Origin of the sequence: Anaerobiospirillum sp. NML120449 (assembly GCF_023051105.1) — a bacterium.
Classification (GTDB): Bacteria; Pseudomonadota; Gammaproteobacteria; order Enterobacterales; family Succinivibrionaceae; genus Anaerobiospirillum.
Window position 1 is genome coordinate 1 of the sequence record NZ_JALKIL010000029.1, and the last position, 57,671, is coordinate 57,671.

Here is a 57,671-nt window from a genome sequence, read left to right on the forward strand (position 1 = left end):
GCCAAATTTTATCCATGTATGTATATATTTCTATTTATAGTCAATTTTCAGATAGATACTTGACAGTTGAAAAGTATTATCAATATTTTTTTAATTGCATCATAGATACAACGTATCGATAAAAAAATATATGTCTAGAAGGCGATCCTTAAATGCCGGGCTATGGTCACGAATGCGGCTGCGGGCATCGGACTGGTTGGCGGAAACGTTTGCCTGGTTGCGGATTGAGCTCTCCAGTCGGTTCTGGATTGCACCTAGTCCAGCTCTCTGAGCGTCTACAGCACCGATGATCTTATCCATTGCCTCAATAGTAGCCTGGGCACCGGATGCGGTTGAAAGCAGCAGCTTCTTATTAGCATCAAAAAACTTGTTAACGTCTGCTTTCAGGCCAGCTAACTCAATAGCCTTGGTGAATTTCATGTTGGAAACATCAAATGAAATGGTATCACCCTTGTTAGCACCTACCTGCAGAGTAAGCTGACCAACGCTGCCCTTATCGCCCAGATAAATGGAGTTCTTTCCCTGATCGGCACCGTCTAAAATGGTCTTTCCACCGAACTTGGTCTGAGATGCGATACGATCAATTTCAGCAACCAGAGCAGTTGCCTCAGTATCCAGGGCCTTGCGGTCATCGCTGGTATTGGTTCCGTTGGAAGCCTGTACAGCCAGGGTACGGATCTTCTGAAGCATGCCAGTCATTTCATCCATGGCACCTTCAATGGTCTGAGCCAGAGCGATACCATCGGAGCTGTTACGGTTACCCTGATTTAAACCATTAATCTGAGTAGTTAAACGGCTGGAGATCTGGAGGCCGGCTGCGTCGTCCTTGGCGGAATTAATTCTCAGGCCAGAGGAGAGTCTTTGATATGTAGTTGTGAGCTGTCCCTGCACATTATTGAGATAGCGGCGGCCATTTAAGCTGGACACATTGGTATTCACATATACGGCCATGAGAGCCTCCTTATTTGTCTAACAACCATAGATAATTCTTACAAATGAAGCATGCGCCAGAACTTCGCTTCAAAGAAGATCACTACTCTCAACGCAAAGCAAATAGATACTGTTATTTTTACGATCAAAAATGTAATTTTCGCATTAACTGACCTTTACACAAAAATTATAGATACAATAAACACACTGTAATTTCTAAGCATTCATTGTAATAAATCCTACTTATAAGGCATTTATCATCTCCTTTTTGCTCAGAACATTACGATTTGCGATTGCAAACTTATTTCATAGATTTAAATATTAATGACACAGAAAATAATCCACCTATGACAGCTCCAGGCATAATCACGAATGCTTCCTACTCCTCCTCCTCCTTCTCCTCCTCCTCCTCCAACTGTTCCTCAGCGTCTTGACAGTCTTATCTAAGATCTCTATGCCCTCACAACGACCATGAGCTAATAGCCCGCCCTAACAGATTAAGCCAACATAAGCTCACATTGCCAAGGCTCAACGAAGCGTTCCAGACCTTGGCCTGTAGACATGCGCTGCTTACTTCAGCAAAGCGGCCGCATGAAATCATGAAGAAAGACAGGACCATAAGCCCGCATTGCCATTATGCCCAATCGACCTTGCTGCACCTTAGTCCCCTAAAGAGACAAAGCCTCAGACAAACCACTATCCCCATGTTGCTCATTCCAGCTGAGTGGCCGCAGCAAGTGATGGACAATGGCTGCCCAGATATGAAGCACGCGCAGAAATGACGGTAAATCTCAATGCATGAGCAAGGCCCCATAAGCGGCAGCTCCTCAGATAAGCCCGTATCTCCATTTTGCTTACTCCACCTCATTGGCCGCACCAGATAATGGGGTATGGCCCGCCAGACAAGAAGACGGATAAAAATGCACGTCAACCACTTAACATCTGCAGCCGGGGCAAAAGACAGCTGGTCATCTGAAAGACACTGTCCCCATATTGATCGTTCCTGCTATACGTATGAATAAGCTGACAATGGGTTTCTCACCACATCTCAACCACGCATAGAGGCTCATGGCCATTAGCCACCTGTTGAGCAGCCTTACAGACAAGCATGCCCTGCCTGATGCACGTAGACGGACGGGCATTAGCCTGAGTGGCTGCATAAGACTTCTGCCAGTGGATGAATGGATGGATGGATGGATGGATGGATGGATGGATTAATGGACGGATGGATGAATGGATGAAGGAATGAATTATGAGGATTGGCACATCAGAGCTTATGAGGCGAGGCGTGCCTAACTGACGGGATGAGCTGCCGGGCCCTTGTTGTGGCTTTTGAACACCGCGCCAGGCTGCGAAATCCAGAGCTGAAGGACCTTGAGCTGCCCGTTACAGGTTTCTGCTGACCTGGACTGACAAATGGAGCTGCAAAGCAACACATTGAAATGCATTTATGTGACCAGGGATAGGGAGAACATGTGCAGGTATGACCGTAAGGCAAAGGTTTGCTGATTTGTACTGCAATGATGGCTTTTATTAAAGGGGAAGTTCCATTGAGCTATGGATTCGGTTCAACGCAATCGTTTGCAGGGGAGGAGCACTGATCTTGCAGCACTCATAGTCTTTGTTCTGGAAGTTGCTCAATTTGAAAATGCGATTAATACGGGGTTTTTCGTTTGGATTGAGCTATTTTGGTGGGATTTACGCACAATCATGGACGGCAATATTTGCCGGATATAACGGATTTTCAGGGTCCGGAAATGGGAATCGGTGTATCTATTTCGAGCCTGTATATGCACGCCTGCCGCGCGATAGAGCACTTGGCGGCAAAAATTGTCGCAAATCGTATGCAGGAGAGAAAAGTTAGGAAACCGCCAGAATATGGGATTTTATCTGGGTTAGAAATGCAGGTGAAAATTAGGGAGGAAAGAAAAATTTGGAAAAAGATTAAATTTTTCTGAATCCAGGCCGTCTCTATACTTAGAATGCTGAGGGTCCATATTCCTAAGTCCAAAAACCCCCAGCCACTGAGCAGATCGCTCAGGAGAGATCTTTCAATCGAAGTTAATCTCCGATTGTAAACAGTGCAGGTATTGCAGTACCTGCCGCATTGTTTTCAGGCAATGCACAACTGTTATTCTGTTTGCGCATCAGAGCTTGCTCTGATGCCACCCCTCTTAGTGCCCCAGCGCATTAAGAACTTCTCCTGCCTGTTACATGTCAGGGTTCTCTGCATCGACTGAGAGCTCCAATTCCTCACGCCTGTTCCTGGCGTAAAAGCATTTCAATCAATTCAGATTCTTGTTCTGAGGCCCAGACCAGAGGTCTGTCTGAAGGGCAATATGGCGCATCTGAAGACCGATATGCAGTCTGCAGCATGCCTAAGAAAGCTGTTAAGGATGATCTTCCTGAACGTACCTGTCTTAGGAACAGTATATCCATATGAAAAATGTGTGCCATTTTTCAAAAAGACTTTACTTTGCAACTTTTGTCCTGGCTCCCTTCCCATCATGCTGCTGTAGAACCCCTGTTTTATCACATTCCGAACAACAGTCCTTAACTCGCAACCACCCTTTCATATCATCATTCCCGGACAAACTTCACTGCACAACCGCCCTAAAAGACCTGGCTTTACCTGGCGGCTCTGCGGCAAATTAATACCTGTCCAAAGGTTAATATTGCCATTTTGTCCCGTGAAAGAATTGCCATTGTATGGGCTTTATCACCTGCCACTTCTTACTGACTGAAGCATGGCGTTAAGCGCACGGCTGCGTGGTTGAGCGCGTCAGCTCAATGGAATGGCTGAAGGGCGACCTGAGATCAGTTGCCCGGTATTAAGGAGGATCAGCATGCCCGTGAGCAAGGCTGCTGTAAGATGAGTGGCTGGAGCGGAAAGGAGTTGATTTGAGTTGAGTTAGGCGAGTCGGACTGCTCCAGGCATCTGTATCTGCGACAGAGATGAAAGGCCTTGAAAGGCAGGAGCCAGGCGCCAATGAGAGAGCGCAAGGTGATGCTGCATTGCATTGCCTGCATACATGGCCAGTCCAGGAACTGGCCTCAGCTCATGCCAAGGCAGGGGACGTAGCGCTGGGGGCATGCCCTGGCATGGGACGTAGCGTGAGGGTATGCCCTGGCAAGGCAGCTTGCGGCTGTCTGAGCGGGCAGGCTGCCATGGCTGTATGGGGGATGCTACTGCTCGCCTATCTTCTTCCAGGTGACCTCGTTGCGGCAATAAAGAGGCTCAGCCAGGGCCGGGTCGGTAAGATTCATATCACCAAGGCATGAGCACATGATAATAGCGTCAGCCTCAGGATAGAGGTGAGTCTCATCTGTGCTCAGGTCAGGCAGGGACAGATCAGGTCTGGCTGAAGCAGCCTCCTTTAAAATAGCCATGCCGGTACCGCCGGTTACTGTTACCGCTCCTGCTTCCACTTTGGACAGCTCTCCGGCAATCAGCTCAAGAGCAGCCTCAGGTCTGATTACCTGCTCGGCAAGCACGGTACTTAGATTATTGCCGTCGTACCTGTACAGAGCAAGATAGACCTCGCCCATGCGGGCATCTATGCAGGACAGGCCATAGCAAGGATGCTCCATGGAGCCCTGTGCAACCATCTGCTTTACAGTAAGCAGCTTGAGGTCGCTGACACCAAATACATTTACATCAAGACCAAGAGCCAGCGCCTGAGCTGCAGAAACAGCGATACGCACACCGGTAAAGGAACCAGGGCCACTGCCAAAGGCTACACAGTCTATATCGGAGCGCTCTACACCGTTTTCCCTGAGGAGGTCATCAATCATGCCCAGAACCAGACTGGCATGCTTTTGTGGAGCCACCTGACCTTTGTAGAAGATCTTATCTCCGTGGCTCAGGGCTACCGAGCAGTTCTCGGTAGCAGTATCGATAGCTAAGACTGTAGTCTGGCTCATGATTAATCCCTTTGAAGGCAGATAAACAATGCAGCTGCGGGCTGCTCCCGGGCTGCGTAGCTGACGCGCCGCTGAGAATAATAGCACAGCGCTGCCGGCTTTGATCTTTGCACAAAAGTCAGGTGCGTGATAACCTTTTATACCGGTCAATGAGCCAGAGATTTCTACAGATCCAGTCTGACAGCTGCCATTCCACTATTTCATATGGCTGCCCGGTCTGACAGACGGCAGTCCACTCTGACAGTAACCAGTACTGGTTCTGTACAGTTAACTGATAACAGAGCTCATTACCTATATCTGCTTAACAGCAGCTTTCTGCTCAGCAGACACTCTGAAACCGTATTACGCTGCACCATATCCTGCTGGCAGAACACCTCACGCCTCTTAAATTTTTGTCACCTTATCAGGAACCCACTGTCCTGATGCTCACTGATGACTCTGCCTGCATAACAGCAAAACACCATCAGAGCCATCAAAAGCGACTGCAAGGTCATATTTCTGGCCTGTGCTCCGGCCTGCGATCTGCCTGTGCAAGGACAGCCTCTGTGCTGTACAACAGCTGGGGCCAATGACCCCATGAGCTAATGGACCAATCTGCGATGTTGCATTCTGGACCATGTGCAGCACTGGTGACATTTGATGATGTTGCATTCTGGACCATGTGCAGCACTGGTGACATTTGATATTGCACCATACAGATTACTATCCGAGCCTCTGGCATCAGGGCATTTCTACCTGTTTACTTTGCACGCCCGCGCAGTGCCCCCCTTTGCTGCGTTTTCAGGGTTATACCTGCCAGACGGAGCTTTTGTGCATCCTGACTGCAGTTCAGGACCATCCATTGTAGTTCCCCATCACACCATAGTTTAAGCCCGGTAATCAGGGACAGAGAAGATCTGCCCTTTGTCTGCCGTCTTTGCTCATGCCCAAAAGGCACCCGGCCAGTGTATGTTGCCTGAACACGGCTCAGCCACGACTGACAGCAGCTGGTGCTCATTGCCCAGGACAATCCCGGAGCAAAGATCAGGCGTATGCAGTACTGGAGTTACACAGACAGAGCGGCATCGACCATGTCTCCGGTGCATGTCTCCGTGGTATGTGTATTAGACATGTGTCTGGGGTATGTGTCTCAGGCATGTGACCGGGCATGCCGTAAAGACTGAGCTCCTTGCAGATGCAAATGCATGAGTCCATGCATGCATGTAAGAAGGCTGGCAGACAGACGGAGGAGGAGAGACAGCATTCGGGGAACATACATTGAGTCCATGGGGGCCGGGCTGATGTGACGGATGCATTCGATTTGATTATCAGGGTGGCTTGCTCTTCAGGCCACCGCTAAGGACAGCTTAAGCCGGTATTGCTAACCATAAAGGTCTTCAATTGTCTTCAGGCACAGAGTACGGCCTTTATAAAAAGCAATACTGGCAAGGCAATAACAGTAAAACGAAAAACAAAGCCCTGCTGTTATACACCCGGAAGATGCTCTTTCCCGTTTCATGACCAGCCCCGCCTGAAAACATGCCAGCCAGCAACTGAAAGTCAGGCTCGAGGCTCTTATCAGGCCCTGTGACCTGGGCATGTGGACAAGTCATGTGGCATGGGCATATGGAGCGCCCCTGTGTCCTGAGTATGGCGAGACTCTGTAATGCCCGTCACGGCATCAGGCAAGGCTGCAGCCATGCCCATGACCTTTCTTGCCATCTCTGAGGGATGAGTATCTGCTGAAAAGCCGGGATGTTGTGCGCCGGGCAGGCCTACTGCAAGTGATTAAGGTTTAAAGATGAGCAACTTACCGTCAAACCGTTCTGAAGAATCAGCCGTCAGCAAGGAAAATGGCGACGGCTCCTCTGTCCATGACAGCGCCCGCTCCTCAGTTCTGATGATGGGCGAATATCAGGTAAAAGATCTTCATCAGCTAAGAGAACACTTCAATCTGCAGTCTATTCTGCGCGCCTGGTACAGTGGAGAACTTATTGAGTTCTGCCTTGTCCACCGTTTGGCCGTAGAGTACCGTGCCCTGTTGCGCCTGAAAGATGCCGGGGTGCTTACCAGTCTCGAGCTCAGCAGCCGTCTGTGTCGTATCTTCGGTGTCCATCGCTATCCCATGGAGATACAAAGTGAGCTGTCCCATGAGCAGCTGTGCGAGGATGTCAGAATCATTGCCGCCCGCGACAGCAGTGCCCACATGTACTTCAAAGAACATGAAATGCATGAGTCTGCCCGCTATGCCACCAGCGTACGTACTGACTTTGTTAAAAGCGCATGGCACAGTGCTCAGGTTTCACCTGTTATTGCCGCAGCGCTGTGCGATGAGCAGTACTCGGAAATGGGCTCCAGAATAGCCAGCACCGCTCCTTCATGGATGCCATCTCTGGAGCCCGTATTCCCGCCTCAGTATGCAGTACCGTCACGCAAGGACCGTCTGCCACACCACAGGAACAAAAACAGCTACACAGTGCAGCGCCGTCGCATGCAGCCTGTAACGGACATACTTGGCAACCGTGACAGCAACCCTGTTGACCCGCGCTTTCTGCCAGCTCAGGAGCTTGCAGCCGAAAACCAGCACAGGCACACTGACAGCCTGATAAAGCCTGTAACTCCCTGTGCAGCCACAGAACCAGGCCAGGCAATATCCAGTACGCCCACTGCACACGCATCTTCCTGCTCATCCTATGGCGACCTGACGGCTGGCACAGAACATCCCGGGCTCTCAAATCCGGCCGCCTCAGCTCATTACGCCTCATGCCCGGCTACATTAAACAAGGATGGCAACGGCTCATCATTATCTTTTGCTTCAGAGCCTGCAGCATCAGAGTCTGCAGCACCAGAGTCAGGGGCAGATCCATCTGCGGGTGCTTCAATGACAGAGTGCTTAGCCCCATGGGACTTAAATAAGGGCAAGGTCAGCACTGCCAAACTGCCTGACCCTGCCGACAGTGCTCCGCAAGAGCAAAAGACAGCTGATGAAAATGAGCAGCCTGCTTTCAGACTGCGAGCTGGCACAGCCTATCGCTCTATACGACAGCGCCTTATCGACAGCCGCCGTGTCTATAATGACAGCATTCTGGTACGCCGTGCCCAGGCTGACTTCAGCCCACGTTATGCCTCCATGTTTGCAGAGCCCAAACTGCCTCCAGTGCACATGCCTGAAATTGAAAGCAGCATGGACCTGTCAGATGGGCAGCCAGAAGAACCAGCACCATCCAGCTCAGCTGGAACCGCAACAGCAGCTGCAAATGCAGCGGCTGGAGTAAATACATCAGCTGCCGAAAATGCAGCAGCCGCAGCTGCACCACCAGCTGATGCTGCACATACTGGCTGGGACAACTCAGACACTTACTCAGACTCCCCTGCAGGGGATCATGGTGCACGTAACCCCGAGGCTGTAGCCGCCACTGCCGCAGCTCATGCAAACTCATCTGCTAAAGCCCATACAGAGAGCTCTGCAGGAACCGCTACATCATGCACTGCCTCTGCCCCCGTCTGCCCTGCACCTGTTGCCATAGCTGCTGGAGATGAGTCTGCCTCTGTGGCAGCAGCCTGCGCCGATACTGCCGCTGCAACTGCAAATGGAACTCATGCCGACAACGCATCTGCTGAACAGCATGCCGATAAAGCCACGTCAGCCCTTGCCGCTGCAGCTCCCTCCGTCAGCGCCACTCAGGACGGTAAGACTGATAACAAGCCTGAAAAGCGCAAGCGGGGACGCAAGCGCATTCACCCTCTTACCCCTGCCAAAAGCTACAAGCCTGATGCGGCTGTTATGGAGTCATGGAAACGCCTGACGGCATCTGCTGAATATAAGGAAAAGCAGCAGGACATTGAAAAGCGCCGCGCCCTTGAGCCTGAGCGCTTTGGCCCTGAACGCAATGCGCCTTCCCTGTCTGCCAGTCTGTCTCTTAGGTCAAAGTCCCCTTTGCAAAAGGAATGGGAGCGTCATGAGGCCGCCCCACGCCTTGATAAAGACGAACTGTACAGTGAGATTGACCGCCTTACCTGTGCTGACCTTGAGCCATATTATGACGCCAGTTGCAGCGCCCACGACAATAATAGCCCTGATGCCAGTCATGACAGTAACTGCAGTGGTCAGGGTACTGCAGATAACAGCATTGACCTTGAAAGCCTGATTGCAACCATTGTGAACCTTAACGGACCAGCACAGCCCCAGGTCCCCGCTGACTCTGATGTTCTCAAGACCAACAACAGCCAGAGCACAGATCCCCTGCCCGCCGCAGCAGGCTCCACAAACCAAAGCACAGCCTCTCCCATGGCAAGTGAAGACAATGCTTATGCTGATGCCGTTACTGCTGAGACCGATGCTGCTGATGCTGATGCTGCCGTTACTGCTGAAACCTATGCTGCTGATGCTGATGCTGCCGTTACTGCTGAGACCGATGCTGATGATGATGTTACTGCGGATACTGATACTTCTTATGAGACTGACAAAAATACAGGCCTCCTTGCTGTTGACACTGAGCCAGCCCACGAGCCACCGTCCCAGTCCAGTCAGCAGCACGGGACTGATGACTGGCCAGCTGAGCAAAAGCCTGCTGAACACATGAGCTGTGCCGCAGACGGTGCCAATGGCACTGCCATGGCAAGTGATGACAGATCAGAGCTGGCGCCGTGCTCCGTCCATAATTCCACTGCCTCACAGCTTGCCTCTGAGCCAGTAAGTGACAGTCACCCATACGGTGACGAGCATAACTGTAACCCTGAGGACAACTGCCACTATGCTTCTTATCAGGGGCATGCTGCAGATACCAGTCTGTCAGGCAGCGAGCCCCACGATTTAGCTGACCGCAGCGGTCACAGGGATAATTCAGGCACGCCCCCATGCTCTCTGTTCTCTGTCAGCCCTGACTCCCATGATCAGCTCGAGACGGGCTCCGGCTCCTCCTGTATGTGCGATAACAGCATTGACAATGCAGCCCAGGTCATTAACAGTGACAATGGCAGAGACATTTCCGATGCCAGACTCAAGCGAACAGGTATTTACTCCTCTATGACCATGCCGGGTGTGAGCGGCCTTAATGAGCATGATGAATGCGCTGTCGGTGCTGACACAGGCGTACGTAAAGACGGCGGCGCGGTCCCTGTCCATAAGCGCTCTGTCGGAGCTGACACAGGCGTGCGTAAAGACGGCGGCGCGGGCCATGTCCATGAGAGCTCTGTCGGAGCTGACACAGGCGTGCGTAAAGACGGTGGCACTGGCCCTGTCCATGAGCGCTCTGCCGAAGCCGACATAAGCGCTCGTAAAGACGGCGGCGCGGGCCCTGTCCATGAGCGCTCCTGCAGGCCAGGTACCCTTGCCATGTGGGACCATCCTTATGGAAGGATTCAAACTGTGGTGGCTCAGGGTGCCGCAGGTCATGACTGGGCTTACGCCAATGAGCACAGCATGGAGCACGCAGCCACATCCGAAAAACTGGAGAGAGGCAGTCCCTGTGCCTTTGTGACAGTCGATCAGCGCAGCTTCAGCTACCGCATTCATGGCTTTGAAACAGGTGTTATGGGCCTGCCGATACCGCCTTTTAATGAACAGACGGTCAGAGAAATTCCCGCAGACTCTGCTGCTGCCAGCTGCCGGTCTGCTGTCTCAAAGAAAAAGCCTGATGACCCCCGCTTTAACCCTGACGGCACTCCTGTGGTCAAAAGAGGTCGCGGCCGCCCGCGCAAGCATCCACCCAGAACAGCCGATAGCCCAGGTGCAGCAAAGGCTCATGGTCAGGCCATGTCAGCCAGCCACGGCTCTGCTGACAGTGAGGCTGCCCTCAGGGCAGCCCGGGAACACTTTGCCTTAAAGGACAGTACCCCTGACCCTCATGAGCAGCAGCTGGCCAACCTGTATAAAAGTACTTTTACCAGCCTGCACGCTGCCGGACAGCAGGAGCTTGAGCTGCGTGACAGACTCTATCGTATGAAAACCATGCGCTCGCATGTACTGCGCCCCTTTGAACCAGACCTGAACGAATGAGCCCCGATCTGACCGCCTGTCTGCAAATATCCTGTACCCACGTCTGAATCCATACCGGCTGTGGCATGCCTGTGCATGGTGCAGCTGCCGCTGACATACCAGCTGCAGCTACGAGCACTTCAAGAGATACGGCCTGTGTATTAGCCTCGGCCCCATGCTACACAGCATGGCTACTGCCGCATTGCCGTGCCCGGCCTCATGCTACGCAGCTGACAACAGCCTGATTGTCGCTCCCTGTTCCATGCCCAACAGCAGGTCACTGCCATGTTGCCTGCTACCTGTCTCTTGCCCCATGACCTGGGGCATGGATCAGGCTGTGTATGGAGCGTTGCGCGCTTTTCCACTAAAATGCACAGATAATCACGCTTACAAGCATGTGTGCAGCAGCTGCCCGGCATGGAGCACAGCTCCATAATTCAGCCAGCAACTACTGCACACTGGCTTGAGTCCATAGGCTGCGCCAGGCAGTCCCTGTCGAGTACCTGGAAAGGTCATGTGCCATGCTCAGGCATGTGCTTTGCCAGCCATGTGCCATGCCCCAGCATGTGCTTTGTCAGGCCATGGACAGAGCTCCGCTATGACCGTGGCCTGTTCATGGCCAGAGCCCGGCTGTGAGCCTGAGCATGGCCATGCAATGGTCAGTGTCGGCCCTGACCTGCTGCTGCCAGGTATTACATGGGCCTGCTCTGCAGGAACATGGACGGCAGGAGCGGCAGCTGCCGGTCCGGAAGCAATGGTTAGTGCCGGTACGCCATGGTCTGTGGCTGTACGTTCAGGTTTGTGGCGGTACGGCCTGGTCCGTGCCGGTACGTTCAGGTTTGTGGCGGTACGGCCTGGTGCGGAGCCTGGTAATACTTGTGTTTTCAGATAAGGAAGTGCGTTATGGCAAGAACAGGTGCTAAAAACAGATCGTCGGGACGCTCGAGTGCTCCTGACAGTCTGCTTTCACAGACTGTGGAGCTCTCCAGTGAGCTGTACCACCGCCTTGTCTGTGAGATTATTCTCAATGAGCAGCATCGCGAGATCTGCCTGCCTCTGCTGCAAAGTCTGCTCAGTGAACACCGTGCAGTCTTCAGTGCTGATTACGGCAATTTCTTTCGCCTTATGTCCGGAGCTGCCCCAAGGGTGCTCTTTTACATGATGCAGATTCAGGAGTTCCGTGAGATTTACCTGTGCGATGACCAGCTGGCTCTGACCTACCATCTGTATGACCGCCTGATTAAGACTTCAGATCGCTACAACAATATGGTCCGCGAGTACCGCAATGTTCTCAATGACAGCAATGAATCGGTACAGGCCATGCGATCCCTGGTTAACCGCAATGAGCAGCGGCGCAATCAGGCTCCGGAGGATCGGCAGTTTGATGCCTTTGATGAGCTGGTTGAAAGTGATGCCCGCACCATAAGCGGCATTGGTGACCCCACAGAAGAAATCAATTACTTCAACACCAGAGAGCGTACCCGTATTGACGGACGAACCACTCAGGGCCGCGAACTGAAAAATGCTTTACAAAGCCAGATGGGTGACTTTGCCTGGGATGATCTGCCCAAACCGGTACGCCGCCGTAAAGGCAAAATGGCCTCAACTGATGACAAAGAGATCTTTGCCGGCGGTGCCATAGGTCGTCGCCTGAGCGCTCTTGCGGCCTCCAAGGCTGCCCCTGAGGTCATGCCGGCATTCAGCCATGAAAGCAATGAAGTGCTTTCAGCACGTATGCTGCTGGGCGCTAAGGGCCGCAGCGACGCCCCTGAAGTTGAGCTTGAAAGTAATGATGCTCCGTCGCCTGAGGCCACCGCAGCTGCAGCTGCCCTTTTTGGCCTTAAAACTGATCATGAGCGTGTGGTGCTTACGGCATCTGACTGCAGTGAGTATGTGCTGGGCGAGGTGAACAGCACTGCTCCTGACTATATTCAGGCTCTCAGTCCCTCAGGGGGCATTTATGCCTCTGCAGGCTTTAACAGCCATGCCTTTGCCATCATGGACATGCTAAGCCGCCGCCGAACCTTTGGCGCTCTTGAAAACCGCCGTGAAAACAAAAGCCTCGCCGGTCTTGAGGGCATGGACAATGATGAAAATCTGCCTCTGACCTTTAATGTGCGTGCCAGCATCAGCGCCATTGCTGATTACATGCAAAAGGAGCGCAACCGTTTCAGCTCCATCATGATGCGCTTTACCTCAAGCAATCGTAACCTCAGTGCCCTTTTTGGCCAGCATATTCAGATTATCACCGTTGATGCCACACAAATCAGCCCGGGCGGCATCACCCTTGAAGATCAAAGCGTGCCCTGCTTTATCATCAGAATGGGCCGGGGACTTAATATCCGTCCTGACAGCCTTGCCGACAGCGATGACAGTGTCCGTCCGTGGCTGACCAGCGCCCTCAACAACCGCTTTCTGGTTACCAGCGGCCTGCAGCTGCGCTCGGCTGCCCCTTCACTTGAGGGCAGCGAATTTGCCCATATGGTAAATGAGGCCTCCTCACGCAACGCCCCTTACAATCAGTGGAAGCTCTCCCTTGCTCATAACTGCATGTATGAGGGCGTCTATCAGGTAAAATTCAAAAGAGACAACCAGCTGCCCCTGACCTTCGACGATCAGAGCTCCGGCCCTTTTGACCTCGTATACATACGCCTGTAAGCCACAGCCCGGCCCGCCTGACGGCCACACAGCGGCCAGGCAGCCTGGCTGTATGTCCGTCATGCACTGACTGCCTGTCCGCCTGGCTGACATGCCAGGCCAGGCCATGGCCAGCGCTGGCCATGCCAGGGATGCTCTGTCCAGGCCAGGCCCTCGCTGACCTCATGGCCCGAAAGGCTGATACTGGCGCAGCCATACAGGTGCTGCGCAGCCGGAGAGCACAAATGCGCCGCTGCAACAGCTTATATCGCGCGCATCAGCATTGCAGCGATTGCCTTTGCACCAGTGAACAGTGAGCTCTTACAACCTCAGAGGTAAACGGTAAGTGGAAAAAGATGAACTCATGGCACGACTTGCAGATCTGGCTCAGGGAAAGGACACTCCGGAGAGCTGGCAGCAGTGGTGGGATGAACATAAAGAACAGACAGCCTCACTGTTAAGCCCGGGAGAGTTTTTGCAGCTCAGACCGCGCCAGCACGGCTTTAAATGGGTACCCCTGATTGCAGGCCAGAAGGTTGCAGTTGCCATACTGCAAAGTGCAGGTATAAGTGTTGAGGCAAGCCCTGTATACCATGAGCGCTATCTTGAGGAGCTGGATAATTTCTCCCGTGAGCAAAAACGTTTGCAAAAGGAAAAGCAAAGCACCTTCAAAACAAACTTTCCGCAGCTGTGTACCCGTTATCCACGCTTTTGCAGAGCTCTGGCAAGGGTGCTTGAGGTAACAGATGAAATACGAATGCCGGCAGCGCCTGAACTTATTACTGAGCAGGAGCATCTTCTTGAGTTCACCTTTCCTGATGCAGTGCGTGAGTTCTTTACACTCACAGCCGGCATCAGGCTGAGCGCCGGTATCACGGTAGATCTCAGCAGCACCTTTATTCTTGAGATGGATGCCCACAGGTACTGCGTGCTGGGCGAGTATTTTAAAGAGGCCGATGGCGATCTGCTGTTGCTCACTGCAGGCGAACAGACCATACTGTACTACGCTCATGAGCGCAACCAGGTCACAAAGCTGTGCAATAATATGAACGAGCTGCTGGAACTTAAGCTCTCAAGATATCTCAACAGCCAGTAAGAACCACACCTGCCCGGCCATGCCCGCATCAGCCCGGCAATGCCAACACCTGCCCGGCAATGCCCGCATCAGGCCGGCCATGCCCGCATCAAGCCTGTCTTGCTGCAGCAAGATGCGCCTAAGTGCCCGACACAGGACCAGTTACCACTGCAGACATGTGCCACGGGCAGTACAATTGCGCTCAGTGTCTGAATGACGCTTAAGCGCTTCTCTTTACAAAATATTTTACAACGACAAAAGATAAGGGCATATGACTGATGGCCTGACCACAATATGCCTCCCACAATTTTAAGGTAGACCAGTATGCCACGTTATCTCGACAAAGATACCCGCGACAGGATCATAGAGCTGTTCAAAGAAGGAAAGAGTTTCAATGCTATTGGCAAAGAACTGGGCATAGCTGCCAGTACGGCCTCCAACATAGTAAAAAATGAGCTTCCTATGGAGGAGCGCATGCCTGAGCTGCCTGCAACCTTTGACAGCGTTGAGCTGGCATACTCTGTCTGCACGGCCTGCAAATCAGCTGGATATGACTCACCGATAACTGCAATGATGTGCAGCCAGTTCAATGTCGATGTTAAAAAGATCAGGGAGCTTGCCAACTGGTTTGCCAACAACTGCTCAGTTAATACTCACGAGACTGTCAATGAACTCAGGTCAGAGGTGGAAACCCGCGACCGGCTGATAGAGGGGCTCAGTGCTGACCGGGTAGAGAGTGAAGAGGCACTGGAGTACCTTGCACAGGCTCACCTCAAAAAGCAGCTTAAGAACACCACAAAGAAACTGCAAAAACGCCTTGAGCAGGAGAAGAACAAGGTCCGCTTCCTGGAAAAGGTTCATGAAATCATGAACGATCGCTCCGGCCAGCCCAAGTAAAAGAGCTCAAAGCCCCTGCACAACTCAAAGCCCTGAAAAGTCCGCACCCACAGCACAGCACAGTGCACTGCACTGAACTGCACAATGCATCAGGCACTCTGTACAGTGCCACGCTCCAGCTGCTCTGTGCCAGCCGACTGTACCTGAGGCACAAAGGCAAAAGCCCCGCAATGCGGGGCTTTGTCATTATGGGCAATCATTGTGATGACCGTACTTCCCTGTATCCGTCCCCAGTCATGGCCAGCCCCAGTAAGGCATCAAAGATGGTGCCTGGCGGCTCTGGCAGAGGCCGGGCGTCCATGCCCGAGGCCATGGCCGTGGCGGAGGCTGGCCGTCCAGACCAGGGGCGTGGTGTTTAGCAGCCGTGGCGGTGGCTGGCAGCATGGAAGGCCGCCCGGGCGGTCGGGCGGCCGGGTGGGCGTCAGTTAAAAAAGCGCAGGGCTTCATCCACTGTGCTGACACGGGTCATCTCAGGCAGGGAATTGATAACTCTGTTTGCGTAGCCTGACTTTGCGGCACGTGGGTCGAGCAGTACCAGCACGCCCGTGTCGCTTTCATTACGGATCAGGCGTCCGGCGCCCTGACGCAGGGTAATAATGGTCTCAGGCACCTGGACATCGCTGAAGAAGTTGCCTCCGGTGCGCAGCTCCATGCGGTAGCGGCGGGCCTGGAGCACAGGATCGGCTACCTGCTTGAATGGCAGCTTGTCGATAATAACCAGAGTAAGGGCATTGCCCGGTACGTCCACTCCTTCCCAGAAGGATGAGGTGCCGATAAGAATGGCATGGCCGTCCTCTCTGAACTGCTTCATTAATGTGCCTATATTGCCATCACCCTGTTTTAACACCTTGCGGCTGCGGCCATAGCGTGAGTTTACCCACTCCCAGGCTTCCTTGATGGCATAATTGCTGGTGGTCAGGATAAAGACACCGCCAGGTGAGGCTTTGATAAGCCTGTCAATCATTTCAAGGCCATCACTGATACGGTTTCTGGCATTGATGGCCGGGAAGTCAGCCGAGCGCAGAATGCAGGAATTGCTGGCATAGTCAAAAGGAGACTGCACAATCTTGCAGGCTACTTCATCAAGACCCAGACCAATGTCGTAACAGAACTTGTTAAAGGTCTTTTCCACAGTTATGGTAGCTGAGGTAAAGATCACAGTTGTGCCCAGATCACGCAGTTTGCGCAGGGCAGCGCCCAGATAGGAACCAATCTCCACCGGACAGACCACGAGGGAGCGGCGGTCACCCTCACATTCAACCCAGCCGGCATTGTCCCAGGTAACAGCACCGCTCTTGTCGCGATCGGTGGTCATGAAGTCAGCAATGAACTGCTCCATTTCCTCACACTGCTCAATCAGCGGTTCGATCTCAGACTCATTGACTTCCTTGAATTTATCGAACTTGCTTCTGCACTCACGGGTCAGTATGAGCATATCAATCATCAGGGCGCGGAAGTAAGGATCAATTTCCGGACGTCCCCTGGCATCAAAGATTACATCCTTAAGCTCATCTACGGCATTTTCATAGTCCATAGAGTCCTTGCTGCTGGTATGTAATCCTGTCATGCGATTCCAGTCAGCACGACGCTTTTCATAAAGAACACCCAGTTTTACAGCAAACTGCTTTTCAGTGCCTGTGCCCAGCTTGTCCATATTCAGACTGTCATCAATGAGCTCCTCGCTCTGGGCATCAATACCCTCTCCGGCAGCACTGCCCCGGGCACGGGCCTCTTTGACCATTTTGACAAAGGCCGAATCCTCAGGCAGCACTGATAAAGTCAGAGGAGCACAGAGGTCAGCACCGAGCAGCTGGAAAGGAGATGGATAGAGGCGGTGATGGTATTTGATGCGGGTAACAGAGTTACGGCCCTCAGGCATGAGCATCAGGGCATTGTTAATGATATTGGACAGATAGGCAAGACGGGTCAGAGCTGTACCAAGATCACTTGATCCTATGGTAGTACTGGTATTTTCAAAGGCCTTATGAGCCTTTTCCACCAGGTTAATAATGCCCTCATGGGAAATGCTGCGACTGAAGAACTCACGGCCCACCTCTGCAAGAGTATGAGCCTCGTCAAAGACCAGTACATCAGGCAGAGGCAGACTTGAGCCCAGCTCACCAAAGCCGGCCGGATTTTGCAGAGCCGCAAAGAACAGCGAGTGGTTGATTACGGCCACATCGCGCTTGCGGGCCTCCTGACGGGCGGCAAAGGAAAAACAGTGTGATCCGTCAATATCAGGCAGGGATTTGATATCGATATTCTTAAGAGAAATCTTGCTCTCTTCATCATCTGAGCTGTTGCCATAAGCACTGTGCTCATAATGTGCAGCCTCAGAGAGCTGATTTAAAAATTCGCGGCGATTGGAGGCATATGGGCAGGTAGCGGACATCTCACGGCACTGACGGTAATCACAGGCCATGAAAGGACGGTCACGATCCTTAACCGCAAAGTTAATCTCACCAAACTTTGCATTACGCGGTGATCTGTCCATGGAGTCAGTGCATTCGTCCACATATGAGGAAATACGCTCATAATCACGGCTGTCAATATAGTTGCGGCCGTGGCCGTCAAGCAGATAGCGGCAGATGTAATTGCTCTGGCCCTTGAGACTGATGGCATGGAGATGATCCTTGCCCAGCATGTCAAAAAGGGCCGGGATATCCTTGGAAATGAGCTGATCCTGCAGGGCCTTGGTGCGGGTTGAAACCATGACCTTAAGACCGCCCAGAATTGGCGGCACCAGATAGGAGAAGGTCTTGCCCGTTCCTGTTCCGGCCTCAACAACCAGAAAGCCGTTGCGGCTTTGCATGCTGGTTACTGCGGTGGCAAAGTCAATCTGACCCTGGCGGGGATTGTAATTGTCTATATAGCTGGACAGCAGACCGCCTTCCTTGAAGAAGGCCATGACATTGATGGAAATGAGCTGGAAGCGGGTCAGAGGATCAAGACCTGACTTGTGCATGAGCTGACAGTAGGCTGAATAGACAGTGTCATCAGTAATCATACCCAGATCTTTGATAATTTCTATGGAGCGGAAAGTACGCTGCTTTAAGACATCATTGCCGGCAGCCTCCATGCCCCTGGTAATATTGACCCCATCCACCTGCTTATCTCCTTTACTCATATCACTCATGCTCTCAAGGGCCTGCCTGACCGCATCCCTGATATAGCCCCGGCTCCGCCCGGCTCCGGCCTCAGCCGTAGCGGGAGCCTGGGCTGTGGCAGGGGCCATAGCGTCAGCCATGCTTCCTGCCCCATCCTGATCTCCATGGTCATAACCGCCATCAAGGTCAGGATTGCCCGCGCCGTCAGCTGCGCTGCCCGGCGCCCTGGCAAACGGGTCGTCCAGAGCTTCAACATGGGCATCGGCCTCATCAAACCAGCCCATGGCGCTCTGAGCCCAGCCCGTGCCCCTGCGGGCACGCAGCCATGGCAGCCCCGCAGCCTCTGCCTCAGCGGCAGCATCAGCCAATGCATCAGGCTCAGCTCCGGCGCCATAGGCGCCCTCCCCACCACCAGCATCATCAGCAGCGGCAGCAGCACCTGTGCCCCACTGATCCTGACAGTGACTGACAGCCACATTGGCCAGCTCAGACGCATTAGCCTGCTCAGCGGCATTGAAACTGTCACACAGCTGCGTGGCCGTCTGCATGACAGCAGCGCCTCTGTCATCTGAGGCTGCCCCAAAGTTCATGGTCTGGCTGGACAGTTCGTCCACAGCATTAAGGGCATTAGCGCCCTCATCAACGCATGCCCTGTCAGGCACAAAGTTCCATGGCTGCACCGTACCGGCGCCGGCACCGGCATATGCACCGGCGTCGGCGTCGACACTGGCGTCGGCACATACACCATCATTGCCACAGGCACCGGCGTGGGCCGCATAAGCCCCCTGAGCCGCTCTGGCTGCCCCGGCCGGGCCGGCAGTGGCGGCTGCACCGGTAGCGCCTCCCATGCCTGCAGCCATATCAGGATGATTGAACGATGATGTGTCCGCGCCATTGTGGCCCAGATCTCTGATGCCCGGGACCATGGCTGTATCAGGCAGGGCCCCATAGTATACCTGTTCTGCAGCCCCGGTGCCCGCATCAAAGGCATCAGCCCCGGCGCTCGCCCCTGCAGCTATACTCTGAGCGGCAATACCAAAAGTACGGGCGATCACAGTACTGGCATAGCCATCAAGATAAAGCGCTCCGCCCTGATCCTGGCCTTCAGACTGGCCGTCAGACTGGCCTCCCACAACATGAGTACCAGCCTGAGGAAAGGCAGACGGACCCTGAGCTGGCTCAAGATACTGGCCACCTCCCTGAAGATGGGCATATGAAGGAAAGGACATTGAGGGCGCAGCTTGCGCAGGTGAAGGCAGAGAAGTATGCGCAGCTGCCCTGCCCGGCACAGCCGAATGTACGTGCTCCTGAGACTGGGTCTGGGCCTGAGCCTGATACTCAAGCCGCGCCTGAGTATGATACTCAAGCCCCGCCTGATCCTGATACTGACCACTGCCATGAAGCTGAGCATATGATGGGGCTGACGATGGTGGCACAGCTGTCGAAGCCCCGGCAGGCTGGGCAGCTGCCCTGCCCGGCACAGCAAACTGTCCCTGAGCCGGGTCGACTGCAGGGGCCTGAGCAGACATGCCATTTTGAGCGGCAGCCAGCCGGGCCGCCAGGGCCTGAGCAGTTTGAACCTGAGCCGCCTGAGTATCAGGCTCCCCTGCCATGCTTTTGAACATGGCAGCTCCGGCCTCATTACCGAAGTTACCGGCAGCTGCGCCATAGTGGGTACAGGCTGCCGCTGCTGCGGCTGCAGCGGCTGTTGCAGCCCCATGCCCCGTCATGGCTGACTGAGCAGCATGGTCGGCAGGTCCTGGCTGCATGCCTGCAGCACTCTGACCAGGAGCATAGTAATTGATCTGTCCGTCGGTCATGCTCAAGCCAGCGATCTGCTGATCTTGCAGATCAGGCAGCGGCAGACCTGCCATGGCTGGATAATCGCTTTCAGTATCAATGACTGTAATGGCCGGCTCAGGGGCACTTAATGCCCCGGCATGACCAGGCGCCACAGCACCGGCCCCACCAGCCCTACGGGCGACGGCGGCTGCAGCCGTCGCAGCATCAGCTGCGCCAGCATTAGCAGCACTGCCAGCACTGTGCCGCTCAGGTATGGTGTTTATCCAGGAGTTATGGTGCTGGCTCTGATTTAAGAACTCATCCATGCTCATGGAGCGGGGCGGCTGCCTGGATGGCATGGAAAGCCTCATGGCCTCACGGTTGTGGTTCCGGCTGACACGATATGCACCGGCCGCATCAGCAGCTGCCGCCATGACAGCCACCTGCTCAGCCTGAGCTGCCAGTGCCGCACGGTCCATACCCTCAGACTCATCACTAATAAGACAGCCCTGACCAGGCATCACTGCAGGAGCGGCACTGCCCCATGGGTTTGCTCCACCGCCAGCACTGGCCGCGCCTGCGGCAGCTGCTGCGGCAGCGGCCGCTGCAGTTGCCATGCCCGGAACTCCACTGTGAGTCTGTGCCCCCTGCATGCCAGTCTGCCCGGACTCAAACACCTGTCTGCCTGGCTGCTCCTGCATCTGAAAGTCTGTCAGGGCCTGAGGCTGCTGGTTCGGCAGCTGGCAGAGAGGCTGATCTGCTGCATACAGGCCCTGAGGGGCGGCCGGGGCAGGAGCAGCTGCGGCGGCCGGAGCTGAAGCGGTGGCAGATGCAGCTGCAACTGCAGCACCAGGGCTGTAAAGGCTGCCAGCGCCGTCAGCAGCGGTGGAAGCAAAGCCATAGCCCAGGGGATTTTCCCTGAAAATATCATTCATGCGGGAGTCAAAAGATGCCTGGTCAAAGTCCTTAAGACTGGCGGCTGTCTTTCTGTTTCTGTTTTCCTGGACCATGATGACTCTCTGTTGCTTGTCCGGGCCATGCTCCACCTGTTACAGCGGGCAACCTGAGAAAAATCTCACAAGGTACAATAACTGAGGCGCGCCCCAGTGGCAATATCAATTTGTTCAATCCCTGAGCGCACTCTCACGTCCTGCCCCACAACGCTTTTCCAGCGCCATCAAAAGGCAGCCTGGCTATCCGGGCAAGGCCTGCAGGCCAGGCTGAGGCCGAGGCTGAGGCCTGTTCGGGTCCGGGGCCATGTAAGGGGGACGGGGCGGGGACGGTTAAAAGTCGCGCAGCTGCTCAAAGTGCTCAAGCAGAGCATCGCGGTCAAGGCCACCCTGAGCCATGCTGTTGAGTATTTCCTTAAGAGCCATATAGACCTCTTCGCGCTGTTCAGTTTCAATAAAATCCATTCTGTTGAAAGTTTCAGTATAGGCGCTGACAGCTGCAAGGGCCTTATCGGTAAGCTCCCTGATTTGCTCGTGCTCATCATCAGCTCCCCGGGCCGCTGCAGCACTGGCGGCAAGTTTGATGAGCTCTGACCTGGTTTTGCGGTACTGCCGGGCCGCTTTTTGGGCCGCTCTGGCCGGGATATGCTCACAGCCGTCCAAGCTGCGCAGAGGATTATCAAGGTTCTGCGCCAGCCACTCCTCCTTACGTGGCTGAGTGATTTTCAGGTCGACATCGCTGCGTCCTTTCCACAGCTTTTTGACCTCACGGGCCGCCTCGGCGGGCAGACTGGTCATCCACAGCCAGTTAAGCTCAGTGCAGCTGTCAGGACGGGGCACATCATCAGCTCCAAAACCAAAGAGATCATAAGTGGATAATCTCTGCAGAGCTTTTAACCTGTGCAGACTGTCCATGCCGCGCAAGCGCCCCGGGGCGCCCCACAGTCTGAGTTCTTTAAGCTCAGGATATACCTCAGGCAGAGCCGCAATATCAAAATCATCAATATGGCTGCCATGCAGGCTCTGCAGCGCCGACAGCTCATGATGAGGGCGGCAGCGCGCAATAAAGCTCAGCTGCAGCCGGGCACCACTGTCGTGAGCATGAACAGTACAGTGGTCCTCCTCTTTTTGCTGGAACTGCAGCTCCTCAGTACGCTCGCCTGTCCACAGCTGCTCAAGTCCGTTCATGTCCAGCATCAGGCTGGTAATGGCCGTACCACGCAGATCAAGAGTTCTCTGGCCATGATTTATCAGCGTAAGTTGAGTGATAAAAGGATTGCTCTGCAAAAACTCAATCAGATCAGGGTGCCAGCGGTGACACTCAAGTGAGTACACACAGGGCAGGGCCCTGAGCTCCAGAGCCGAGTCAAATGACTCAACCTCATCGTTAACGCGCCTGGTGGCAGCCTGGACCTGACAGCCATTGAGCTCAATAACACCTGTATCTGACATGGCTGCCTTAAAGGACTTACGCTGCTCATCAGGTATCTGACTCCATAAATGCTGACGACAGGCATAGTAACCCCGGTCCCAGAAGCCGTAACTCTTGCAGCGCTCATGCTCCAGAGGCTTTACCTGACCGACCAGAATATAATCGCCCGGTACCTGCACAGGAACATTGAGCAGACAGAGCTCCCCTTTCCAGTAATAAAAGTCATAGTAAAGCGCCTGCAGCTTATCAAGCTGCCCAGGCTCAAGGGCCCTGTCCCCCACCCAGTCATAAGTCAGAACCACAGCCTGATCATCAGAACTCAGGTGGTCAGCCGGCACTACGGCCGTAATCTGACAGGCCGTCCAGACACCATACTTTTCGTTATAGACAGTATAAACATCACCGGCTCTTGCCAGCATAAACATCTCCTTAAAGCCTGATGGTAAGCCCGCTGCACGAGCCGCCGCCCCGCCCGCTGCGCGGTCAGCCCGGCCTGCGCAGCGCTTACGGGGCAGTCGCGCCTGACAGGCACTTATGACCTGGCGTCGAATGCCCTGAGGCTTTTCATGGCTGCCGAGTCAAATTTGCAGGTACGCAGCTCACGCTCAATCAAATCAAAGACAGAATCAAAAATCTCTGTCTCATCCTGATACTCCCAGCGTGCCAGCAGTTTGCCGTGCTCGCTTATCCATACCTCAGCCGGATAGTAATAGCCTATATGGCCTACAGGCTGGCATGGCATACCGGCACAGGACTCGATTATCCTGAGGTCCTCACCTGCCATACTGGCAAACATTTCATCCTGAAAACTGTCCTTTATGGAGTCGACCATATAAGGAAAGAGTGCAAACCAGAAATCGGCCGCATGAGTGGTCTTCCTGACCTCAAGGTACCATTGCGGGCACAGCCCAAAGTATCGACGATAGAATCTGGCTGTGCTCTTCATCATGGGCATGCCCCGCCGGGCGTAATACTGCTCAGCAGCAGAAATATCAACCCTGCGGTCCTCGTGCCAGCCGGCATATTTCATCAGGGTCTGCACTTTATCCTTAAGCTCACCTGTAATGGGGATACGCTCCTTAATCATCTGCCACCTCCATGTCGGCAGGCTCTTTCATGATGGTGATCATGTCGCCACGCAAATATCGCAGCAGCCGCACAGCTGCCCGCAGCGCGGTCAGCCCGGGCTGCGCGCAGCGGGCAGCGTCCTGAGCGGCGCTGCACAGGCAGGACCGCGCCGGTATGCTGTTGCTTCAGTCGGCGCCCGAAGTATTAGCCTGCCAGAAAGCTCCTTACTTCAGCAAAACAGCCGGTGACAGTCCAGTCCTGTCTAAGGGCAGCGCTTATCTGCTGGCCCATGGCACCATTGTGAATGGCCGGATCTGCAATAATCAGAGCTGCATGCTCATGACCTGAGCGCATCAGGCTGTTAAGCGCACAATGCACAGCACGGCGGGCAAAAGGCAGAGCCACCTGCTGCTCCCACAGACCTGACTGCCTGAGGTTAAGATGATGATAAAGGGCATCATAGTAAGGATCAGAGAGATCAGGTAGAGCAAGCCCGGCCATAAGCACCAGAGATGGCGCCCATTTATGACCGTCATGCCAGCAGGTGCCGACACCTGCCTTATGCAGCAGCTGGCGCAGCGAGCTGTCACTGATGAGCACAGCATTGCTGTCGTCCTTAAGGCGCTGTGCAATTTCAGCATAAGGCGCCTCACTCTGGACAATGACGGATCTGGAGCCCTTAAAGAGCTCATTGAACCAGGCAGCGCAGCGTTTCATATGAAGCGGGTCATTAAGCACCACCTCAATGCCACCGGCACTGGACTCAAAAAGCTCACGCAAACGCCCAAGCTCCCCGGCAAGCCCCTCCCAGCTCAGATAAGCCTGACTGCCCCCACCAGGTCCCTCAGCCACAACAGCTCCAGCCTCGGCGCCAGACCATGCACCGGCACCAGACGCAGCCAGCTCCGGTGCAGCTGCCGGTGCTGCGCCCTCAGACGCTGCACCGGCACCATACGCTGTAGCGGCATCAGCGGCATCAGAGGCTGAACCCTGGCAGTCTGACAGATATACCATAGCGCGCTGGCGCAGCTCCCTGCTGTCGCTGAGCATGACCAGCTCGATATTGTCAGGGGCAAGGCCCAAATCTTTCAGAGCCTCATGGGTCTCCTCAGGGGAGCTCAGGCTGTCAGTTTTGAGCACCACTGAGGTACCGGCTGAGGTTATGGCCTCAAAAAGTCCGTTGAGCTCGTTGCTGATATCAAAAGGAGTCAGAGCAAGCACGGCTGTGCTGCCACGCGGTGTTACCGTGGCTGCAGCGTTCCACACAGCCTCTCCTTTGACATTGAAGTCAGCGTTCATGATGTCGGCAATGGTGGTCAGAGCTTCAGGCAGACCATCGCTGACAGCCCTGACGGCCTTTAAGGCATCACTCAGGGCCGGATCAAGCTCAAGGCGCTCAATGTCAGGAGTGCCCTGAAGGCCGGTAATATGCCTCTCAAGATGCTCAAGAATGCGCATACCCTCGCGTAAATTGCGGTACAAATCACTCATCAGGGCTCTGAAAATCGGATCGACCAGAGCCTGGCCCTGCTCATTGCACATCACATCTGCCATGGCATCGTAACGGGCAATTTCAGGACGGCCCTCATACAGGCTCACACCCAGCTGCTGACAGTGCTGTGCCAGGGTCTGCTGATAATGAGCGCTCAGGTTCTCAAACCAGATGTTTCTCTGGCCATAGGAAGTAAAGCCCGGCACCTTGCGCCTTAGCTCAGGACTGGCTGCGCGCATCTTTTCGACCATGAGCCTGAACTGGCTGTCCGGCGGCAGTATGCCCAGAGAGTACTCGCTGAGCAGCTCATGGCCCATGAGCTGGTATGGTGACTGCCACAGACGGTGCTGGAACTTGAAGGCATGCATCGGCCATGGCCCTGCCCCCATGACACGGGCAAAGGTTCTTATGAGCCAGACACAGTGATTGGCTGTCTTAAAGCAGTTTTCAATACGCTGATACTGAGTGGTATCTGCAATGAGCTGCTCGACCTGAGGTGCCTTGCGGGCCTTTTTCAGGGCAGTAAGAATTTTCGGTACCAAGCGGGCCAGCTCTCCAAAATGATTGGATTTTATTTCCTGACGCAGTGATTTTCTGATGCTCTCGATAATGATGTCAGCCTCTTCAATGAGCAGCACATCAGGCAGTGGCAGCTCACCATCAGGATGGCCCGGAGGGCTGGCCTGTCTGCAGGCATCAAAGAACATATAGTGACTGACACCCACGGCATCAGCCTGCTTTGCAAAATCACGGGCAGCATAGACAAAGCAGCCGCTGAGATCGCATACCTTTCCAGAGGCACGCATGAGCTGATGCCATCTGCTCTCATACTCACGGCTGCCGACACCATACTGCTTTTCACATTCACCAAGGGCGTACCTTACCTGCTCTACAGTACTGGCGGCAGCCTCACTGCGGGCAGCACGATACTGGCAGTGGCAGCTGCGACACTCTGTGATGTAAGAGGTGGACCAGTCAGCAATGCGATCATTGAGCTCACAGTTATACTCACCAAAACCGCCATCGCGCAGATCGCCGTCACGACTGCCGGCCTCGGCGGCAAATCTCCTGATCTCGTGATACAGGTGCAGTAAGGCAGGTGCCATTTTGAAAGCTGAAGGCAGGGATCCTTTGACAAACTTTGGATACCTGGTATCAATCATGTGACGGCACAGATATCTTGAGTGAGTCTGCAGACTGATAGTTTTCCATTGGTTAAGACCGCAGCGGCCCAGCACAAAAGGCAGGAACTGTCTGACAATCATGTTCTGCAGCTCGACTGAGGCCGATGCAATCATGACATTTCTGCCAGCCAGCATCACAGGCAGCATCAGCTCCAGGTCATCACTGCCTGTATATGCCCCCTGCACCAGCACCACTGCGCCCCTGCGCTCATAAGCAAGTGCAGCCATTTTCTGAGCCAGCTCATACTGCTGCTCAGAGCAGCTGTAGCCATCAATACAGCGACTGAGCAGGCCCTCAGGGGCAAAGACAGTATGCACCCAGGCACGAATCAGCTCAGCCTCCGAAAAAGGAGCCAGTCCCTTGCTGCGCATATGCTCGCAATAGGCCCCATAGCTGTCCTCAGACCACTGCCCGGCCACAGCAAGGCAGGCCACAGTCTCAGCCACGCGCCTGCCCACCTCATCGTCCCCAACAGCCACAGCCTCCAGTGAGCCACTGTCTGCCAAAGCAGAATCTGCAACAGCAGACGCCACTTCAGCTTCACCCTCGGCAGCAACTTCCACCAGTCCTGATTCTGCCAAAGCGGACGATGCGGTGGATTCACCTTCTGCAGCATCATCTGCAGTGCTCATGGAACAGGAGTTGCCAGAGGAGTCGCCACCCTCGACTGCAGCAGCTTCCACCAGTCCAGATTCTGTCAAAGCAGAATCTGCAACAGCGGACGGTGCGGCGGCTTCGCATGCGACGGCGGTATCTGCAGCACTCACAGCATCAGATTCGCCCGGGGCTGCGCCTGCCTCACATGAGGCAGCTTCTACCAGGTTCAAGTCAGGCTGAGTAGAGTCTGCAACAGCGGACGGTTCGGCTCCTTCGCATGCGGCTGCAGTGTCTGCAACACTCACAGCATCAGATTCGCCCGAGGCTGCGCCTGCCTCACATGAGGCAGCTTCTACCAGTCCTGATACTGGCAAAACGGAGTCTGCAACAGTAGACGGTGCGGCTGCTTCGCATGCGGCGGCGGTATCTGCATGACTCACAGCATCAGAGTTTCCAGAGGCCGCGCCAGCCTCACATGCAGCAGCGTCTACCAGGCTCGATTCAGGCTGAGTGTAGTCTGAAACAGCGGACGGTACGGTGGCTTCACCTTCTGCAGCGTCATCTGCAACACTCACAGCATCAGATTCGCCCGAGGCCGCGCCAGCCTCACATGAAGCAGCTTCTACCAGGCTCGAGTCAGGCTGAGTGTAGTCTGCAACAGTCGACGGTGCGGTGGCTTCACCACCGGCAGCAGCGTCCCTCTTACTACAAGCTTCATCTGTTACCAGCGCATCGGGATGTACTACCTGTACATCAGCAGCATTGTCAGCCTCACTGGCTTCCTCCATGGCGACTGAGACAGGCTGTGCGATTCTATCTGCACAGGACTGTACAGCTGTATCAGCTGCACCGGACACATCCGCTTCTTTCGATACAATAGAATCGCCAGAAGCATAAGCTGTCTCGTCTGCAGCTGCCTCGACGGCGACTGATTCAGGCTTTGTAGCATCAGCTGCAATAGCCTCTGCCTGTGTATCAGCTATGGCGTAGCTGTCACTGGCAGACGCCATGTCCCTCACTGCGATTTCTGTCAGAGCCTGGGCAAACAGGAGCTCATGCAGGGCACGGCGCTCATCATCATTAAGAACACATGGTCCCTGCAGATAGGATTCAACATGTGGAACCTGCACCTGGCTGTTACGCAGAATTTCAATGCGCTGCTGAGTTGTCGTGGTCAGAGGCTGCAGTATGCGCTTGACCTCATCGCGGCTTAAAACAGTTCCGCCTTCGGCAGCTTCTTCCTCTCCAGCCCATGCCTGATCCTCAACGGCGCCCTGAGCATAGCCATAACCCCCGTTCTGACCTGCAAGAGCGTCGGCATGAGCCTGTGTGGCTATGACAGCAGGCCCAGCTGCAGCCGGTGCCTGACTATGACCCCAGGCAGGAACTGCAGTCTGCAGTTGAGGCTGAGGTTGTTGATAAGGCCTTGCCTGTGGTGGCATCTGCTGTGGAGGCTGCTGACCAAAGTTGCCCTGTCCGTAGCCCTGTCCATTGGGGGCGGCTCTGTCAGGGGCATTACGTGCCCACTGAGGCTGATACTGTCCCTGAGGATACTGTCCCTGTGTATTACGGCGCTGACTGTCTGGTCCCTGAGCAAACTGAGACTGGTACTGAGCTGCGCCCTGCTGCCCCTGTGAGTACGGCATCTGAGGCTGTCGTGGTGGCTGCTGCCATCCGCCCTGAGGCTGCCCCTGATTGAACTGAGGCTGTTGCTGCGGGCTGTTAAAGCCTGGCCCCTGCTCATGAGTATTGCCATAAGGCTGTGAACAGGCTGCCTGTGGCTGACTGTACCGGCCTGTCGGCTGGGCAGCCTGTGGCTGAGCATACTGACCAGGCTGCTGAGCTGCCGGTGGCTGACCATACTGGCCAGGCTGCTGAGCTGCCGGTGGCTGACCATACTGGCCAGACTGCTGAGCAGCCGATGGCTGACCATACTGGCCAGACTGCTGAGCTGCCGGTGGCTGACCATACTGGCCGTACGGACCTGGCTGCCGGGCATACTGAGGCTGTCCTGCATTTAACTGAGGCTGCTGAGGACGGCTAAAACCCTGTCTGTGGCTCTGCGCATTGCCGTAAGGATGAGCATAACCGCCCTGTGGCTGGGTGTACTGATCATATTGAGGGCCAGACTGTGGCTGGGCATACTGCGGCTGCACGGCCTGGTTCTGGCCCGGTTCCTGGCCCTGCCAGACCTGATGCTCCCATGGCATACGGGCGGCCGGTGTCTGGGACTGGGCCGATGGAGCACTGCCCGGCCCTCCAGGCTGGTCAAAATTCGCGCTGTTATTGCTGTGATCTTCAGACTGATATGAGGTCATGGCTGGGCCCTTTTTGTGTGGCTTGATGGTGCTCTGAATTGCAGAGCGCAGTCTCCGGCAGCTGCAGCTGACAGCCAGCCCCGGGATGAACATAAAATAACTGAGGCAGGTCCTTTATGACAGACCTGATTTGTCAATGTGTGAGCAAGGTAGCCCTGTCAGAAATAACAGTGGCAAGGCCACACGGCTACGCATGCCAGCTCAGTTGAGCTTCTGATGGCGACCAGCTGCAACTGTCAGCCTCTATGGGCTTTACAGGCCAGAAAATGGCCGGTTCATGCGTCAAAAAATCTAAGCCCATTTGTACTATAAAATTTGTCAAAACGACAGTTGAATCGTAATTTTCCGCCTTCCCCGGCCCCCTTTAAGGTGCACCCTGTTTGAGCTGATAACACCAGTTAACCATGATGACATATGCTGTGCGGCACACCACAGCTGTGAGCGCGCCCCGGGTCAGCACCTGTTTTGTCTGAAAATCAGTGCTTTGCACTGTACAGCCAGTGCACGGGCACATGCCGACCGGTGGCGCTGCAGCATGCCAGATTCAACATCAGTAATATGGGGCCCGACAGTGCTGCAAGCCTGATAAGGCCGCCTCATGACCTGATGGGAACTTGCTGCATATAGCTGTCAGTCAGGTATGATGTAATGACAAGGTTTTGCCGGTATTTAACAATGACCTGACTGCAGGTCAGTCACAAGACCTTTAATCATTAAGCCATATGGCCGGCATCGGGTGTGTTCAGCAAAGCTGCCCAGGATACATGCGGCACAAGCGGCTGCCCACATGCGGCTGCCCGCATGACAGTGACCTTTGTGCGCACCTGCACGCACTGCACGCACTGTATACCCGGCAGCTGTGCCAGAAAGCTGCGCGACTGTACCTGACGGCCGGTGAAATCACTGGCAGTATCCATGCCTGGCCGTTTTATGGACTGCTCATTTAACCTGCTGCTTTAAGCACCTTTTTATCTTCCGGAGGCTACCTTTGACTTCAACAGTTCAGGAACTGGTCAGCCAGGGCTTCTTTCTGGTCCTGATATTGTCCATGCCTCCTATTCTCATTGCATCCATTGTCGGTATTCTCTTTGCTCTCCTGCAGGCTATTACCCAGCTTCAGGAGCAGACTCTGTCCTTTGCAGTAAAGCTCGTTGCTGTAGCAGTAGTGCTCTTTATGCTGCTGGGATGGATTGGTGCGGAAATTCTCAAATACGGCACCACCATATTTGATTACATTCAGGCAATTTGATTATCAGGCCCCGCAATGCCTCCAGTTGCAGCCTCAGCCTGATGGCTGCTGCAAAATGCAGGCAGCGCAGAGCGCCAGAGCCCGGAGCACGGCCTGCAGCCGGTCGGACTGGCAAATGGGCCGGCCGGGCGAACGGGCAAGCCGGGCAAACGGGCATGACTGGCATACAGGCCGTCCTGACTGCCGGGCATCACTGGCTGGAATTATGGCCAGCAAAACAGACAGGGCACAAGGGCGCAGGCCCCTGGGGTCCATGGGTAAAGGAAAACTCAGCAGACAAGGCCACAGGGCAATCTGAGGTGTCAGCACCATGTCCACCGTATTTAATGATTTCCTTCTGGTTATGGATGATGCCGGAATGCAAAAGCACATCATGGCTTTTGTCTTTGGCTGCGCCCGCATTGCGGCCCTGGTCAGATTCGCCGCATTTGCCGGTCCTTCCGTGTCCATGGGCATTCGCATGTCTCTTGCCGTAGCCCTTTATCTGCCCCTGCACCCGCTTATTTATGAGCAGATGCCGCCAGTAAACTATGGCGAGCTGGGCTCTCTGTTGAAGATGACTCTCTTCTTTATCAAGGAGGGCATTATTGGCTTTGCCATGGCCATGCTTGTTTCCATGCTCTTTTACATAGCCATGGCAGCAGGTGTAATCATCGATAACCAGCGCGGTGCTTCGGCTGCTCAGGTTCCTGATCCTTTTACTGAAGAGCAGAGCTCACCGCTGGGCAATATTTTTATCCTGGCTGCAGTTAATCTCTTCCTTGCATCAGGCGCTTTTATGGCCTTTGTGGGCATTTTGTACAGCAGCTACCTGTACTGGCCGGTCTTTGACTTTGTACCAGCCATACTCAATAACAGAAATGCCGTGTTCATAGCCTCGGAAGTTGATTTCCTTGCCGAAAAGTCCCTGATGCTGGCCGCTCCTTTTGTGCTTACAGCCCTGCTGTGTGACATCGCCCTGGGCATTATGAACCGTTTTGCTCCGCAGCTTAACGTATATGTGCTGTCCATGCCTATCAAGAGCGCCATTGCCGCCTTTCTGGTAATTCTTTACATGTCTCCTTTCTACGACTTCATGCATAGCCTTTATCCGCATATGAAGCAGATCTTCCTCAACTTAACCCGTATGGGCTAAGGATCTTCTCATGGTACCGGGGATGAACTTGTCTCATAAGCTGTCAAAAACAGGCAGTGTTATGCTAACGCAATACCAGGCCGGCCGCCGCCACTGCGTCCTGGACCGCTGCTGCAGCTGCAGCCGCCCAGGCGACAGCAGCGGCCCCTGCGGCCGGCCTCTGACACAGCAGGGATGATGTTATGGAGCAGTATCCACTGCAGGCACTGTACAATCTGCGCGAAATGCGCCAGGGCAATGCCCGGCGCGCCACTGCAGCTCAGCGCAAAGCAGTTGCAGATGCTGTTGCTGCCGTTGAGAAAGCCACGGTTGAGCTTGAAGAGTTCAAGCGTGAAACTGAAAGAAAAGTAGAGGCCATTTACGATGAAATTATGGGCCTCGTTTTAAGCCAGAAAGAGCTGGCAGAAGTTTTTGCCCGCATCAATGGCATGTACGCCGAGGTTGAGCGTAAAAAGCTCGAACTTGAAGGCCTGAAACAAAAAGTCATTGAGGAGGAGCAGCGCCTTGAGGAGCTCAAGCAGCTCCAGCACAGGCGCGACATGGACGTAGCCCGTCTGGACCGCCACAAGGAAATCTGGGCCGAAAAGCAAAGAGAAATCGAAGAATATAAGGCCGAACAGGCCCTCGAAGACTTCGTCCCCCGCAAACCAAACTTCTTTGACGAGCCCGAGGAGTAGCCCTCCTGCCTACGGCCTGGCTCTGGCCGTGTCCCGTCTGAAATGCAAGGCTGAAGCTCATACTTATGCCCTCCATGCGGCCAGGGCAGCAGCAGAAAAAGATTTTTATACATGCTAACGGACCTGCATCAGGCCCGACAGTTTTATTTAACCGTTAAAAGGAAAACTCCTGCCTCAGGTTATGCTCCATGGTCTGCTCCGGCAGCTTAAAGAGCATGCCCTGCTCACTGATCTCACTCCTGGCTGCCCTGAACAGCCCTGATGACTGGCCTGTGCCGGCCGGAATGGCCAGCCTGTGCCTGCCTTGAAGGCCTGCATTACAGGGCAAGAGCCGTGCACGGGGCTCAGGGCCTGAAATCCCAGCCTGCGCAGGCCCTGGCATGGGCCTCAGCCTCAAGCTGCAGGCTGCAGGCTGCAGGATGCAGGCTGCCAGCTCTGCCAGGTGAAATTCAGAAAAATGAGAACTTAATTTCGCAACTGATGTAACAAAGCTTATATCGGTGCCTTATAATTAAGCTGGCTGTTTTCCTTTTTAACAGCATTAATTCGTCCCACAGTCTGCCTTTTTTATCTGGCGTCTGCGGGCATACAGAGGATTTGCACAGTGAAAGTTGATGAAAGTTACAAGCTCAAAGGCTCGGTATATTCCGACGGAATTCCGGGCAAGGATGGAGCTGTAAAATCTGGCTCATCTATTCAGAGCATTTCCCCAACTGACCCTCGTGCACTGGCTTTTGCCCAGATGATGGAGGGAAAAGGAAACGTAGGTGCTTCCGGTTCTTTTTACGACTTCTTAAATGAAGACAAAGAGAACAAGCTCGAGAAGATTCTCAACGCCCTTTCAGACAAGGCAGCTCCTCGTCAGCCGGCCAGTCAGCTCAATCACAGTCAGGAACTCCAGGCTCGTCTTGACAGCTACACCAGCGATATTAACAGCAAGAAAGGCTCTGACAGCGCTCAAAATGACTTTACTGCCCAGACCCCTAATACTGCTGCCGTAAACGGACTTTCGGACTTTGGCCGTCAGATTGCCCCGGCAGTGGATGCCCAGAACCCAGGTCAGGTTACCAGTCCAGATGATGTGCTGAGAATTGCTGACAGCGTAGTGGAAAGAATTCTGGTATCTGATCCAAGACATTCAGCAAACTCCCAGGTAACCATTACTTTTAACTCATCATCAGCTCTGCCTCAGACCGACATTACTCTGCGCCGTGACCTTGATGGCCTGCTTTCCATCATTGTCAGCGCCAATAATCCAAAGAGCTTCAACCGCCTTGTTGAGGCCCGCGAGCAGATTATCGAAGGCGTGCAGAAGTACGAGGACCGCGAGGTACGCTTTATCCTCAACGGTGCCAATGAGCATATGGCTCAAAACCATAGCAAAGGTGATAACGACGACATCTACGGCAGAGTCTGACCGTCACGCTGACGCCCGGCGCCCCGGCGCCTGCCTCAGCTGCCCATGGCGCCGTACGCAGCTGCCTACATCTGCTTACAGCCGCGATACCGCTTGCTCATGGCAGCTTACAGCCGCATGACGGCTTGCAGCAGCCGCCATCGGGCACTTGCATAACAGAATCAGGCTCAGGTCACATAAGCCACGGTGACGTGGGCCTTTATTTACCAGAGAACATGAATCCCTGACGGCACAGGCCAAATGGGACAGTGACACTGTATGGGTCACTGTGATTATGCGGCACGGTGACTCTTAGTCGCTGTAATTATGCGGCACGGTGACTGTACGTCACTGTGCATACGTACGTGTACGGCATAAAGGCATAATGATACGTACACAGCTGTGATACAGCATGGTGGCCAGATGCTTTGCAAATGGCTTTATCTGCAATTTAACAAGGTCCGAGCAATGTTGTGCCAACTGCCTTTGAGAACCCGGTTACAAAATCTGATTATGCAGATCTGCCCGGACATTACCTTGGTTGACCGCTTTACAGCTCCTGCTGAAATCGGAGCAATAGCTGTAAATATCCTGGGGCAGCGCTTTTATATTGCGCCTCACTCCTCTAAATGCGTGACCAGGAATCCAGTATTCAGCAAGTCTGACCTTAATCCGGCCGATCTGCCTTATGAGTACAGGCTGGCAGCTCTGGAGATAATCATCCGCCCATACCTCGAGACCTTTGACAAAATGGTAGGCCCGGTTGAGATAACAGGCTATATCTCACCCACCCAGCTGGAGAAGAAATCCACTCTTGCTCCTCTGTGCGCCGTAGTGCCACTCCACATGACAACTGAGGACGGGGTTGAGAATTTCGAGGAGCTGATCTCACTGTATCCAGACTCAGGATGTGATCTGAATCTGATTATCGAGCGTCTCAAGGAAGCTGACAATCCGTTTAAAGTTACAACAGCAGCTGAACTGGCCTCATTTCCTGCACATATCATCATTGACAGCCTCGATCTGAGCATAGGAGAGCTTAACAGCCTGTGCGTAGGCGATGCCCTGGTGCTGGGCACCTTTATCAACAACGATCGCTTTAAGATAAGCTGTGCCGGTCAGAGCGCTCTGGCTGTACTCAATACCGTATGCACTCCTCAGCTGCTAAGCGAGGCTAAAAGACAGTTTGAAGCCCGCATGGCCGCCCAGCAAGCCGCCGCTGCAGCTGCAGCCGAAGCTGCCGCTCAGGCCAGAGCAGCGGCCGAAGTCGCAGCAGCTGCAGCTGCTGCCCAGGCCAGTGCTCAAAGCGCTGCCCAAGGTGCCCCGGCTGATGGCACCAGGGCCCAGGATCCGGCTGCTCAGCAGCCACAGGCTGAGGGCAACAGCGCTGCCGGCGCTCCATCTGACAGTGCTGCCCCTGCTGCACCAGCTGCCACGGGTGCAGAGGCTGCCCCCGCTGCCACCGCTCCAGAAGCACCTGGTACTGCAGCCGCTCCTGCCACCACTCCAGCAGCACCCGGCACAGACGCAGCCGCACCTGCTGCAGCCACAGCCGCAAACACGGCCGCAGGCTCAGCTCCTGCAGTTCCGGCCGCTGCTCAGGCTGCTGCCGGCACTGCTGCAACAGCTGCCATTACTGAATACACTGCAGCTGTTGCAGGCATCACCAATGTATACGATGCGCTGATTGCTGCGGGCAAGGCCGCATATGACAGTCAGGGCCAGCAGGTATCAGACTACTTCCTGGTTATTCTGGAACCTTTTACTACAGACGTAATTACCTTCAGCGAGAACAGCTTCATGGCCTTTGAAAATGTTGACGATCTGCCAGTACGTGTGGACTGTGTCCTTTCAAGCTTAAACCTTACTGTAGCCGACCTCAGACAGATTTCCCGTGGCGCCAGACTGCCGCTGAACAATGACTCACTGTCCAATATCAGCATTTTTGTCAATGGACGCATCATAGGTACCGGCAAGGTTATCGAAATCGACGGTACCTATGCCGTGCAGATTAAAGAGCTTATGCACGTCCCACGTGTCTGTGTCGAGGACTCATTCATCAAGGCTCCGGAAGATGAAGCCACTGAAGAAGAGGACATGGCAGAGGAAACTGCCAGCGCTGAAGGCGAAGACAAAAGAGAGGGCGAAGGCGAGAGCTATGGCTATGGCTATGGCGATGGCAAAGGCGTAGGCGAAGCTGAGCAGACCACTGTCGATGCTCCAGCTGAAAATGCTGAGAGCTCAGAGTCAAGCGAGGAGCAGCAGCCAGCCCCGGATGAGTCCGAATCTGCTGACAAATAAGATTTCAGGCGCCACCGCTCCGGCCGCAACATGAACGCCCCTGTCGCCAGCATAGCTGGCTGAGCCGCTGCCTGAGATGCGCGGTTGCTGCGGCTGCGGCTGCACCGCCTGTGCAGTTGCAGTTACTGCGGATGCCGCTGCACCGCCTGTGCGGTTGCGGTCGATGCGACCGATGTGGCCGATGCGGGCAGGACGCACCACAGGTTTATCTGAAGATACAAGCTCAAGGCAGAGCAGTCTGGCGTAAGCCGGGCAGCTTGCAACTGCCTGCCGTCCCATAAAGATGCCGGCAGCCCACAGGCCCAGAATGCCTGCCGGGCCTGCAGCATCAAGGTGTTACGACAATGTTCGATACAATGATTAATCCAATGCAGATCATGGTCATCATGATGGTCATGGGTCTGCTGCCGATTGTATTAACCCTGGTGACTTCCTACATCAAGATCATCGTAGTTGCCTACATTGTCCGTAATGCCCTTGGTATTCAGCAGACTCCGCCAAACATGGTGCTCAATGGTCTGACCATGATTCTGACCATTTTCATCATGGCTCCGGTAGGCGCCCGTATGTATGACATGGCCACTACCTATATTCAGGCCAATCAGGAGCGCAGCAGCGAGTTCTCTTTTGCCGTAGAGGTAGCCGGTGTCTGCAGTGAGCCTGTTTTTGACTTTATTCTTAAAAATACCGACAGCAAGGTAATCTCATCATTTGAAGCCACAGCCCGCCGTATCTGGCCTAAGGAGATTCAGGAGCGCTTTACCACTGAGCACCCTATATTCCTGGTGCCAGCCTTTGTAATCTCCGAGCTGACCAAGGCCTTCCAGATTGGATTTTTGCTCTATCTGCCCTTTATCGTTATTGACCTGATTATCTCGAACATTCTGCTGGCCATGGGTATGATGATGGTGTCGCCAACGACCATATCCCTGCCTTTCAAGCTGATGCTCTTCGTCACCCTGGACGGATGGCTCAAGCTCTCTCAGGGAATGATGCTCAGCTACAACCTGACGTGACGCCCCCGGCAGCTGCGCTGCCGCGCTGCCACCGCTGGCCGCGCTGCCAGTGGTGCTGCCCTGCCACTGCTGTCTGCACTTCCGACTGAGGCAGCCATGTCGCAGCACATGCACTGTCGCCAGCTCCCAGTCATAGTGCCCGGGCCTGGACCACAGAGATATTGTTAACAACCAGCCCCGTCGCCATGGAGGGACCAGAGTTTTTATGAACCTGTACCATGCAGTAAGAGTGCTGGTTTTTACCAGTCTGATATTGCCTGTACTGACCTGCCAGGAGGCTTTTGCTGACCTTAAGGCAGCATCAAAGGTGAGTATCACCATGGATGTCAGCACTACCACTGTCTATGCCCGCTCCATCAGCGCTCCGGCTGAAAGAGTCAACCGCATAGATGAGATGGACGTCTACTCTCTGGCTCCCAGCGCTCATCTGCTGGCTTTTGGCCACATGTTTGATGTCGCAGGCTACAAGCGCCTGATTGCCGGTAAAAGCCGCCTTGAGGATTTAAGAGAGCACATCATAAATGCCTCTCGTGCTACCGGACTGCCAGCGAGCCTGATTGCCGCCGTTATCATGGTGGAGTCAGGTGCCGTAATGACGGCCGTATCGCCACGTGGCGCTCAGGGGCTGATGCAGCTGATGCCCGAGACTCAAAAGGAGCTCAAGGTCAGCGATCCCTTTGACCCGCGCAGCAATATCGAAGCTGGTGCCCGCTACCTGGCCCGCATGCTCAAACTGTTTAACAATGACGAAGCCATTGCCCTTGCTGCCTATAATGCAGGTCCGGGCTCGGTAAAAAAGCACGGTGGCATTCCTCCTTTCAAGGAGACCCGTGAGTTTGTCATCAAAGTTCAGAGCACAGCTGCCCAGCTGGGATCAAACGTTATTTGGCTGTAATTACCAGGCTCAGCTGATAAAATAGTTGCTGGTGCCCCCGCACCAGTGCTTATATGACCGAATCATTGCTTAGGGCGTAAGCTGGAGCTTACCAGTCAGTACTGGCAGAGCATAAATATCAGCAGTTTACAGCTTCAGATTTATCCCTGAACAGGTCCTTCTGTCCCGTCAGGACTCAGGCAGCAGCCTGCCTCGTTGCCATGGCTGCACTTGCACAAGTACAGGCCCAGACTGAATCCGGCTGCCATAAAACATTTGCTGCCACCAGGGCTGATAACAGTATCAGTGGCCGGCTGCCTGGCAGTTTCATAAGCATGGCGTACCGGAACTCAGAAAAAGAACATTTACCCGGGCTCACTTCCGAGCCCGATGCTGGATTAAGATTAGAACTGTCAGCCCGCCAATGACAAACAGGTCTGGACTTACGGTCCATATACTAAACGGACAGAAAGCCCCAGACTGCATGTACAGGCTCATTCCAGAGCTCTCATGCCTGCCCATAACAGAGATTTACAGAGCCAGAGAGCTGTCATAAAACTTCAGAAAGCCGTACATCCATGCCCGGACGAACAGTATCATCAGAGGAATAAACTTTGGAAGTTACATTTACCACTCATGACAAGTGGATTGTCTTACACGTATCTGGTCGTATCGACGCTCTGACCAACGAACTTTTTGAGTCAAAGAGCATTGAGCTTATCGATCAGGCGGCCACCGGCTGTCTTATCGACATGTCCAGTCTGCAGTACATCAGCTCAGCAGGCCTGCGTTCCGTTTTAATGGTGGTCAGGCACTGCCAGCAGAACAAGTACCCTATTGCCCTGTGCGGCATGCAGAAAACAGTAGCTGACGTCTTCAAGATTTCCGGCTTCTCTGAATTCCTCAATATCGCCGCCGATATACCAGGTGGCCTTGCCATGCTCAAGTAACCTTCCGTGGCCTTTGCCGGTCAACAGCCCGCCATCGGCCATAACGGGTCCCAGACTGCCCCGGCAGACCTGCAGACAAGTAACCTTACCATAGCCTGCCCGGCATGCTACAGCCTGCCCTGCAGGCCACAGAGCGCTACCAGCGCAGCATGCGCCTGCTCATCCCCAGGCACCATGCGCATGCCGGCCCACATAGCCATGCACATGCGCATGCCGGTTGCCAGAGATGCAGGTGGCCTGCAATGCAAGCGCTTTTTCAGCTGAAAAAGCCATTGAGCCTGAACCGGGCTCTGAGTCAACAAGACTGTTGTCATTACTTTATGACCTTAATGCGTCCTGAGATAATTGAGCCATATCCTTCCAAGGCACAGCACAGGCACCGGCATAAAGTTGCTTTATAAAGCAAATGTTCTGAGTTTTTAGATTGAACTAAGCCAAAAGCCTGCTTACCAGCAGGATTAAAGAATCAAGTGTTCATCGAGCAGACAGCCTCGACCGCCGTCGGAATACAGGGGGACTTAATGTCCTGCAGCACTCCTGGACCTGATGCACTGCAGCATTCATGGATTTACTGCCCTGCAGCATTCCTGGGCCTCATGCACTGCAGCATTCATGGATTTACTGCCCTGCAGCATTCCTGGGCCTCATGCACTGCAGCACTCCTGGACCTGATGCACTGCAGCATTCATGGATTTTCTGCCCTGCAGCGTTTCAGCGCCACATATATGTGTCAATGAGCCGTATACGCACTCCCATGCTGCAGTTGTATAGCCGTGGGGCACGAATAAGTATGTACAGTGCTGAAATTATCCCTGACAACCAGTCCAGGTCAGCGCTTTAATGCAAAACTGCTTATAAACACGGGGCTTTTGAGGTCCCTGAACGTTAATTCAGATACAAATTGATCTGAAGTTATGCGGCAGCCTCTGTGCAAAGCGCCCCTGGCAGACCAGCGGCAACGGAGCACTGCGACGAGCGTAATTACCTTTATTTTCAAACAGACACAGGAGTGCTGTGACAGCGTATACTACAAGTGGTGAAAGTTCTGCAGTCATGGCTGTTATGACAATCTATTAATGATCAGTGCTAACCTGTGACGGTCAGAGCACTTGTTTATACCAGATGCGCTTTGTTCGGAAAGCAACAGTACCTTTCCGGAGCTGTGTAACAGATGATAAGGACAACTTTTGACCCTGTATTTGGCAACTGAAATGCAGGCAAAGGCTTTCTTATCAGATTCATTTGATCATATGGACTAAGAGATCCTCAGGATCTTGAAATCTTCATTCGGGGATGAGATGGAATCCATTACTCTGGCAGCTTCGGTATCAGAGCTGCTGACCATTAACAAGTTCATAGATGAGCAGCTGCAAGTAAGTAAGAAGCTCAAATATGATATTCAGCTGATAGCTGAAGAAATGCTGACGAACGTCTCCAAGTACGCTTACAAGGATACGCCTGACAGCAGCAGATTCGTCAAGTTTGCCGCTGGTCATGTCTTTTTCGACGGCATCAAAAGCATATTCATGCAGTTTACCTACGGTGGCCCGCCCTTTGACCCTTTCACTCAGGCCCCCAGTCCAGACATCAAGCAGGACATATCCCGCCGCGAGGCAGGAGGTCTGGGACTGTACCTGATAAAGAAGATATCCAGTCACTACACGTATGCTCGTATTGATGGCCGCAATCAGGTACATGTCTATCTGAAAAACATGTAGCGCTAACTCACCGGAAACCAGCCAATGCCTTAGCCAAAGCGCCTGTAGCGGTACAATACCAGGCACCAGTCCCACAATTGCCGCCTCGCGTCATGAGCTGATACAGACCAGATCCCCGTGCCCGACACTGCTCGCTAATCCCCCCAAAACAGCAACAGGCACTTCACCCTGCCCTCCCCGAAGTAGCAAGCTGAAGTGCAAAAAAACTTAAAAACAGCCTCCCCAGACTCCCACTGCCGGCATACAGAACCACAGCCTCGCAGCAAAGCCAATGCCCTGCACTAATGTGTCCCGTACCAGCATGGCCCCAAAAATAAACACACACACCCGCTCCCTTCCGCAAAATCAAAAAACTCTCCCCCTTACCCAAAAGTATAACGGCCACCCCCAGGACCACGCTATAAAGAACACTCTATAAAACCTTTTACAGTGAGAATATCATAACCATCATAATGATATTCACAGGCACAGCCATCAGCCAAAAGCTCAATGCAGCTGTATGGTCAGTCAACACTCGTACCCCAGATAATAGTCTGAAAAATATTTTGTAGAGCACATCATACAGAAAGCATATCCATCTGCACATAATTGCAGTTGAGCTACATGACCTGATATAAGACGCTCAGCCTCAATCGTATCAGCCAAAAGCATGAGCCTGTGAATGAGCACATACTGCAAGAAAACGATTGCACAGGGGCTGGTTGGGACTGTCATGATGCTCGACTTTCTGTCAATACCGCATGTATATGGGGCTTTACGTATGCTCCATCAGCCCTAAGTAAGATATTACTGACTTTAGGAAGTGCAGGCTTTTATAGAGCACGATGCAGGCATAGTTAGCTCAGAGAAGCATCAGCATGGGCAATCAGAGCAATGCACCTAATCAGCATACGCTGCTGCTGCAGGCCGATAGACAGGCAGGCAGGCGGCCTCTCCACCGTTACCAACAGGCCGGACTGCCAGCCACCACCGCTGCTCTGCTTAGGCATGTAAACCAGCTGAACAAAATTAGTGGCGAGGATGGACAGAATGAATGAGTGTGGGTGAATGAGTGCTGGTGAGTGAGTTACTGACTTACTTACTTACTGAGTGACTGACTGGGTGACTGACTGAGTACGTAAGTGTTTGAGTGAGTTGATGAATGTGCGCCTGATGGAGTTGGCAGGAAGTCTATGAAGATATGATTTATAAATCGCTATGGAGAGTAAAAAGCGGCGGGGGATAAAGACAGAAGGGCGGATCTGGGCTGTTGTTCATTAACGCTTTATAAAATAATTTATCAGTAATTTTTGAGTATGGATGGCCGGGCCTTTTAGTGTAATGGTTATTTGTTAAAGGCTGGTTTTTGGGGAAATTTGGGCCGTTGCGGCCCTGTGAAAATATTGTAGAGGGAAAGGTGCAAAATAAAACCCGGACAGGGTTATCCCCATCCGGGTTTTGGAAACGGTTAAGTTTCGCAGTTTAACAGGCGGTCAGAAAAACTGACTGACTGTTAACAGTGAGCTTATTCACCACGAGCGGCGGCAAAAGCGGCAGCCATAGCGTTAGGAGCGGCTTCCTGCTGCTGCTTGTCGTTCAGGGTGTCTAAAGCTTCCTTCTCCTCGGCCTCATCCTTGGCACGGATGGAGAGGCTTAACTGACGGGTCTTGCGGTCGAGGGTCATGAACTTGGCCTCAACGGAGTCGCCTACCTTTAATACGGTGGAGGCGTCTTCGACGCGGTCACGGGAGATATCGGCAACACGGATGTAGCCGGTTACGCCCTCAGCCAGACGTACGGTAGCGCCACGGGCGTCAACCTCTTCAACGGTACCGGTGACGAGGGAACCCTTGTGGTGCTGAGCCAGGTAGTCAGCAAACGGATCTTCAGCGATCTGCTTTAAGCCCAGGGAGATACGCTCACGATCAGGATCTACCTGGAGAACAATAGCGGTGATCTCGTCGCCCTTCTTGAAGTCGCGAACAGCTTCTTCACCGGACTGCTGCCAGGAGATGTCAGATAAGTGAACGAGGCCGTCAATGCCGCCGTCCAGACCGATGAAGATACCGAAGTCAGTGATGGACTTGATCTTACCGGTTACACGGTCACCCTTGGAGTGAGCCTCAGCGAACTCCATCCATGGGTTTGGCTTGCACTGCTTTAAGCCCAGAGAAATACGACGACGCTCCTCATCGATCTCGAGAACCTTAACGGTTACGTTGTCACCAACGGAAACAACCTTGGATGGGTGAATGTTCTTGTTGGTCCAATCCATCTCGGATACGTGAACCAGACCCTCAACACCTTCCTGGATCTCTACGAAGCAGCCGTAGTCGGTTAAGTTGGTAACCTTACCCTCGAGGTTGGAACCAACTGGGAAGCGGCCTGCGATGTTGGCCCATGGGTCTTCGCCTAACTGCTTGAGACCTAAGGAAACACGCTGACGCTCGCGGTCAAACTTAAGAACCTTAACCTCAATCTCATCACCGACATTAACGATCTCGGATGGGTGCTTAACACGCTTCCAGGCCATATCGGTAATGTGTAATAAGCCGTCAACGCCACCGAGGTCAACGAATGCACCGTAGTCGGTCAGGTTCTTAACGATACCCTTAACCTCCTGGCCTTCCTGCAGGTTGGCTAATACATTCTCACGCTCGGAAGAGTTCTCAGACTCAATAACAGCACGACGAGAAACAACTACGTTGTTGCGCTTCTGGTCAAGCTTGATAACCTTGAACTGAAGCTCCTTGCCCTCTAAGTGAGCAGTCTCACGTACTGGACGAACATCAACTAAAGAGCCTGGTAAGAAAGCACGGATACCGCCTAACTGTACGGTGAAGCCGCCCTTTACCTTACCGTCGATCAGACCGGTAACAGCTTCGCTGTTCTTGTAGGCCTCATCGAGCTTGTTCCAGGCTTCATTGCGCTTGGCCTTCTCACGGGACAGGATGGTCTCGCCGTCGCCGGATTCGATGGACTCAAGAACAACTGGAACGGTATCGCCAACAGCAACCTCAATCTCGCCCTGGGCGTTCTTGAACTGCTCAACTGGAATGTTAGACTCGGACTTTAAACCGGCGTCTAAAACTACGAAGTCGGCGTTGATGGCAACAACGTGAGCGTTGATGGTATTACCTGGACGGGATTCGTTCTGGCTAAAAGACTCTTCGAGGAGTTCGGCAAAACTAATAGACATTAAGGATTGATTCCACAGGCACCCTAAAGCTTCTTGCTTCAAGGAGGTAGTTAAAATTTAGTATCATCCATGACACTGTAAACAAGTGATCGCGGATTATAACAATGATCAAGTATCCGATCAAGGTTTTCACCACCCTGTACAGGGCCATTAGATGCAAATTATTTCCATATAGGAGTAAGCTCAAATAAAGGCCATAAATAAGCCTGAGCCTGGCCGGTATCTTACCTGCTAATTGCCCCACTTACACCATGCCCTCTCAAAAGTACCGTTTATTCCCCATAACAGACCACAAAACGTCATAAACATGCCCTTTTTCAGGGCATCTCTCACTCCTTCCCTACCAGCGCACTGGATCATACCTGCCTGGCCGCACAGCCATGGTCCCGAAGGAAGCTTTCAGCCAGCCAGAGCATGCCCTGAACTGCGGCCTTTGCCAGTCTCCCCGATCACAGCTTATAGCATTATTTACCATCAGCTAAAGCACAGGGCAGAGCCCGTTGAGGCTCTGCCCTGTGCTGTACTGCTCTTTGGTTGACTGACGGCCGCTATCTGCTCGCACGGCGCTGCCAGTAATACTCGTCAGAAAGGCAGTTCTGAGCTCCTGTTTCCTCTTGTTAAGGGTGGTTGCATGTCAAGGAGCTTAATGAGTTGCTGGTGCTCGTCTGCAAGGACCTTGCTGTCAGGATATGAGCCAATCTTCAGCAGTCTCTTGAGCTGCCTGAATCCAACATAGCGGGGAATTACTCCCAGTCCGACCGCATCCATCACAGTCTGAGCGCCGCTGCTAATCTGCCTCTTGCCCTGCTCATAACCACTTGAAATCTCTTCGCCGTGATCTGCGGTTTCCAGCATGGTTAAGGGCTCGCGAGTCCCCGAATTTCCCGCCACCGGCGCATAATCGCCTGAGCGACTCATGACATTAAAGAAGTTTATTTCGCTATTGCTTACCGATGCAGGTATCACCCGGGCATCTGCCAGTGCCTGACATATGCCAGATAAAGACATACGGTGGCCTTTCTGAAGCAACTGTTTCTGGACAATACGAAGCATCATCAGGGCAAGCACGCTCAGGCAGCAGTGAGCTTCGATTCTCTGGATAAGCTTTTCGTCTGGAGAATCCGGGAACAATGACACTGTCATGAGCTTAAAGCTGTCCTTAAGACCGGCAAGCCTGTAGCAGGAATCAAGCACTTCGGTATCACTGAGCGGCTGGTGTTTGCTGCTGACTGAGTGGCCTAATACTAAAGCCGCATAGCCCGCAACTTTCTCTTTGGCTTTAATCCGCTCGTCATTTAGCCCCTTTGCCGCGACTGCACTTTGCTTGAGCGCATTGAGCAAGGCAAGATCCCTGGCTCTTCTTTGAGGGCAGAATGTATAAACAATCCTGCATGGAACTTCAGCCGCACCAGCCAGCTCACTGCCATATTGCCAGCATGGTTCAGCAGCAGACCTGACTTTCATAACGAAGTCACAAACCTTGAATCTGGGGGCATTTTCCTGAATCCTGCTGTCATTGGATTCCAGGACAAAGGTGCCGTCATCACCAGGAATGAAGTTTTTGTAACCTGACAGATCCAGCATTTGCCTGCGGTCTTCGTCACTTTGCTTGGACAGATGGAACGGCACCACAAATCCCATATCGTTGTGGCGGGCCATGCGTACCACTTGAGCTTCGTTGCTGAGGCTCTCTGCAATCAGACAGTAATTGCTGATACCGTATTGATCTTTGAGCGCCTGAACCGCCTCTGGCAGCAGGTCCAGGTCGTTCGGAGTTCCCAGCGAAATGTGGCAATCAAGGGGAAAGCCCTCCTCGTCAGCTGCAATAGCCACTGAAATAACAGGCAGTCCCTCACAGCTGTCCGGGCCGCAATCAGCATCAGCAAGGCAGGCGCCATGGCTCATCATTTCCGGGTCACAGCTGTCGTGCAGGCTGCAGCCAAACAGGGCGTTGCCATGAGTGGCTGCCTCCAACCAGATGTTAAAACAGCTGATAAAGGCTGTTTTGACTGGTTTTTCCCGGGGCTTTGCATGTGTTTTGACTGCATATTTGAGCAGCTGACTGCCGTGCTCATAAAGGAAATCCTGTGCATGGTCAAAACCGCTCTGACTGACAGAGCTCCATGGGCAGTAGATAAAGTCACTTATGTTGTTGCTTGCCTGCAAGTATGACTGTGGTCTGACAATTTTGACTGACGCCAGGTAGAACAGCAGATCATTGAGGCTCCACGCCTCTATTTCGGTATAAGCCTGCTGAAGATAACTGATCTTGTACTTCAGTCCCAGTTCCATCTCCCATATTGGCTTCAGCGCAAGATGGCCGTAATGAAGCTCGAAAGCCCCGTTTAACCTGGGGGTATCGTCACACTCCAGGCCATCATCATCAACCTTAGCAACATCAGCCGCCTTTACCGCTGCCTCTGCTGCCTCTGCTGCCATGGTCAGCCGTGCATTCAGACAGTCACGTTCCAGTTCAGCAGTGAGCTGCTTGCGAGCTCGCTCGTCCTCAAATGCTCTTCTTACCTCCTCAGGTAAGTTCTCGTACCTGCCATAGCTCTTCACCACCCTTTTGACGCACTTGCCTGTTTCAGGATCATGAACCGACTCCATCATAAGCAGGTACTTCCTGCCACGATTGGTCTTCAACCTCAGGTACATAAGTTCCCCCAAATATCCATACCTAATGATAGAGCCCAATTCTATCATTCTGCCCCCTGAATCCCCCAGAAGCATAAAAATTATTTGCAGACAAAATAAAAGCCAACTCCTATACATATAAGGGTTGGCTAAGAGGATCTGGCAATATGGCTGCTAAACACAGGTCAGTCTACCACTGCCTGCCCCTGCACCCCACACAAGCACAAAAAGAACACCTGTACTGACAAACGCAAGTCACCTGGTGATGCGCTGCAGCATGCAGCCCCCTGCCATAAAACCTGACATCATTCATCTGAGCTCAAAAAAAGCACAGGGCAGAGCCTGTTGAGGCTCTGCCCTGTGCTGTGCTTTGCCCCTGCCTGCCTTGCGGCTGTCCCGCATCGTTTGTGTGGGCGCCCAGGGAGGTCAGGACAATACTGCTTAATAACCCGGTGAGGCTCAGGCCTGCTGCTTTGACCTGATGTAGTCCATGGCAGCATTGAATACCTCTTCAATGCTCATGTTGGTGGAGTCGAGTACCAGAGCATCTTCAGCTGCCTTGAGCGGGGCTACTGGACGGTTGCGGTCGCGCTCATCACGCTCGGTGATTTCCTTGAGGATAAGATCGTAATCGGCTTCCTTGCCAGCCTGCTCAAGCTGCAGCTTGCGGCGCTGAGCACGGACCTCAGGGGAGGCATCGAGGAAGATCTTGACCTGAGCATCAGGGAAGACAACAGTGCCCATATCACGGCCGTCAGCAACAAGACCTGGCTCCTTGCGGAAGTCGCGCTGGCGCTGCAGCAGGGCCTGACGTACCAGTGGGTGAGGGGCTACCTTGCTGGCATTGAGACCGCACTCTTCGGTACGGATAGCACGGGAGACATCCTCATCGCCCAGGAATACGTGCACACCATCGTCCTGAACCTCAAAGCTTAATGAGAGTACCTGAGCTTCCTGAACCAGAGACTCCTCATCAAACATGGCCAGACCGGCCTTGCGGGCAGCATAGGCTAATACGCGGTAAATAGCGCCAGAATCGAGCAGATCATAGCCTAAAGTTTTAGCAAGACGACGGGTGAGCTCACCCTTGCCAGCACCGCCTGGACCGTCTACAGCAACAACAAATGCCTTTTCCAAAGTTAACTTCCTTTAGCGCCCTGTTCAGTGCCGGCAACGTAAACATTGCACCGGCTCAGGCGTATCTTGCAGTACCTGGCAGACCTCAGATGCTCACAGACATAAATGGACGGGTATTTAAACCCATGCCCCAAATGCCCGCCTTAAGCAGGTCAGGACCTTGCCTGTCCGTCCTGGAGAACAGATCAGGTACTGATATAAATCCATAAACAAAGATTCTCAGGCGGCAGCCGCCCTCCTGAGATGCTCCTCAGCTCCATGGCAAACAGCCTCAACTGAAAAAGCTTGTCAATTTTAGCAACATTCACCATGCATAGCAAAAATGCAGACCACGTATTCCCGGCGGTAAATGGCCATTTAACGCCCTTTGCTCGCCACCGTAAAATCTCCGAGCCCAAAGCTGATCGCCTGGCACCTGGCGCCACCCGGCCATACCGCGCGTGCCGCCCATAATCGTGCATCGGACCGTACCTGCACTGCCCATCCCGGCAACAAGCATGTCACCTGACCATCTTCGGAACGCCCGGCATCGCCGGATCCTGCCAGCACTTACCCTGGATTGCATCCCTGCAGCAGCCGGGTATGCATTTATATATACATTTAAGCATGCCTGCTGCCTGGTGACATCCTGACCTGAATGACAGTATGAGTGGCCAGAATTTGTGCCGGGCTTGCGCTGAGCTTGTCGTACCAGCAGCACTGGTACTGTTATTGAGCATCACTCACGACATACATCTGGATTACAGGATAGTGATACCTTGCACTGTCCTGCAGGCCATGAAGTTAGTCCTGTCGGCAGGGCAAATCAGGGTACTGAATGGCGGGCTGATAAGGGAATTGCCAGGTTGCCCCACTGGGCGCAGATACGTCACTGGGCGCGTGCACTGGCCAGTCCTGATTATGGAGGCATGTCATGGCAGGCAGGTTTTTCCGTTGGATGCTCACAGCTCTGTAGCCTGGACATGGATGGTCCTTTTGCCATGACATGGGGCCTGCCAGGCTGTCACCCAAAAGTCCTGGTCGGGCACTCAAACAGTGCTGTTTAAGGAGGGGATATAGTTGCGCAAGCGTGATTCTGACGGGCTTGCTCATGATAAAAATAGGTAATAACTGTCATGTACTAATGTCCCTCATGTATAATACCAGCTCATTATCAGAACGGTCTTTGGACCGTCCAGGGATTCAGTCAGATACGCCTGGTCGTATCTCTTGCTGAAAGCTATTAACAATTCAGGTATTAGTCGTGGCAGAAAGTGAAATCTTTGAGCAGGGCCCAAGCGCCATGCTTCCAAGTCGTTTCGGTATGTTTAAAATCAAAGTGTTCAAGGACCACCAGTTACGTGAGCACGCAATTATCTATACAGGCGATCTGACCACCGATGAACCGGTCCTGGCCCGCATTCACTCTGAGTGCCTGACCGGCGATACTCTGGGCTCACTGCGCTGTGACTGCGGCTTCCAGCTCGAGGCTGCTCTGCGCAAGATTTCTGAAACTGGTCGCGGTGCTCTGCTGTACATGCGCCAGGAAGGCCGTGGCATTGGCCTGTTCAACAAGATTGCCGCCTACCGTCTTCAGGACAATGGTCTTGATACTGTAGAGGCCAATCTCCAGCTGGGCTTCCCGGCCGATGGTCGCACCTATGGCATCTGCGCTGACATGATGCGTGCCATGGGCTTTGAGCGCATTATCCTCATGACCAACAATCCGGCCAAGATCGATGACATCAGCAAGCACGGTATTGAGGTTGTAGCCCGCGAGCCGCTTGAGTACGGCGAGAACAAGTACAACGAAGACTATCTGCACGTTAAGAAAGAAAAGATGGGCCACCTGCTCCATCATCAGGACTGATAATCTCGTCAGTCACTGACCACAACGGACCCAGGCCCTGTGCCTGGGTCTGTTATTTTCAGCCCCGCAAAGCTCGCGTCTGCCCGCCTGACTTTCGACTCATCCCGGTAAAGCAGGCTGGAGACTGCAGCAGGCTGTACGCCATTCTGAGCTGTCTCCGCCGCCATAGAGGTGATGCAGCAAGCTGTCAGGCACTGATGCCCGGTCGCTGCCGCCATGGAGCTGTCCGGCACTGATGCCCGGTCGCTGCTGCCATTGAGCTGTCCGGCACTGATGCCCGGTTGCTGCTGCCATGGAGCTGTCAGCAAGGACCTCTGAGCACAGCGTCAGCTGACTTCAGGGACTGCTCTTTTGAAAACAGGAGTGAGGAAATGCCTTACATGGAATTTGAAGGTCGCCAGATAGAGGTTGATGACGAGGGCTACCTGTTGCATCCTGAGGACTACAGCGAAGCTCTGCGCGACTTCATGGCCGCCAAATCAGGACTCAGTCTGACAGCTGAGCACATTGTCATTATCGACACAGTGCGCTCCTACTATCAGCAGTATGCCTCTACCCCACCTGTTCGCGGTCTTATCAAGCTGCTGCAAAAAGAGGGGCATGAGGAGCTGGCCAACTCACGCAAGCTGGCCGTACTCTTTCCTGACGGAGCGGCCAAGTGTGCCGCCCTTCTGGCAGGCCTCCCCAAGCCAGCCCGCTGCATTTAGCCCCACGGCAGTTCCTGTCCATGCCCGCACCTTGCCACGGCCGCCCTTACTACGGCCGCCCTTACTGCAAACCTGTACTAACCCCCCGACGCCTGCACAGCAAGACGCCAGCTGTGCCAGAGCGTGAGTTATGGCAGGCATGCATGCCGGGATGACCTTGCGGCCATACCGGGCTGAGTGCCTTGCAGCTGCCGTTCAGGCTATCTTTACTGGACCAAAAGCAAAAAAGGAACCCTGTGGGTTCCTTTTTTGCTGTGTCCTTATGACAAAAGCTTTATTATCAGGCCTTTTCTGCGCCTTCATTTTGCTGAGCCTGAGCGTCTGCAGGGGCGCTGTAGACAGCCGGGGCTGGTGCTGGAGCAGAGGCTGTGGCTTGAGCCTGTGCGACCGGGGCAGGAACTGATGCCTGACTTTCCTCGGACATGTGGCTCAGACCGACCTTGAGATAGACTATCATGGACCAGATAGTAAGTACGGTAGCAACGCCCAGCAGGCCGATAGCGGCGTAAATCATTGGATCGTTGTGGCGCCAGATCAACAGAGAAATTGCAGCCATCTGAATGGCGGTCTTCCACTTGCCTACCCAGTTCACAGCTACCTGAGCGCGCTGACCGATTTCAGCCATCCACTCACGCAGGGCGGACACTACAATCTCACGGGCAATAATAACCATTGCAGGAATGGAGACCAGCAGATTCATGTGAGGGAAAAAATCGCCTACATGAACGCTGTAGTATTCGACAATCAGTACCAGAGCGGTACATACCATGATCTTGTCTGCCACAGGATCAAGGAAAGCACCAAATTTAGTGGTCTGCTTGAGCTTGCGGGCCAGATAGCCGTCAAGCATGTCAGTCAGGGCAGCAATGACGAAAACTAAAGCTGCAATCATGTTGCTCTTGGTAGATGGGAAATAGAACAGTCCCACGAACACTGGTATGAGCAAGACTCTTAATATGGTCAGCAGATTTGGCAGATTAAACATCAAAATCGATCCTGAGAAGTGGTTCAGCTTAAGTAAAACGCAGCAGCCCATTTGGCCGCCCCTAATTATAGGCTAAGTTTTGAGAAAACTTTGCGATCCAGGGACTAAATTTCACTTTCTTAGCCCTACTTCCCGTCACAATGCCATTTTGCTGAAAACAGGCTGTAAAAATACATATCACCCAATCAGTAACACCGGCCACCAGAGCATCAGCCTCTCCCCCATACCAGAATGTCAATCTGTAGCCCCCAGGTGCACGCCCCTGCCCCTCTTAACCATGCCACTCCCTGCCACTGCCACTCTTTGCGGTGCCCCCGTAACTGATATTGAGCCAGCTGTTCCGTACAGCAGATGCGTACTGCCGTGCCTGTCAGTGCGGCTGATAGCCAGGCCTGGCGGGACGGCCAGTTATGACTGCTGACTGCGTATGTTGCTGCCAGAGCAAATGCGTAGAAGAGGTTTGGGATCTCAGTACCTGTTGCTTGTGACATTGCTGGTGGATGGGCTGTTTACTGGGCAGCCACGGGTATGTCGAGGTTAAACTGCAGCATCATTGATGCCTGAAAGGTGTTGCAACTCACAGCAGCTGCTGTTGCTTAATGCTATGCTGATGATCTACAGAGAATAAATTTTTACGCTGCCTGACAATCAAACAGTACCTCTATTGCATGGTGCTGGACTTTGCAGGCAGACGAGACAGAGAGAACACCGGATCCTTATGTCTGCACTGCCTGGCATGACCTGGCGGTGGCAATGACATGCCTCCGGCATGATTATTACAGACTTATAAGGCAGGGAAAATTATGGAAAAGTGCACTTCAAAGACCGACGGATCACAGCTGCCTGGCCCACCGGGTCTGACCGTCGACAGTAACCATATCAGTACCGAGCTTACCTGCATTGAGTATCACCGCACCGCTCATGCTCCACGCATTCCCGTATCACGCTCATTTAATGTCAGGGACTTTGGTGCCGTTGGTGACGGCATTCACGACGATACCGATGCCATTCAGGACGCCATACTTGAGGCGCGCACCTTTGCTCATACAGTTGAGGGCCTTATCAACGCCGCCCTCTACCAGGAGCGACTTGCCCAGCTGATAAGCGAAGCTGCCAGCTCCGCAACTCCATCCCCTGAGGCTCACGGCCCTGAGCATGACCATAGCCCGCATGACCATTGTCACAACCACAGCCATGGTCATGGAGACGGCCAATGCCCTCGTGGCCACGGACATGGACCACATGGCCATGGGCATGGCTGCCATGGCCCTCATATGCTTCATCATGGCGGCCACTGTCATGGCGGGCACTGCCCTGCCGGTCACGGCAAGCACTCACAATATCCTGCCGCCCATCCTCAGATTGCCTGTGAGGTGATTATTCCTGCTGGTATCTACCGTGTTTCGGCCGTCAAGCTGACCTCACGCATCCGTCTGGTTCTGGAAAAGGATGCTGTGCTCACTGCCAGCACCTGTCCTGAGGATTATCCGTCCATCACAACCAATATTGGCGGAGAGCAGATCCAGGCAGCGCCGGGCCTTATCAGCGTGCTTGGCTCCCAGAATGTCGAGATTTGCGGCGAAGGTGCCATCAATGGATCTGGTGCAGCACTGCTGCATGCAAAATCAGGTCAGGTAAGAGTACGCAACGTGCTGATCCAGGACTCCCGGAAAGTGTCCATAAACGGCATTACCATGGTCAATTCGGCCTTTTGCAATATCCATGTGCTCAACAGCGAGAAAATCAGCCTGAGCAATATGCTCTTCCAGTGGAACTGCGGTCCGTGCACCAAGGGCATTGTGGTGGAACAGAGCAGCAAGGTAGCCATTGGCCACTGCACCTTCATCAACTCAGGTGTCGATAACGACATGTCCATGGGTGTAGCCGTACTGACAGGCCCATCAGCCTCAGGGGTGCCGCTGCACCGCGTATTTGTCTCCCGCTGCAGTTTCTACAACGGTGCCGGCATCTGCTCAGGACCGGACCTGCTGCACGCTACCCGACCATCCCAGGCCGGTGCCTGCTTCCCACACTGACAGGACAGGCAACTGCGGCCATGGCCACGCACGGATGTCCCGCTGCCGGGCTGTCATACTGATAATTCCTGGCAGAGCCGGGTACTGACCTGACAGTCAACCGCAGCCCATGTTTCCCGGCATGGCCGGGCATACAGGGACAAGCTGAATATGGCGGGATTGAGATAATCTGCCAGGAGGTTTCCCTCATAGGGGCCCCGGCCGCAAGGGACTTGTGCTGCAAGCCATTAACGATAAAGGGCAACACCAGGGTTGCCCTTTATCATTTGTGCAGAACGCATCTGTCCCCATTATCAGGCTCAAGCCTCAGGCCATGGCCCACGCTCTGGCTCTGGGCCAGGGCCAGGGCCAGGGCCAGGACCATGATGCCGCTCAGCTGGCTGTACTTCAGGCATGATGGTCTGCCATGGTGGCCTGTGCTTACTGCTCTGGCGGGGCCGGGATGCCCAGAGCCAGCAGCAGGTCGGAGGCCTCGTCCGGCACATTAAACCTTGCTCGTCCCTGATCATCGTAAGTCAGGGTAATGGTATCGAGAGTGCGGAGCAGAGCGTCCATGGACTGGCAGCTGTTTTCAACTGGCAGGCGGCTGGTGCGGGCACGGTAGCCTGACATGACCAGCTCATTGCGCAGCCCCTGAGCCATGAATGAAAGCATGATTTTCAGGTCATCACCATGAGACATGGACATGGCTCTTGAGACCTCGACAGCCAGCAGATAGCGGTGCAGTACCTTGTTGGCTGAGGCATTATTGTCATTGGTTACCAGCACCATATAGCCCTGATAGCGCAGATAATCCTTTACCGCATCCTGATTGACGGTAAAGGCCGGGCCCTGTCCTTTGAAATAAGGAGCCTCATTGTAGGAGGTCAGAGTTTTAAGCAGCTCTTTGTCTTCATGGCTCAGGCTCTTGCCGCTCTTGATGAGGTTTGAGCAGTCCTGGAAAAAATCAGTAAGACGCAGATAGCGGTTCATGCGCACTACAGGGTCAAAGAAGACATGGTAACTGATGCGGCCGTCGCGCAACAGCAGAGTTCTGTCGTTGTAAAAAGCGCGGTCGACATTGCCCATGTGCTCCTGGTAGCTCACATAGTGATACTTCTGATTGAAGAGATCCTGGCGGTTGCACATATAGCGTATGCCCTCACGCTCGGCACGCTCAATAATGTGCTCAGACAGGGACCCAGAAGCCAGCTTCAGGGAGCAGATAAAGGTACGCTCCTCCATGAACATACGTCTTAAGGTAGCCGCAATGCCCTTGCCATCGTCATGAATGACGCCAATGGCATTGCGGCCGTCCAGGCCGGTGTCCTCAAGCGAGGCGGCAAAGCGGCTGTAATCAACATCACGCTGGGAGGCGTTGTCACGCACAGACAGCAGCTGCAGCACATTAACAGGAGGCCGCTCAAAATACACCGGCAGTCCCGGCCAGCCGCTGTTAATGGCTATGTACAGGCCCTCAGTGTAATAGACATCCTCAAGGTCAGAATGACAGTCCTCACGTGCTGCCTCGCGTACATCGACAGGCACCATGGCTCTGGTCAGCACCAGACGGTCATTGCGCTCTGAGGTCGACAGGTGCGGAAACATTTCCATGAAGGCATGGGAGAACACAGGGCTCAAAATAAAGCTTCTGAGCTCCTCAAGTTCAGGCTGGCCATCAGGACAAGGCAGCTGCATCAGCCCTGGCTCAAGCCACGGCAGATGTACCCTGGCCCTGCCAGCACCTGCCCTTGCGCATGAGTCTGCACGGGCACCTGCGCATCCTGCCCCACCGAGCTCATCAGGCTTATTGGCCGGATCGGCTTCATACTGTCCCTGAGTTCTGCTCTTACTCATGTCGCAACTGTCTTCAGCTCCGGGCAGGTACTTCTGTCCATGTCCATGTTCATGCACATGCCCGTCGCCATTGCCAGCCACATAGTCAGTGGCTGTCTCGTAAGAGCAGTCAGATTCACTGTCCATGTCAGGAGAGCAGCTGTGGTCAGATGGATGGGAGAAAGGTTTGCTGTGGGCTACAGCCTCAGGGCGCAAGGCAAGGGCAAAGACATAGTTGAGCGCACCATGGACCATACGACGGTGCATGTCATCACTCCAGCTCTCAATATGCCCCCTGGCCATACGGTCCACACCACTCAGATGCATGGCTGTGTTCAGGCAATGGTAGATATTGTTTTTGGCAGCCAGAAAGGCAAGAGCCCAGGTAAGACCGGCCGGTACCGGCTGTCCTGAGCAGGCTGCACGAATAATGTCCGGGCCCTCGCCACCGGCGCAGGCGGCGGCGCCCATAGCGCTGCCAGCGGCGCTGGCTGCAGCAGCGCTGACGCCAGCGGTGGATGCATGGTCACGGCTGGCGGCCGGATGGCTCAGATTAAAGCAGGCAAGGGTATCGATAGCAGTCTGTCGGAGGGCATAGGGAAGCTCAGGGCGCTCATCACCAGGGCCAATGGCTCTGACGGCGCCGGTGCCGGCAGCAACCGGGGCTCCACTGTCAGAGCGGCTGGTGGCTCTTCGACCTGACCTGGCGGACTGTACAGGCGCAGCTGGAGCAGCAGGTGCGGCTGAGCTGTCAGCCTGGCCATTGCCACCGACGCTCAGGAGGGTTGCAGCAGGATCATCTTGCGGAGAAAAACGGCTGTCAGCAGCGCCTGATGGCCTGCTGTCCTTAAGTTCCTTATGCTCTTGTACCGCCATGTGTAATTCCCGGACTGTTCAATCGTAGACAAGTTAAAAGCATGTACAGACAAACTGTGTGTAATTATTAACGGCCTAACCTGCCTGTGCTTCATTGCCAATGCCTGTTTTTAAGGCATCGGCACACACCAAACCTTAAAAATGCAAATCACTGCGCGCCATGGCAGCAGCACCATTGCAATGCAAGATACAGTATTAATGAGCTATTAGCGCAGGCTTACTGTCTGACATTTCGCCATTTCATTGCCCTCATGACCACCATATCGCCTGTCGTTATCTATATAAATACATGATTACATGTATGCTGCGTATCATAATGCCTGCAGGCCGTTGCAGCCGCCTGCCAGCGGCCAAAGCCCCTGCACCGGCCATACGAAGACTGCTCAGCCCCAGCACGAACATGCGCACTACCTGCGCAGGCCATACGCAGACCTGGTCAGCGCCTTGCCCGGCACTGCCTTGCTTTCCACGGCAAGCTGACCAAACATCATGAGCTCCATGGAATCAGCCCACATAAGGACTGAGCAGGGCCTGTCATGGCATGGCATGGCCGATCCGGCCTGACGCTGTAGGGCGTGGAGAAATTGACCGGTCTGAAAAACAGACGGCCGACATCACTGACCGTCGTAATTGACAAGTAACCAGTAATGTCGGCCGGTATAGCTGCGCGCATGCCCCAGGGCGTGGCTGCGCGCATGAGATTCATGCGGGCTGCCGCCAGGGAAGCCTGCTGCAGTGGGCATCCCGCAGGATGCAGCCAGAAGCCTGCTGCAGTGGGCACCATGCAATATGCAGGGTGCAGGTCTGGGTGCAGATCAGGCTGCAGCTATGGACGCCCTGCTGCTATTCAAAAGGTGAAGGATCGCCAATGCCTACGCGGCGGATCTCAGGTACACCATCCTCAAAGCGGATTACGGTTGTGGACTGAGGGTTGAGCACACCTCCGTCGATAATGACATCGACAATAGTGCCAATCTTGTCATTGATTTCGACAGGATCGGACTCGGCCATATCCTCACCAGGCATGATGAGCGAGCAGCTCATCAGCGGCTCATTGAGCTCATCAAGCAGAGCTTCAAGAATGCGGCACTGAGGAACACGCAGGCCAATGGTGCGGCGCTTTTCATTCATTACACGGCGCGGCACATCCTTGGTGGCCGGCAAAATGAAGGTGTAGGCACCTGGAGTATTGTTCTTGAGCAGGCGGAAAACACTGTTATCTACTTTTGCATAAGTAGACAGCTCGGAAAGATCGCGGCAGATCAGGGTGAAATTGTGGTTCTTGCTGATCTGACGAATTCTGGCAATGCGCTCCATGGCATCCTTCTGGCCCATCAGACAGCACAGGGCGTAGGAGGAGTCGGTTGGTATGACGGCTACACCGCCATTGCGCAGAATATTGCAGGCGTTTTTAATAAAACGTGGCTGGGGATTATCCGGATGGATGGAAAGAAAATCAGCACTCATGATAGATCCTTAACATATCGCTCAGCGCCAGACTGAAACAGTGCTGAACTCAGACACCGGCAGATACCGGACAGGGAAATATGGCCTCAAAAAGGCAAAGGCCACAACCGCAGCTGCGGTCGTGGCCCATTATACCAGTATAAATCAGTGCACTTAGTGAGCACGATCAGCAAAAATGAATGGCATCCCCAGGCAACATCAGCCCCGCTCCATGGGCCATTTGCAGACCCTGGCCCCATTTGCCACTACCATCTGTTAATTGCTCCAATGCCCATACCGGGCTCTGACGCTGCGGGAGCGTACAGAGCCCAGACTGGA

The 57,671-nt window shown here is 53.8% G+C and carries 28 protein-coding genes and 1 pseudogene; 17 read left to right on the forward strand and 12 right to left on the reverse strand.

Features of this window, described 5'->3' with window-relative positions; genetic code table 11:
• Positions 1-99: 99 nt before the first annotated feature.
• The gene (locus tag MXE41_RS08840; protein WP_281503575.1) at positions 100-951 is read right to left on the reverse strand and encodes a flagellin; all 852 of its coding nucleotides are present in this window, start codon (positions 949-951) and stop codon (positions 100-102) included.
• Between the two features lie 1,736 nt (positions 952-2,687).
• On the opposite strand from MXE41_RS08840, the gene MXE41_RS08845 reads away from it, so the two are divergent.
• Positions 2,688-2,888 (forward strand): hypothetical protein, encoded by a 201-nt coding sequence (locus tag MXE41_RS08845; RefSeq protein WP_246978387.1) that lies wholly within the window; start codon positions 2,688-2,690, stop codon positions 2,886-2,888.
• A gap of 1,228 nt (positions 2,889-4,116) precedes the next feature.
• Here the strand turns inward: MXE41_RS08845 and tsaB are convergent.
• On the reverse strand, positions 4,117-4,854 hold the full coding sequence (gene tsaB / locus MXE41_RS08850; protein ID WP_247100237.1) for a tRNA (adenosine(37)-N6)-threonylcarbamoyltransferase complex dimerization subunit type 1 TsaB: 738 nt from the start codon (positions 4,852-4,854) through the stop codon (positions 4,117-4,119).
• 1,780 nt (positions 4,855-6,634) lie between these two features.
• Between tsaB and MXE41_RS08855 the strand changes: the two genes are divergently transcribed.
• From MXE41_RS08855 to MXE41_RS08870, 4 genes are all read left to right on the forward strand, one after another.
• Positions 6,635-10,831: a hypothetical protein gene (locus MXE41_RS08855; protein ID WP_247100238.1), complete on the forward strand. Its 4,197-nt coding sequence runs from the start codon at positions 6,635-6,637 to the stop codon at positions 10,829-10,831.
• 882 nt (positions 10,832-11,713) lie between these two features.
• Positions 11,714-13,468, forward strand: coding sequence for a hypothetical protein (locus tag MXE41_RS08860; RefSeq protein WP_247100239.1), 1,755 nt, complete (start codon positions 11,714-11,716; stop codon positions 13,466-13,468).
• Positions 13,469-13,793: 325 nt separating this feature from the next.
• The gene (locus tag MXE41_RS08865) at positions 13,794-14,543 is read left to right on the forward strand and encodes an SMI1/KNR4 family protein (RefSeq protein ID WP_247100240.1); all 750 of its coding nucleotides are present in this window, start codon (positions 13,794-13,796) and stop codon (positions 14,541-14,543) included.
• A 303-nt stretch (positions 14,544-14,846) separates the two neighbouring features.
• Positions 14,847-15,419 (forward strand): helix-turn-helix domain-containing protein, encoded by a 573-nt coding sequence (locus tag MXE41_RS08870; protein WP_247100241.1) that lies wholly within the window; start codon positions 14,847-14,849, stop codon positions 15,417-15,419.
• 421 nt (positions 15,420-15,840) lie between these two features.
• Here the strand turns inward: MXE41_RS08870 and MXE41_RS08875 are convergent, their stop codons facing one another.
• The 4 genes from MXE41_RS08875 to MXE41_RS08890 form a co-directional block, all read right to left on the reverse strand.
• Positions 15,841-21,318 (reverse strand): helicase C-terminal domain-containing protein, encoded by a 5,478-nt coding sequence (locus tag MXE41_RS08875; RefSeq protein WP_247100257.1) that lies wholly within the window; start codon positions 21,316-21,318, stop codon positions 15,841-15,843.
• Between the two features lie 273 nt (positions 21,319-21,591).
• Positions 21,592-23,109 carry a hypothetical protein gene (locus tag MXE41_RS08880; protein ID WP_247100242.1) on the reverse strand — a complete coding sequence of 506 codons (1,518 nt, stop codon included), beginning with the start codon at positions 23,107-23,109 and terminating at the stop codon, positions 21,592-21,594.
• Between the two features lie 113 nt (positions 23,110-23,222).
• Positions 23,223-23,777 carry an SUKH-3 domain-containing protein gene (locus MXE41_RS08885; protein ID WP_246978337.1) on the reverse strand — a complete coding sequence of 185 codons (555 nt, stop codon included), beginning with the start codon at positions 23,775-23,777 and terminating at the stop codon, positions 23,223-23,225.
• A gap of 185 nt (positions 23,778-23,962) precedes the next feature.
• Positions 23,963-29,350 (reverse strand): hypothetical protein, encoded by a 5,388-nt coding sequence (locus MXE41_RS08890; RefSeq protein ID WP_247100243.1) that lies wholly within the window; start codon positions 29,348-29,350, stop codon positions 23,963-23,965.
• A 988-nt stretch (positions 29,351-30,338) separates the two neighbouring features.
• Between MXE41_RS08890 and sctS the strand changes: the two genes are divergently transcribed.
• The 9 genes from sctS to MXE41_RS08935 all read left to right on the forward strand — a co-directional run bounded on the left by sctS (position 30,339) and on the right by MXE41_RS08935 (position 40,666).
• Positions 30,339-30,599: a type III secretion system export apparatus subunit SctS gene (gene sctS, locus MXE41_RS08895; protein WP_281503576.1), complete on the forward strand. Its 261-nt coding sequence runs from the start codon at positions 30,339-30,341 to the stop codon at positions 30,597-30,599.
• Positions 30,600-30,909: 310 nt separating this feature from the next.
• Entirely contained in the window at positions 30,910-31,734 is an 825-nt protein-coding gene (gene sctT, locus MXE41_RS08900; protein ID WP_247100244.1) for a type III secretion system export apparatus subunit SctT, read from the forward strand.
• A gap of 182 nt (positions 31,735-31,916) precedes the next feature.
• Positions 31,917-32,411, forward strand: coding sequence for a YscO family type III secretion system apparatus protein (locus MXE41_RS08905; RefSeq protein ID WP_247100245.1), 495 nt, complete (start codon positions 31,917-31,919; stop codon positions 32,409-32,411).
• A 604-nt stretch (positions 32,412-33,015) separates the two neighbouring features.
• The gene (locus MXE41_RS08910) at positions 33,016-33,828 is read left to right on the forward strand and encodes a hypothetical protein (RefSeq protein ID WP_247100246.1); all 813 of its coding nucleotides are present in this window, start codon (positions 33,016-33,018) and stop codon (positions 33,826-33,828) included.
• 612 nt (positions 33,829-34,440) lie between these two features.
• Positions 34,441-36,108 (forward strand): FliM/FliN family flagellar motor switch protein, encoded by a 1,668-nt coding sequence (locus tag MXE41_RS13260; RefSeq protein WP_247100247.1) that lies wholly within the window; start codon positions 34,441-34,443, stop codon positions 36,106-36,108.
• Between the two features lie 344 nt (positions 36,109-36,452).
• Positions 36,453-37,124, forward strand: coding sequence for a type III secretion system export apparatus subunit SctR (gene sctR, locus MXE41_RS08920; RefSeq protein ID WP_247100248.1), 672 nt, complete (start codon positions 36,453-36,455; stop codon positions 37,122-37,124).
• A 205-nt stretch (positions 37,125-37,329) separates the two neighbouring features.
• A complete protein-coding gene (locus MXE41_RS08925) occupies positions 37,330-38,019 on the forward strand; it encodes a lytic transglycosylase domain-containing protein (RefSeq protein ID WP_247100249.1) in 690 nt (229 codons plus the stop codon).
• Between the two features lie 593 nt (positions 38,020-38,612).
• A complete protein-coding gene (locus MXE41_RS08930) occupies positions 38,613-38,948 on the forward strand; it encodes an STAS domain-containing protein (RefSeq protein ID WP_247100250.1) in 336 nt (111 codons plus the stop codon).
• 1,298 nt (positions 38,949-40,246) lie between these two features.
• The gene (locus MXE41_RS08935) at positions 40,247-40,666 is read left to right on the forward strand and encodes an ATP-binding protein (protein WP_247100251.1); all 420 of its coding nucleotides are present in this window, start codon (positions 40,247-40,249) and stop codon (positions 40,664-40,666) included.
• A gap of 1,504 nt (positions 40,667-42,170) precedes the next feature.
• On the opposite strand, the gene rpsA is transcribed toward MXE41_RS08935, so the two are convergent.
• From rpsA to cmk, 3 genes are all read right to left on the reverse strand, one after another.
• Positions 42,171-43,844, reverse strand: a complete 1,674-nt coding sequence (rpsA, locus tag MXE41_RS08940) for a 30S ribosomal protein S1 (RefSeq protein ID WP_246978340.1) — start codon at positions 43,842-43,844, stop codon at positions 42,171-42,173.
• Positions 43,845-44,426: 582 nt separating this feature from the next.
• The gene (locus MXE41_RS08945) at positions 44,427-45,677 is read right to left on the reverse strand and encodes a hypothetical protein (RefSeq protein WP_247100252.1); all 1,251 of its coding nucleotides are present in this window, start codon (positions 45,675-45,677) and stop codon (positions 44,427-44,429) included.
• Between the two features lie 1,263 nt (positions 45,678-46,940).
• The gene (gene cmk, locus MXE41_RS08950) at positions 46,941-47,618 is read right to left on the reverse strand and encodes a (d)CMP kinase (protein WP_246978342.1); all 678 of its coding nucleotides are present in this window, start codon (positions 47,616-47,618) and stop codon (positions 46,941-46,943) included.
• A 1,282-nt stretch (positions 47,619-48,900) separates the two neighbouring features.
• On the opposite strand from cmk, the gene ribA reads away from it, so the two are divergent.
• Both ribA and MXE41_RS08960 read left to right on the forward strand, forming a co-directional pair.
• On the forward strand, positions 48,901-49,467 hold the full coding sequence (ribA, locus tag MXE41_RS08955) for a GTP cyclohydrolase II (protein ID WP_246978358.1): 567 nt from the start codon (positions 48,901-48,903) through the stop codon (positions 49,465-49,467).
• A 380-nt stretch (positions 49,468-49,847) separates the two neighbouring features.
• Positions 49,848-50,174, forward strand: a complete 327-nt coding sequence (locus MXE41_RS08960) for a TusE/DsrC/DsvC family sulfur relay protein (protein WP_246978343.1) — start codon at positions 49,848-49,850, stop codon at positions 50,172-50,174.
• 439 nt (positions 50,175-50,613) lie between these two features.
• On the opposite strand, the pseudogene pgsA reads toward MXE41_RS08960, so the two are convergent.
• A pseudogene (gene pgsA / locus MXE41_RS08965) lies at positions 50,614-51,159 on the reverse strand (CDP-diacylglycerol--glycerol-3-phosphate 3-phosphatidyltransferase); the annotation flags it as partial.
• 803 nt (positions 51,160-51,962) lie between these two features.
• Here pgsA and MXE41_RS08970 point away from each other — a divergent pair.
• The gene (locus tag MXE41_RS08970; RefSeq protein ID WP_247100253.1) at positions 51,963-53,195 is read left to right on the forward strand and encodes a glycosyl hydrolase family 28-related protein; all 1,233 of its coding nucleotides are present in this window, start codon (positions 51,963-51,965) and stop codon (positions 53,193-53,195) included.
• A 420-nt stretch (positions 53,196-53,615) separates the two neighbouring features.
• Here MXE41_RS08970 and MXE41_RS08975 read toward each other — a convergent pair whose 3' ends face one another.
• Positions 53,616-55,886 (reverse strand): hypothetical protein, encoded by a 2,271-nt coding sequence (locus MXE41_RS08975; RefSeq protein ID WP_247100254.1) that lies wholly within the window; start codon positions 55,884-55,886, stop codon positions 53,616-53,618.
• Positions 55,887-56,729: 843 nt separating this feature from the next.
• Positions 56,730-57,353, reverse strand: a complete 624-nt coding sequence (locus tag MXE41_RS08980) for an L-threonylcarbamoyladenylate synthase (protein WP_246978346.1) — start codon at positions 57,351-57,353, stop codon at positions 56,730-56,732.
• Positions 57,354-57,671 lie beyond the last annotated feature (318 nt).

What these genes read in the sequence shown, in the direction of transcription:
- MXE41_RS08840 (WP_281503575.1), bottom strand. Translation starts at nt 951, where the DNA reads ATGGCCGTATATGTGAATACCAATGTGTCCAGCTTAAATGGCCGCCGC.
- MXE41_RS08845 (WP_246978387.1), top strand. Translation starts at nt 2,688, where the DNA reads ATGGGAATCGGTGTATCTATTTCGAGCCTGTATATGCACGCCTGCCGC.
- tsaB (WP_247100237.1), bottom strand. Translation starts at nt 4,854, where the DNA reads ATGAGCCAGACTACAGTCTTAGCTATCGATACTGCTACCGAGAACTGC.
- MXE41_RS08855 (WP_247100238.1), top strand. Translation starts at nt 6,635, where the DNA reads ATGAGCAACTTACCGTCAAACCGTTCTGAAGAATCAGCCGTCAGCAAG.
- MXE41_RS08860 (WP_247100239.1), top strand. Translation starts at nt 11,714, where the DNA reads ATGGCAAGAACAGGTGCTAAAAACAGATCGTCGGGACGCTCGAGTGCT.
- MXE41_RS08870 (WP_247100241.1), top strand. Translation starts at nt 14,847, where the DNA reads ATGCCACGTTATCTCGACAAAGATACCCGCGACAGGATCATAGAGCTG.
- MXE41_RS08875 (WP_247100257.1), bottom strand. Translation starts at nt 21,318, where the DNA reads ATGGTCCAGGAAAACAGAAACAGAAAGACAGCCGCCAGTCTTAAGGAC.
- MXE41_RS08880 (WP_247100242.1), bottom strand. Translation starts at nt 23,109, where the DNA reads ATGCTGGCAAGAGCCGGTGATGTTTATACTGTCTATAACGAAAAGTAT.
- MXE41_RS08885 (WP_246978337.1), bottom strand. Translation starts at nt 23,777, where the DNA reads ATGATTAAGGAGCGTATCCCCATTACAGGTGAGCTTAAGGATAAAGTG.
- MXE41_RS08890 (WP_247100243.1), bottom strand. Translation starts at nt 29,350, where the DNA reads ATGACCTCATATCAGTCTGAAGATCACAGCAATAACAGCGCGAATTTT.
- sctT (WP_247100244.1), top strand. Translation starts at nt 30,910, where the DNA reads ATGTCCACCGTATTTAATGATTTCCTTCTGGTTATGGATGATGCCGGA.
- MXE41_RS08905 (WP_247100245.1), top strand. Translation starts at nt 31,917, where the DNA reads ATGGAGCAGTATCCACTGCAGGCACTGTACAATCTGCGCGAAATGCGC.
- sctR (WP_247100248.1), top strand. Translation starts at nt 36,453, where the DNA reads ATGTTCGATACAATGATTAATCCAATGCAGATCATGGTCATCATGATG.
- MXE41_RS08925 (WP_247100249.1), top strand. Translation starts at nt 37,330, where the DNA reads ATGAACCTGTACCATGCAGTAAGAGTGCTGGTTTTTACCAGTCTGATA.
- MXE41_RS08935 (WP_247100251.1), top strand. Translation starts at nt 40,247, where the DNA reads ATGGAATCCATTACTCTGGCAGCTTCGGTATCAGAGCTGCTGACCATT.
- rpsA (WP_246978340.1), bottom strand. Translation starts at nt 43,844, where the DNA reads ATGTCTATTAGTTTTGCCGAACTCCTCGAAGAGTCTTTTAGCCAGAAC.
- ribA (WP_246978358.1), top strand. Translation starts at nt 48,901, where the DNA reads ATGCTTCCAAGTCGTTTCGGTATGTTTAAAATCAAAGTGTTCAAGGAC.
- MXE41_RS08960 (WP_246978343.1), top strand. Translation starts at nt 49,848, where the DNA reads ATGGAATTTGAAGGTCGCCAGATAGAGGTTGATGACGAGGGCTACCTG.
- MXE41_RS08970 (WP_247100253.1), top strand. Translation starts at nt 51,963, where the DNA reads ATGGAAAAGTGCACTTCAAAGACCGACGGATCACAGCTGCCTGGCCCA.
- MXE41_RS08975 (WP_247100254.1), bottom strand. Translation starts at nt 55,886, where the DNA reads ATGGCGGTACAAGAGCATAAGGAACTTAAGGACAGCAGGCCATCAGGC.
- MXE41_RS08980 (WP_246978346.1), bottom strand. Translation starts at nt 57,353, where the DNA reads ATGAGTGCTGATTTTCTTTCCATCCATCCGGATAATCCCCAGCCACGT.